At 38.6% G+C, this 56,018-nt stretch carries 61 protein-coding genes (1 of these 61 running past the window's edge); 32 read left to right on the plus strand and 29 right to left on the minus strand.

Going from position 1 to position 56,018, the window contains the following annotated elements; translation table 11 throughout:
• The 18 genes from LEP1GSC203_RS19975 to LEP1GSC203_RS08475 form a co-directional block, all read right to left on the minus strand.
• On the minus strand, positions 1-180 hold a 180-nt coding region (locus tag LEP1GSC203_RS19975; protein WP_039937619.1), incomplete at its 3' end, for a hypothetical protein.
• Positions 181-387: 207 nt separating this feature from the next.
• Positions 388-1,176, minus strand: a complete 789-nt coding sequence (locus tag LEP1GSC203_RS08380) for a YARHG domain-containing protein (RefSeq protein ID WP_002974501.1) — start codon at positions 1,174-1,176, stop codon at positions 388-390.
• A 234-nt stretch (positions 1,177-1,410) separates the two neighbouring features.
• Complete coding sequence (locus LEP1GSC203_RS08385; protein WP_002974335.1) at positions 1,411-1,971, minus strand: hypothetical protein; 561 nt, start codon at positions 1,969-1,971, stop codon at positions 1,411-1,413.
• Positions 1,972-2,186: 215 nt separating this feature from the next.
• Positions 2,187-3,011: a cytochrome c3 family protein gene (locus LEP1GSC203_RS08390; protein ID WP_002974270.1), complete on the minus strand. Its 825-nt coding sequence runs from the start codon at positions 3,009-3,011 to the stop codon at positions 2,187-2,189.
• A 1,222-nt stretch (positions 3,012-4,233) separates the two neighbouring features.
• Entirely contained in the window at positions 4,234-4,554 is a 321-nt protein-coding gene (locus LEP1GSC203_RS08400; RefSeq protein WP_051064154.1) for a hypothetical protein, read from the minus strand.
• Positions 4,547-4,810 (minus strand): hypothetical protein, encoded by a 264-nt coding sequence (locus LEP1GSC203_RS08405; RefSeq protein ID WP_039937623.1) that lies wholly within the window; start codon positions 4,808-4,810, stop codon positions 4,547-4,549. The genes LEP1GSC203_RS08400 and LEP1GSC203_RS08405 overlap by 8 nt, the downstream gene beginning before the upstream one ends.
• 233 nt (positions 4,811-5,043) lie before the next feature.
• Positions 5,044-5,997 carry a GDSL-type esterase/lipase family protein gene (locus LEP1GSC203_RS08410; RefSeq protein WP_002973799.1) on the minus strand — a complete coding sequence of 318 codons (954 nt, stop codon included), beginning with the start codon at positions 5,995-5,997 and terminating at the stop codon, positions 5,044-5,046.
• A gap of 225 nt (positions 5,998-6,222) precedes the next feature.
• Entirely contained in the window at positions 6,223-6,957 is a 735-nt protein-coding gene (locus tag LEP1GSC203_RS08415; RefSeq protein ID WP_002973626.1) for a hypothetical protein, read from the minus strand.
• A 223-nt stretch (positions 6,958-7,180) separates the two neighbouring features.
• Positions 7,181-8,083, minus strand: a complete 903-nt coding sequence (locus LEP1GSC203_RS08420) for a GDSL-type esterase/lipase family protein (RefSeq protein WP_002974365.1) — start codon at positions 8,081-8,083, stop codon at positions 7,181-7,183.
• A 214-nt stretch (positions 8,084-8,297) separates the two neighbouring features.
• Positions 8,298-9,347 carry a hypothetical protein gene (locus LEP1GSC203_RS08425; RefSeq protein WP_002974222.1) on the minus strand — a complete coding sequence of 350 codons (1,050 nt, stop codon included), beginning with the start codon at positions 9,345-9,347 and terminating at the stop codon, positions 8,298-8,300.
• Positions 9,348-9,541: 194 nt separating this feature from the next.
• Entirely contained in the window at positions 9,542-10,558 is a 1,017-nt protein-coding gene (locus LEP1GSC203_RS08435; RefSeq protein WP_156808582.1) for a hypothetical protein, read from the minus strand.
• Positions 10,559-10,751: 193 nt separating this feature from the next.
• Positions 10,752-11,408, minus strand: a complete 657-nt coding sequence (locus LEP1GSC203_RS08440) for a DUF4145 domain-containing protein (protein ID WP_002974195.1) — start codon at positions 11,406-11,408, stop codon at positions 10,752-10,754.
• A gap of 220 nt (positions 11,409-11,628) precedes the next feature.
• On the minus strand, positions 11,629-12,624 hold the full coding sequence (locus tag LEP1GSC203_RS08445) for a Kiwa anti-phage protein KwaB-like domain-containing protein (protein ID WP_002974103.1): 996 nt from the start codon (positions 12,622-12,624) through the stop codon (positions 11,629-11,631).
• Positions 12,621-13,244 carry a hypothetical protein gene (locus LEP1GSC203_RS08450; RefSeq protein WP_002973942.1) on the minus strand — a complete coding sequence of 208 codons (624 nt, stop codon included), beginning with the start codon at positions 13,242-13,244 and terminating at the stop codon, positions 12,621-12,623. Before LEP1GSC203_RS08450 ends, LEP1GSC203_RS08445 begins: the two co-directional genes overlap by 4 nt.
• 496 nt (positions 13,245-13,740) lie before the next feature.
• Positions 13,741-16,038: a DNA polymerase domain-containing protein gene (locus LEP1GSC203_RS08455; RefSeq protein WP_002974319.1), complete on the minus strand. Its 2,298-nt coding sequence runs from the start codon at positions 16,036-16,038 to the stop codon at positions 13,741-13,743.
• Positions 16,039-16,057: 19 nt separating this feature from the next.
• Positions 16,058-16,315, minus strand: a complete 258-nt coding sequence (locus tag LEP1GSC203_RS08460; RefSeq protein ID WP_002973683.1) for a hypothetical protein — start codon at positions 16,313-16,315, stop codon at positions 16,058-16,060.
• A 1-nt stretch (position 16,316) separates the two neighbouring features.
• The gene (locus LEP1GSC203_RS08465; RefSeq protein WP_002974033.1) at positions 16,317-16,922 is read right to left on the minus strand and encodes a hypothetical protein; all 606 of its coding nucleotides are present in this window, start codon (positions 16,920-16,922) and stop codon (positions 16,317-16,319) included.
• A gap of 348 nt (positions 16,923-17,270) precedes the next feature.
• Positions 17,271-17,648 (minus strand): hypothetical protein, encoded by a 378-nt coding sequence (locus tag LEP1GSC203_RS08475; protein WP_002973968.1) that lies wholly within the window; start codon positions 17,646-17,648, stop codon positions 17,271-17,273.
• A gap of 425 nt (positions 17,649-18,073) precedes the next feature.
• Between LEP1GSC203_RS08475 and LEP1GSC203_RS08485 the strand changes: the two genes are divergently transcribed.
• A complete protein-coding gene (locus LEP1GSC203_RS08485) occupies positions 18,074-18,637 on the plus strand; it encodes a hypothetical protein (protein WP_002974286.1) in 564 nt (187 codons plus the stop codon).
• Here the strand turns inward: LEP1GSC203_RS08485 and LEP1GSC203_RS08490 are convergent.
• The 3 genes from LEP1GSC203_RS08490 to LEP1GSC203_RS08500 are packed head-to-tail and all read right to left on the minus strand — an operon-like array spanning position 18,625 to position 22,679.
• The gene (locus LEP1GSC203_RS08490; RefSeq protein ID WP_002974138.1) at positions 18,625-19,911 is read right to left on the minus strand and encodes a hypothetical protein; all 1,287 of its coding nucleotides are present in this window, start codon (positions 19,909-19,911) and stop codon (positions 18,625-18,627) included. The two genes, LEP1GSC203_RS08485 and LEP1GSC203_RS08490, sit on opposite strands and share 13 nt — an antisense overlap.
• A 32-nt stretch (positions 19,912-19,943) precedes the next feature.
• Positions 19,944-22,190 carry a phosphoribosylformylglycinamidine synthase subunit PurL gene (gene purL / locus LEP1GSC203_RS08495; RefSeq protein ID WP_002974164.1) on the minus strand — a complete coding sequence of 749 codons (2,247 nt, stop codon included), beginning with the start codon at positions 22,188-22,190 and terminating at the stop codon, positions 19,944-19,946.
• Positions 22,191-22,199: 9 nt separating this feature from the next.
• Positions 22,200-22,679, minus strand: coding sequence for a flavin reductase family protein (locus tag LEP1GSC203_RS08500; RefSeq protein ID WP_002973787.1), 480 nt, complete (start codon positions 22,677-22,679; stop codon positions 22,200-22,202).
• Between the two features lie 104 nt (positions 22,680-22,783).
• On the opposite strand from LEP1GSC203_RS08500, the gene LEP1GSC203_RS08505 reads away from it, so the two are divergent.
• The 4 genes from LEP1GSC203_RS08505 to LEP1GSC203_RS08520 are packed head-to-tail and all read left to right on the plus strand — an operon-like array spanning position 22,784 to position 26,247.
• Entirely contained in the window at positions 22,784-23,158 is a 375-nt protein-coding gene (locus LEP1GSC203_RS08505; RefSeq protein WP_002974432.1) for a Fur family transcriptional regulator, read from the plus strand.
• A 41-nt stretch (positions 23,159-23,199) separates the two neighbouring features.
• On the plus strand, positions 23,200-25,023 hold the full coding sequence (gene mutL / locus LEP1GSC203_RS08510) for a DNA mismatch repair endonuclease MutL (protein ID WP_002974032.1): 1,824 nt from the start codon (positions 23,200-23,202) through the stop codon (positions 25,021-25,023).
• A 59-nt stretch (positions 25,024-25,082) separates the two neighbouring features.
• Entirely contained in the window at positions 25,083-25,688 is a 606-nt protein-coding gene (locus LEP1GSC203_RS08515) for an RNA polymerase sigma factor (protein WP_004784002.1), read from the plus strand.
• Positions 25,689-25,692: 4 nt separating this feature from the next.
• Positions 25,693-26,247: an LIMLP_12425 family protein gene (locus LEP1GSC203_RS08520; protein ID WP_002973811.1), complete on the plus strand. Its 555-nt coding sequence runs from the start codon at positions 25,693-25,695 to the stop codon at positions 26,245-26,247.
• 3 nt (positions 26,248-26,250) lie between these two features.
• On the opposite strand, the gene LEP1GSC203_RS08525 is transcribed toward LEP1GSC203_RS08520, so the two are convergent.
• Positions 26,251-27,123, minus strand: coding sequence for a hypothetical protein (locus LEP1GSC203_RS08525; protein ID WP_002973736.1), 873 nt, complete (start codon positions 27,121-27,123; stop codon positions 26,251-26,253).
• 8 nt (positions 27,124-27,131) lie between these two features.
• A complete protein-coding gene (gene hpf, locus LEP1GSC203_RS08530; protein ID WP_002974092.1) occupies positions 27,132-27,419 on the minus strand; it encodes a ribosome hibernation-promoting factor, HPF/YfiA family in 288 nt (95 codons plus the stop codon).
• A 103-nt stretch (positions 27,420-27,522) separates the two neighbouring features.
• Here hpf and LEP1GSC203_RS08535 point away from each other — a divergent pair, with 103 nt between their 5' ends.
• The 3 genes from LEP1GSC203_RS08535 to LEP1GSC203_RS08545 all read left to right on the plus strand — a co-directional run bounded on the left by LEP1GSC203_RS08535 (position 27,523) and on the right by LEP1GSC203_RS08545 (position 30,149).
• Complete coding sequence (locus LEP1GSC203_RS08535) at positions 27,523-28,290, plus strand: hypothetical protein (RefSeq protein ID WP_002973972.1); 768 nt, start codon at positions 27,523-27,525, stop codon at positions 28,288-28,290.
• Complete coding sequence (locus LEP1GSC203_RS08540; protein WP_002974041.1) at positions 28,290-29,876, plus strand: glycoside hydrolase family 57 protein; 1,587 nt, start codon at positions 28,290-28,292, stop codon at positions 29,874-29,876. Before LEP1GSC203_RS08535 ends, LEP1GSC203_RS08540 begins: the two co-directional genes overlap by 1 nt.
• A 66-nt stretch (positions 29,877-29,942) precedes the next feature.
• Positions 29,943-30,149 (plus strand): hypothetical protein, encoded by a 207-nt coding sequence (locus LEP1GSC203_RS08545; protein WP_002973950.1) that lies wholly within the window; start codon positions 29,943-29,945, stop codon positions 30,147-30,149.
• Positions 30,150-30,210: 61 nt separating this feature from the next.
• On the opposite strand, the gene LEP1GSC203_RS08550 is transcribed toward LEP1GSC203_RS08545, so the two are convergent.
• On the minus strand, positions 30,211-30,648 hold the full coding sequence (locus tag LEP1GSC203_RS08550) for an SET domain-containing protein (RefSeq protein WP_002973592.1): 438 nt from the start codon (positions 30,646-30,648) through the stop codon (positions 30,211-30,213).
• A 106-nt stretch (positions 30,649-30,754) separates the two neighbouring features.
• Here LEP1GSC203_RS08550 and LEP1GSC203_RS19850 point away from each other — a divergent pair, with 106 nt between their 5' ends.
• The 10 genes from LEP1GSC203_RS19850 to LEP1GSC203_RS08595 all read left to right on the plus strand — a co-directional run bounded on the left by LEP1GSC203_RS19850 (position 30,755) and on the right by LEP1GSC203_RS08595 (position 40,422).
• A complete protein-coding gene (locus LEP1GSC203_RS19850; RefSeq protein ID WP_002973925.1) occupies positions 30,755-30,907 on the plus strand; it encodes a hypothetical protein in 153 nt (50 codons plus the stop codon).
• 23 nt (positions 30,908-30,930) lie between these two features.
• Complete coding sequence (gene ribH, locus LEP1GSC203_RS08555; protein WP_002973762.1) at positions 30,931-31,398, plus strand: 6,7-dimethyl-8-ribityllumazine synthase; 468 nt, start codon at positions 30,931-30,933, stop codon at positions 31,396-31,398.
• The gene (nusB, locus tag LEP1GSC203_RS08560) at positions 31,395-31,817 is read left to right on the plus strand and encodes a transcription antitermination factor NusB (RefSeq protein ID WP_084597385.1); all 423 of its coding nucleotides are present in this window, start codon (positions 31,395-31,397) and stop codon (positions 31,815-31,817) included. The genes ribH and nusB overlap by 4 nt, the downstream gene beginning before the upstream one ends.
• 8 nt (positions 31,818-31,825) lie before the next feature.
• Complete coding sequence (locus LEP1GSC203_RS08565) at positions 31,826-33,928, plus strand: tetratricopeptide repeat protein (RefSeq protein ID WP_002974546.1); 2,103 nt, start codon at positions 31,826-31,828, stop codon at positions 33,926-33,928.
• Positions 33,925-34,728: a class I SAM-dependent methyltransferase gene (locus LEP1GSC203_RS08570; protein ID WP_002973623.1), complete on the plus strand. Its 804-nt coding sequence runs from the start codon at positions 33,925-33,927 to the stop codon at positions 34,726-34,728. The genes LEP1GSC203_RS08565 and LEP1GSC203_RS08570 overlap by 4 nt, the downstream gene beginning before the upstream one ends.
• 8 nt (positions 34,729-34,736) lie before the next feature.
• Positions 34,737-36,341 carry a DEAD/DEAH box helicase gene (locus tag LEP1GSC203_RS08575; RefSeq protein WP_002974322.1) on the plus strand — a complete coding sequence of 535 codons (1,605 nt, stop codon included), beginning with the start codon at positions 34,737-34,739 and terminating at the stop codon, positions 36,339-36,341.
• An 80-nt stretch (positions 36,342-36,421) separates the two neighbouring features.
• On the plus strand, positions 36,422-37,417 hold the full coding sequence (locus LEP1GSC203_RS08580) for an N-acetylmuramoyl-L-alanine amidase family protein (RefSeq protein WP_002974441.1): 996 nt from the start codon (positions 36,422-36,424) through the stop codon (positions 37,415-37,417).
• On the plus strand, positions 37,392-38,222 hold the full coding sequence (locus LEP1GSC203_RS08585) for an LIC_10740 family protein (RefSeq protein WP_002973900.1): 831 nt from the start codon (positions 37,392-37,394) through the stop codon (positions 38,220-38,222). The genes LEP1GSC203_RS08580 and LEP1GSC203_RS08585 overlap by 26 nt, the downstream gene beginning before the upstream one ends.
• 331 nt (positions 38,223-38,553) lie before the next feature.
• On the plus strand, positions 38,554-39,399 hold the full coding sequence (locus LEP1GSC203_RS08590; protein WP_002973960.1) for a flagellin N-terminal helical domain-containing protein: 846 nt from the start codon (positions 38,554-38,556) through the stop codon (positions 39,397-39,399).
• Between the two features lie 174 nt (positions 39,400-39,573).
• The gene (locus LEP1GSC203_RS08595; RefSeq protein WP_002974287.1) at positions 39,574-40,422 is read left to right on the plus strand and encodes a flagellin N-terminal helical domain-containing protein; all 849 of its coding nucleotides are present in this window, start codon (positions 39,574-39,576) and stop codon (positions 40,420-40,422) included.
• 365 nt (positions 40,423-40,787) lie between these two features.
• Here LEP1GSC203_RS08595 and LEP1GSC203_RS19440 read toward each other — a convergent pair whose 3' ends face one another.
• Entirely contained in the window at positions 40,788-41,015 is a 228-nt protein-coding gene (locus tag LEP1GSC203_RS19440; protein WP_051064155.1) for a hypothetical protein, read from the minus strand.
• A gap of 69 nt (positions 41,016-41,084) precedes the next feature.
• Here LEP1GSC203_RS19440 and LEP1GSC203_RS08600 point away from each other — a divergent pair, with 69 nt between their 5' ends.
• The 4 genes from LEP1GSC203_RS08600 (at position 41,085) to LEP1GSC203_RS08615 (ending at position 44,014) form a co-directional block, all read left to right on the plus strand.
• Complete coding sequence (locus tag LEP1GSC203_RS08600) at positions 41,085-41,357, plus strand: hypothetical protein (protein WP_002974549.1); 273 nt, start codon at positions 41,085-41,087, stop codon at positions 41,355-41,357.
• A gap of 118 nt (positions 41,358-41,475) precedes the next feature.
• Positions 41,476-42,768, plus strand: coding sequence for an adenylate/guanylate cyclase domain-containing protein (locus LEP1GSC203_RS08605; protein WP_039937857.1), 1,293 nt, complete (start codon positions 41,476-41,478; stop codon positions 42,766-42,768).
• Positions 42,765-43,616 (plus strand): alpha/beta fold hydrolase, encoded by an 852-nt coding sequence (locus tag LEP1GSC203_RS08610; protein ID WP_002974242.1) that lies wholly within the window; start codon positions 42,765-42,767, stop codon positions 43,614-43,616. The genes LEP1GSC203_RS08605 and LEP1GSC203_RS08610 overlap by 4 nt, the downstream gene beginning before the upstream one ends.
• Entirely contained in the window at positions 43,613-44,014 is a 402-nt protein-coding gene (locus tag LEP1GSC203_RS08615; protein ID WP_002973867.1) for a hypothetical protein, read from the plus strand. The genes LEP1GSC203_RS08610 and LEP1GSC203_RS08615 overlap by 4 nt, the downstream gene beginning before the upstream one ends.
• A gap of 63 nt (positions 44,015-44,077) precedes the next feature.
• On the opposite strand, the gene LEP1GSC203_RS08620 is transcribed toward LEP1GSC203_RS08615, so the two are convergent.
• Positions 44,078-45,667, minus strand: a complete 1,590-nt coding sequence (locus tag LEP1GSC203_RS08620) for a VTT domain-containing protein (protein ID WP_002973920.1) — start codon at positions 45,665-45,667, stop codon at positions 44,078-44,080.
• 93 nt (positions 45,668-45,760) lie between these two features.
• On the opposite strand from LEP1GSC203_RS08620, the gene LEP1GSC203_RS08625 reads away from it, so the two are divergent.
• Together LEP1GSC203_RS08625 and LEP1GSC203_RS08630 are read left to right on the plus strand one after the other, a co-directional pair.
• Positions 45,761-46,303: an NAD(P)H-dependent oxidoreductase gene (locus LEP1GSC203_RS08625; protein ID WP_039937634.1), complete on the plus strand. Its 543-nt coding sequence runs from the start codon at positions 45,761-45,763 to the stop codon at positions 46,301-46,303.
• On the plus strand, positions 46,296-48,149 hold the full coding sequence (locus LEP1GSC203_RS08630) for a monovalent cation:proton antiporter-2 (CPA2) family protein (RefSeq protein ID WP_002973748.1): 1,854 nt from the start codon (positions 46,296-46,298) through the stop codon (positions 48,147-48,149). The genes LEP1GSC203_RS08625 and LEP1GSC203_RS08630 overlap by 8 nt, the downstream gene beginning before the upstream one ends.
• Positions 48,150-48,159: 10 nt before the next feature.
• Here the strand turns inward: LEP1GSC203_RS08630 and LEP1GSC203_RS19855 are convergent, their stop codons facing one another.
• The gene (locus tag LEP1GSC203_RS19855; RefSeq protein WP_002973837.1) at positions 48,160-48,324 is read right to left on the minus strand and encodes a hypothetical protein; all 165 of its coding nucleotides are present in this window, start codon (positions 48,322-48,324) and stop codon (positions 48,160-48,162) included.
• Between the two features lie 40 nt (positions 48,325-48,364).
• Positions 48,365-48,877: a peptidylprolyl isomerase gene (locus tag LEP1GSC203_RS08635; RefSeq protein WP_002974494.1), complete on the minus strand. Its 513-nt coding sequence runs from the start codon at positions 48,875-48,877 to the stop codon at positions 48,365-48,367.
• Between the two features lie 104 nt (positions 48,878-48,981).
• Here LEP1GSC203_RS08635 and LEP1GSC203_RS08640 point away from each other — a divergent pair, with 104 nt between their 5' ends.
• The 3 genes from LEP1GSC203_RS08640 to LEP1GSC203_RS08650 are packed head-to-tail and all read left to right on the plus strand — an operon-like array spanning position 48,982 to position 51,212.
• A complete protein-coding gene (locus tag LEP1GSC203_RS08640) occupies positions 48,982-49,521 on the plus strand; it encodes a rhodanese-like domain-containing protein (protein ID WP_002973628.1) in 540 nt (179 codons plus the stop codon).
• 45 nt (positions 49,522-49,566) lie between these two features.
• On the plus strand, positions 49,567-50,835 hold the full coding sequence (locus tag LEP1GSC203_RS08645; RefSeq protein WP_002974424.1) for a sensor histidine kinase: 1,269 nt from the start codon (positions 49,567-49,569) through the stop codon (positions 50,833-50,835).
• Positions 50,832-51,212, plus strand: a complete 381-nt coding sequence (locus tag LEP1GSC203_RS08650; RefSeq protein WP_002974512.1) for a response regulator — start codon at positions 50,832-50,834, stop codon at positions 51,210-51,212. Before LEP1GSC203_RS08645 ends, LEP1GSC203_RS08650 begins: the two co-directional genes overlap by 4 nt.
• An 8-nt stretch (positions 51,213-51,220) precedes the next feature.
• On the opposite strand, the gene LEP1GSC203_RS08655 is transcribed toward LEP1GSC203_RS08650, so the two are convergent.
• A complete protein-coding gene (locus LEP1GSC203_RS08655) occupies positions 51,221-52,447 on the minus strand; it encodes a lipoprotein LipL46 (protein WP_002973948.1) in 1,227 nt (408 codons plus the stop codon).
• Positions 52,448-52,498: 51 nt separating this feature from the next.
• Between LEP1GSC203_RS08655 and LEP1GSC203_RS08660 the strand changes: the two genes are divergently transcribed.
• The 5 genes in view from LEP1GSC203_RS08660 to LEP1GSC203_RS08680 are tightly spaced (at most 7 nt apart) and all read left to right on the plus strand, a layout consistent with a single transcriptional unit that may run on beyond the window.
• Positions 52,499-53,743: an exo-beta-N-acetylmuramidase NamZ family protein gene (locus LEP1GSC203_RS08660; RefSeq protein WP_002974283.1), complete on the plus strand. Its 1,245-nt coding sequence runs from the start codon at positions 52,499-52,501 to the stop codon at positions 53,741-53,743.
• 7 nt (positions 53,744-53,750) lie between these two features.
• A complete protein-coding gene (locus LEP1GSC203_RS08665; protein WP_002973981.1) occupies positions 53,751-54,344 on the plus strand; it encodes an LIC_11883 family protein in 594 nt (197 codons plus the stop codon).
• 3 nt (positions 54,345-54,347) lie between these two features.
• Complete coding sequence (locus LEP1GSC203_RS08670; RefSeq protein WP_039937637.1) at positions 54,348-55,220, plus strand: DUF2797 domain-containing protein; 873 nt, start codon at positions 54,348-54,350, stop codon at positions 55,218-55,220.
• Complete coding sequence (locus tag LEP1GSC203_RS08675; protein WP_002973865.1) at positions 55,204-55,908, plus strand: RluA family pseudouridine synthase; 705 nt, start codon at positions 55,204-55,206, stop codon at positions 55,906-55,908. The genes LEP1GSC203_RS08670 and LEP1GSC203_RS08675 overlap by 17 nt, the downstream gene beginning before the upstream one ends.
• Positions 55,905-56,018: the 5' portion of a hypothetical protein gene (locus LEP1GSC203_RS08680; protein WP_002974013.1), read on the plus strand. Its footprint extends 378 nt past the window's final position; only the first 114 of its 492 coding nucleotides appear in the window; it begins with the start codon at positions 55,905-55,907; its stop codon lies beyond the right edge, outside the window. Before LEP1GSC203_RS08675 ends, LEP1GSC203_RS08680 begins: the two co-directional genes overlap by 4 nt.

The raw sequence follows: 56,018 nt of genomic DNA on the forward strand, positions 1-56,018 counted from the left end.
TTTTTTAGACGCACACACGATTTTTAAATATGAATATTCGTATGGAATGAAGTCGAATTTCATGGCCTTAAAACCGAATTCAGTTTTTGAACTAGGTTTGTTTTCGATTTTAATATCCTCAGCATTAATTTGAAATGCTAAAAGAATAAGAATTAAAATAACTATTAATTTTCTTTTCATATTTCCTTTTAAAATATTTTTACACCATTACGTATAACGAACTAGCCTTAACGACGTAGGCTGACCATGAGTCCCGGTAACGGGACGTTAGGGACTGGCACGTAGTTTGCGAATGCAAACGAGTGACAGAAAGCCTATGTGTCGCAGACCGAGCGAGGCCTTGTGCCGAAGCGAAGCGTTAAGGCGCTGTTATGCGATCGGTCTCGTTTACTTAGGTAGTCTGTAAAAATCAATTTTATCTGTTTTAATTAGAGATTTATTTTCTGATGATTCAGCGAAAGGAGAAGAAGTTATTTCTTTAATTTTATATTCTATATTTTGAACAGGATTTAAGTCTTCAAAAGCATTATATCCATCTACAAGTTCATACTCCGAGCCGCAAGATCCTGCCGAAGGGATTAGTTTTCCCCCATTGATGACAAGTTTTTTAGAGAGATTTATGAATAAAGTATCATTTTCAATTCTCCAAGTTCCAAAAGAAGATAGAAGTCTTTTTTGACAGTCCATTTCATCTTCATAAATTTGAACTAATCCATTTTCAAGAAAAGTATGCTTATTTACATATCCAGATGAAGAAACAGGTTGAGTGTCCCAATCGCCAATTAAGGTAATTTCCATATTTTTAAGATTATTCTTTTTCGGCTTATTTAAAAATTGCTTTATTAAAATAGAGCTTTCTGAATTTCGAATTAGATTAAGAATGATTTCATCAGTATTTGAAAGGATTATTTTAATATCTTTCTTAGGTTTATACCAAGAATATTTTTCGAAGAAATTTTGTAGCTTTTTATCATTAAATGTTCTCCCGTGTCTAGCAAAAACTGCATTTCGTAGCAAACGCAACTCATCAATTTTTTCGATAGACTGAATGTCTTCTTTAGAAATTTTTTTGTTATCGATAATGACATCTATGATTTTTTCAACTTTGTTTTTTAAAAAGCAACAATTGATTGTAAAAATTATCGAAATGATTAAATGTAATTTTTTATTTTCCATGATTTTTTCTTAATTTAAATTTCGAGACTGTCGCATAACGAACTAGACTAACCGACGTAGGCTGGCCCTGAGTCCCGACGGGACGTTAGGGACTGGCCACGACACTTGCGAAGGCAAGGGGAGTGCCAGAAGCCTATGTGTCGCAGACCAAGCGAGGGCGAAGTCCCGAAGCGCAGCGGATAGTCGCTGTTATATGCAGTCGCAGAGTGTGAAAAGTATTTCAAAGATTAAGATTTATTTTAAACTTCCGTTTACGAATTTTATCAATTCCTTTTCTTTTCTTTTAAAATCTTTAATTGAATATAAGTATAGATTAGGATATTTTGCATTTTCAATTGGAATTAAATATAATTCGCGAGGGAAGGCAGGATAATCTCCAATTCCTAGAGCAACATAGACATTGATATTATTATCTTTTCCATATTTTAAATATCTGTTTATTTGATCTTGACGAGCCCATTCAACGCCTTCTTTTCCATTATCTACAGTAATCCAACTTCTGAATTTGCATTCAATTGCGAATAATTTGTTAGATTTATTATGTTTGATAAGTAAGTCTGGATCTAAATTTCTTTCTACAGTAACATTAAATTCAACAAAATCAATATCCGAAGTCCAATCAATTAAGCTGAATTCGCTATTATTAAAATCAAAAAGATCTACAATATATTTTTCAAATCTATGTCCTCTCCAAATCTGTTTTCTCTTATTGTCAGGAAACCAAATGTAGAAAGTCTCTTTAACCTTATGAAGAATTTCTAAAATAGCGTGATAGATATTTAATATATTTTCCATTCGAATTTTTTCCGTTTTTAAATTAAATTTTCTGCGATTGCATATAACGAACTAGGCTAATCGACGTTCCTCGTAGCTGAGCCTGCAGCGCAGGCGTTAGCGTCGGCGCGTCTTCTTGCAGGGCAAGAAGCGTGACGGAGAGGAATGTGGCGCTGCCCAAGCGAGGCCGCAAGTGCCGAAGCGCAGCGATTCGCCGCTGTTATGCGACGTGAAATTTATATGTCAAAGACGACATTAATATTCTTTTTATAGCATTCTATGCAGTTTGGTCTTGCTACAGAACTTTTATGTTTTTTTCCACAACTATGGCAGTAATTCATTTCTGACTTGAAAACCCTGTTCCTTTGCCAATTAAAATGACACTCCCTACATAACGGCTGCTGAAGTCTGTTTTCAATTGTTTTTTTACAAGAAATACAATTTGAGCTCTTATCCAAATAGAATTCAGCAATCCTATCAGGTATTACTGTATAGTTATTTGGTACAATATAGTTTTCAAGGTCATATATATGAATTGAGTTTGTTGTCAAGTGTTCAATTGGAATAACATAAGGATAAATATTCTTTGTCTTTTCGTAATATAACCCTATACAGATTAATACTCTTTGTTTAATATTTAATTCGAGTAATCTGTTATATTGGCTTTGGGGAAGAATTTCGACTGTTCCTATTTTATTAATATTTTTTTCTAATAAGATTTCTTCTTCATGTGTTCTTTTTTTTGACTCATGGATTTTTGTTAATTCATCTATGTTATTCTGAATTTTAGTGATATCTCGATATTTACATTCTATGTAAAATTCAATATTTAAGTCACGATTTCTAAATTTAAAGTCAGGTAGTAACGAATCTTCAACAAAGTCTTGTGAGTTTTGTTTGTAATTGTGAGTTTTATGTAATAAATCATAAACTTCCTTTGGAAATAAAACTTCTCTAGCGAAATCCTCAAATTCTTCACCAGTAAGGAAAGACTTGGGTATATTTAATTTTGTTCTCGTAACTTTTCGTAAAATGTCTATTAATTCGTTAAATTCATTCATAGATTTATTTCATGTCGCATAACGAACTAGGGTAACCGACGTAGGCTGACCCTGAGCCTCGTAGAGGCGTTAGGGACTGGCACGGAGCTTGCGTATGCAAGCGAGTGACAGAAAGCCTATGTGCCGTAGGCCGAGCGAGGGCGAAGTCCCGAAGCGAAGTGGTTAGCTGCTGTTATGCGTAGTGGCTTTTTAAATTGAAATTTCCTTCATAGAATCTTCAACCGATCCTCCGTAAGGTCGTTTTCCAGTTTTGTATGCAGCATAAAAAATATTAGATTTTCATTGTTTGGTTTTTGATTTGTTTCAGGATCTACAAAATCTTGATATAAGACAAGACCCAATAAAGAATATTCATAACATCTTTTTTCATGTTTTTCTTTTGATATTTCTATTTCGCAATTTAAAGTCATTAAAAAAGCAAAAAGTAGATATTTTGAATTAAAAGTATTCATTTAATAAAAGTTTATTTGCTTGGTTCTCGAAATTTTTTTTAAAAAAGCAGATATTCCGAATTTTATTTTCATTAGAAAATACTAGACATTTAAATTTATATACAAATATTTTATTTACCAAATAATACTCTTTGAACTATTCAATAATAAGATTTATCTTTCTAGATTCTTACAACATAAAATAGATTCGAAGATAATAAATGTAATATTATTCATTCATTTGTAAAAATAGATACAATAACCAAGAATAATTATTGAGACGGTTGAGATTAAGAAAAATATAAGGTTAATTTTGATATTGTCATTAGTCATATAATCGTTAATAGGTTTTTTCATCCCAGAAAATAACCAACGAAGAAATCCAATGATTCTGGCTATGCCTTCTAAAATATACTCTAACAATAAATCAATTAGTATATTCATTTTAATATTAAGCCATTACGCATAACGAACTAGGCTAACCGACGTAGGCTGACCCTGAGTCCCAACGGGACGTTAGGGACTGGCACGTAGTTTGCGGATGCAAACGAGTGACAGAAAGCCTATGTGCCGTAGGCCGAGCGAGGGCGAAGTCCCGAAGCGAAGTGGTTAGCTGCTGTTATCTGCAGTGGCTATTTGTAAATATTCGGAGATATAATTTATACATAAAACAAAGTTATTGTAAGTTCTAAGGAATATTTTGAAAAATATTACAATTCAAACTTATCGGAGATTTTTAGATAAATTTAAGATTTTCCCCATAAAGAAAAAATAAATTCAGATCATGTTGATTAATTTTCTGAATTACTGGCAAAACCTTTTACAGAGATACATCTAACAATAATGAAAAATTCATCTGTAAATACAGCATTTTTAATTCCTTTTTTGTTTTGTACTTTTGATAAAGCATCTTCTATTGCCCAATCCATAGCAGGGAAAAAAGGTATTCCTAAGAAACTACAACTTCTACCTTCGACGGGTATATCGTCATCGACTATAATTCTTTGATTAAGGTCAATAGTTTTGTAAGAACCCCAGCTCATGCAATTTAGAGAAAGAGTAGTTAAGAGAAGAATATATATTTTCAACATATGCAAGAGACCTTTATTCATAATAAATATTAACGCATGGAATAAGTAGTAAACCGCTAATTTCTAAATCTATATTTTTAAAACTATTTTTACCTGTTGTTTGTTTAAAATCAACCAAAGCATTTTGGATTATTTGCGGATAAACATTGCAATGTTTGAATTTTTTTGTATTCACCTTGTTTTGAGGAGCATTGCTTAGTTCAATATAACCAATGTTTTTTGACATTGGTAGACATGAAGTTAATAATATAGTTGAGAGTAGGATTAGTTTTTTCAATTTTTGTTCCTTTAATTTAAATTATAGCCATTGCAGATAACGAACTAGGCTAACCGACGTAGGCTGACCCTGAGCCTCGTAGAGGCGTTAGGGACTGGCACGTAGTTTGCGGATGCAAACGAGTGACAGAAAGCCTATGTGCCGTAGGCCGAGCAAGGGCGAAGTCCCGAAGCGAAGTGGTTAGCTGCTGTTATCTGAAGTGCGACATTCATTAAATGGATTTAAAACAGATTCTATTTAAATTGATATTTTCCGTTTAGAACCTTTTCTAACTCATCGTTTGTCGGTTTCATTTTTTTGATATCTTCCTCAGTTGGAAGAATTTTTGATTTTATATTTTCAGTTTCAATACCATTGCATGGATCACTTGGGTTTATATTTTGATTTTTGATAGCATTGATCCATGTACAAGAGATTTTCATATACCCTAAAGCACTTGGATGGACGTAGTCAAAATAATCTTGTGGAAGGCCAAGAATAGGATGCATATCAACTAAAGTTATTCTTGCTCTTAAAGAAGGCACTGTATTAATCCAGAATTTATCAATTAGCTGATTGTAATCTCTTATATTTGCACTTAGAGTATCATAATTAGGTAATTGAGTAGTAGCAACAGGTGAAATACGAATTATTTTTGCTAGAAAAATTTGTGTTTTTGGATTATTTGTAAGTAGAGAATTTACAACTTTAAAGAGATCTATAGCGGCATTATTTGGAGATTTTCCTTGTATAATGTCGTTTGTACCAGAATGGACTAGTGTAATATCTGCGAAGCTTGGGTAGTTAGCAATTTTAATAAGTTGGTCATTTCTCCATCCAGGATAACCATCGTGAGTTTGAGTATTAGTAATCCACTGTTGAGTATTTGAACCTCCACTTTGATAGCCTTCTGTAGCAAAAACGAAAGCTTTGTTTGTTATTGCAAATTCAGTCATCCAAACTCTATATCCACCAACAGCTTGATTAGGTGGCATGCATATAAACTGTTCGATCGAATATACTGGACAGTATCCCCAGTCAGTAAAACCAAATCCATAGGTGATAGAATCTCCGAATGGTCGAATAAGAACTGGTTTTGTTAGGTCAACTGATGTATCTTTAGCTTGAGTTTCTACATTTATAGCAAATAACAATGTAATTGTTAAAAAAATAAATTTGATTGATTTAGTAAGTTTCCTGAGTTTCATTTTTGCCTTCTTATTTGTTTTAATATTTAATTTGTCGCATTTCAGATAACGAACTAGGGGAGACGACGTTCCTCGTAGCTGAGCCTGCGAATGCAGGCGTTAGCGTCGGCGCGCTTCTTGCGATCGCAAGAAAGCGTGACGGAGAGGAATGTGGCGTAGCCCAAGCGAGGCCTTGTGCCGAAGCGCAGCGTTTCCTCGCTGTTATGCGAAGGCTATATTTATGCTTTATGGCAGTTTTTTTATGATCCAAAATATTGGTATTAGATAGCATGGTAACGTGTAATCCTTGTTTTCATAGCTGTCAATATTTTGGTTATAATATTTAGTTACTAAAAAATAATTGTAATATGAGGGGATAATGAACGACATGAAAATTAATAGAATTCCAAGCAAGGATATTATAGATTCTCCCCATTGAGCATTGCAGATATTTATTCTATAATTATTTTGAAATAATTTAGTTGAGTAAGCTAAACTTATAAATATTTCAATTATTAAAACTATTCTTACAAGCGCCGCATAATAATTAGGCATCCAGTTTAGCTGATGTATTTTGACTTCGTCGTCATTATGTGCTTTTTTCGGAGAAAAACGTTCAGGGAAGATTTTTGGTATAGCTGTTGATCCTTGTAATTTTGAAAATTCTCTTATATTGGATACTATTAATTGGTCTCTTCTGAAACTTGCAGAGTAAGACGAGAGTAAACTAATAAAGGCTAATAGTATTAAGTTAGAAATGAAGTATACTGCCGCATAATCCAAAAATTGAATAGAAATTACTCCCTTTATAGTTCTTTCAAAATTATTGGTTACATATCCAAAACCTAATAGAACTGGTGCAATAATCGCTAAGAATGAATAAACTGATGTCAGCTGTGTATTTTGATTAATGGCAAATTGTTCATTGAATTTTAAAAGTATTTCTTTCCTTATTTCTTTTTTTAAAGTTTCTTCTTCCATTTTTTTTTCCTTTTTGATTAAATTTATATAGCTTTCGCATAACGAACTAGGGGAGACGACGTTCCTCGTAGCTGAGCCTACGTAGTAGGCGTTAGCGTCGGCGCGCTTCTTGCGATCGCAAGAAAGCGTGACGGAGAGGAATGTGGCGCAGCCCAAGCGAGGCCTTGTGCCGAAGCGAAGCGTTTCCCCGTTGTTATACGACGTTCGGAGTTAGAGAGGGGAGCTACAGTTCACCTTTTATTAGTTTTTCTATTTTATCTTTTGGCGATTTATAATCATTGTCACCAAAACCTTTAGAATTCATTTGTATTTTTAATTTTTCGAAATTTAATCCAGTACATGGTCCAGAAGGATTTGAATTATTTATTCCCGCCATCCAATTACATGCCATTTTGAAATAACCGAAAGCATTTGGATGAATACCATCAGGTGAGTAATCATTTTGATCATTTAAGAGATTAAACATATTTACTACCCTGACTCTAGCTTTTATAATTGGTGGTAGAGCGTTATATTTACTATCAATAAGACTATTGTATAATTGTATTTGGGAATTTAGATTTGAAAACTGTTGATTAATGGAGGAAATTTGAATTATTTTAGCAACAACGACAGTCGTATTTGTATTTGCTGCTAGAATATTATTAATAATAATAAATAGGTTATTTGCAGCGGTTTCGTAAGATTTATTTTGTAGAATGTCATTTGTACCAGCATGTAATAATGTAAAGTTGGAAAAACTAGCGAAGGTTGAGATTTGAATTAGCTGGTCTGTTCGATAACCTGGATAACCATCATGAGTTTGAGTATTAGTTATCCATTGTAAATTATAGGATCCACCGCTTTGGTAACCTTCAGTAGTAAAATATAATCCTAAACCTTGAGTAGCAAGTAAAGTCAACCATCCTCTATATCCACCTCCAGCCAATGCAGGAGGCATACAAAGTTGTTGGTTAATTTGTGAAACGTAACAATTACCCCAATCAGAAAAACCAACACCATAAGTGATAGAATCACCGAAAGGTCGAATAAGAATGGGCTGTAACGATTGTGCAGTTAAACTAGTTAAGTTGGAATAGATGACTAGTAGACAGGCAAATAGGATTTTCTTAATATTTTGTTTCATATTTTTCTCTTTTATTAAAATTTATTCCGACGAATGTCGTATAACGAACTAGCCTTACCGACGTTGTCCGTAGCTGAGCCTCCGATGGAGGCGTTAGCGTCGGCGCGTTTTCTTGCAAAGCAAGAAACGTGACGGAGGACAATGTGGCTTTAGCCCGAGCAAGGGTTTGCGGAGCAAATCCCGCAGCGTAGCGGTAAGGCGCTGTTATGCGTAGTTAAAAATGAGATAGTAGCTCTACGGCTATTTCCGGATCGGAAGTCACTTTGCAGTTAAAGTTATTAATCATTTTTAATTGTTTATTATTTATCAAACTAGAAATGTGTCCATCTGTAAGGAAGATATCCGAATATGGTATTGCAACTTTAGAGTGGAGAATATCAAAGCTTAAACTTTTTTGATATTCCATTTGTTTATTCCATCTAATTAGACTATGGATGCCCGCTCCAATGGAAACGGTCGGAAATAGGTTGAATTTTTTTTCTTTATGCAAGATGTAAAAAATATAGTTACGGATAGCTATTGCTTCTGATTTTAAATCATCTTCTTTCTGTCCAAGATTCCTTAATGCTGTAGGAATATATTCGGTATAGAAATCAAGTGAGCCTAATATTTCTTTTCCTAATAGCTCGTCAAATGAATTTGAATCATTTAGGTTTTCTGCTTTTCCCGTTGTCAAAATATTGAAAATTTCTTCTTCATGATCTTCGATATTCTGAAATTTCCCGAGATCCATCTCTGGATTTAGAAATATATCAGTAAGACTTTTTTCCCAGCTAAAATTTAAGTAAGAATTCTCTAATTCTTCTTTATTTTCAAATTCGTTGAAATTTGGGAAGTTTGCTTGGTACGCAAAAATGGGCTTAGTATATATTGACTTCCTTCTCTCTTGAAAATCAATTAATTTTCCTTTAGCAAATAATACTGCATATTTTAACTCATTTAGTTCTCTCTCAATCATAGGAATAATGCAGAAGTTTTTTGAAAGCTTTTGGAATATTTGAATTAAACTACTATATTTATTGTATTTTTTTTTCTTAAAATTTTCTCTTATATGAATATCTGAAATTAGAGTGATGGCTCTCTTTTTTTCGACATTATCTAGTATAACTTTGTAAAGTTCAGGTATCCCTTTCCTAACTTCTAGATTGTTTTCAAATTTTATGAAATCTATCCAGTAGTTTAAATCTAGATAAATAATTTTACAGTCTTGATATTGGTAAAAAAGTTCACGATTTTTGTTTAAAAATTTTTCAAATGAATTCATTTTTAATTACGCATAACGAACTAGGGGAGACGACGTTCCTCGTAGCTGAGCCTGCGAACGCAGGCGTTAGCGTCGGCGCGCTTCTTGCGATCGCAAGAAAGCGTGACGGAGAGGAATGTGGCGCAGCCCAAGCGAGGCCGAAGTGCCGAAGCGAAGCGTTTCCCCGTTGTTATGCGCTGGAATCTTTATGGTAATTAGTAGTTTTCGGATACTTTTGATACCTTGAAGTTAAAGATGTTTTCGATCCCAAATAGTAAATTGTCTTTTGTTTCGACGGAAGGATACTTTACTATATTGTTTATGTTGGATAGAATGTCCTTCTTTTTGGTATTGTTTAGCTTTTCCCAAAAGTCTATATTGATTGCCGTGCAATCACATCTCGTTATTATGAATCTTGCCAAAGCTTCGGGTAATTTAGCATTTTCTTTCGATTCTTTTGTATATTCCTTGAGTGAATTAAAAAAAGCTAAACATGCATAATCACTTTTAGAGTCCCATACAAAAAGAATTCCCCAACCTTCCTCTAATTTAACTGACGAGAATGCAAGAAGCCCAAATAGAATGTCGGTTCTCGAAATATTCTGAATTTGATTTCCTTGAAAATCATAGTCTAAAAAAGTTGCTCCTGAGAATAGTATATCTGGCATTCCTTCTACATGAAATAGAGTAAATCTTATACTTTTAAAATCATTATTTGATAATAAGCTATCAAGATTTAATTTATGTTCGGTTAAATTCATCATTCCTATTAGAATTCCTAATTCAAAGCTATTTAATTTCAGATTAAGATTGTTACTTTCGGCAATTTTTTTTGCCTCATTTAAAAGTGTAATAGATTGTTCTTTTTGGATTATTGCTTTGGATAATGATCTGAATAAATACAAAAAAGCCTGTTTTCCTGATAGATCAAAATTGAGATTATCAATTTCTTCAAATATATAATTATCGTGATAGCTACAAAAACCTGGGAACGTGGTTGCTTTGGCAATTCCCTGCTTTTTTTCTTTTATTGTACCTTCTGGATTTCTAGCATTGAAGAAATTGTTTTCAAAGACGATTACTTCCCCATTTTTCGAAATTAGTTTAAGTAAAGATTGTGAAATTGCATGGGACTTAATCGGTTTATTAATACAGTTAATAGATAAGCACTTTCCTTTAAGTTTTATTTTTTTTATTATTCTTAATAATTCATTTTTTGGTGTCTTATTCATGATTTTAAGATTCTTGCGCATAACGTAACTAGCTAACCGACGTAGGCTGGCCCTGAGCCTCGCAGAGGCGTTAGGGATTGGCACGACGCTTGCGAATGCAAGAGGAGTGACAAAAGCCTATGTGCCGGAGGCCGAGCGAGGGCGAAGACCCGAAGCGAAATGGTTAGCGGCAGTTATGCGAAGTGCTAAATTTTCAATTATTCATATTTTCTAAATATGCTTTTGTTAAGAGTTCAGCTTCTATCCATTTTACAGTTAATTGTAGAAGAATTTTTAAATCACTTATGTCTTTGTCTTCCCATTTTTTTGTGTAATGAGTTTCATCATTTCCAAGCCATGCAGCTCTTTCTGCACAAGCTTTAATATTTTGATCTGAAATTCTATTTCTAATTGAATTACCAAGAAGCTCTTTTTTTATTTTTTCTTCGTCTTCGGGAAATTTAATAATAAGGTAATCTTTGATCAAAAATTCTAACGATTTTCGAAATCCTACGCCGGCAATATGATATAAATTTTGTTGCTCTGCAACGGAAGCCTGATTATAAATTTCGATAAAATTTGGTGATGTCTTTGTAATTTCTGTAGAAAATTCATTCTTAACTATAGTTTTGGGTAAAGAATATAAGAATTCATAGCTTTTTCCATTATGCTTAAAATAACTTATGAAATAAGATTTGCATTCGGAGTTTACACATAAATAGATTAATTCAATATCATTGTCTTTTTTTATTTGTCCGATTATTTGAATTGGTTCAATATGACGATTGCAAATCGGACAGCTATCTACAATTTTATTTGCGCTGAAGGTATTAGATTGTCCGGCTCCATGTTTTAGTGTAAGATTTGGCATTTTTAATTTCCTTTGTTTTAGATTTTAATTTTAGCATTTCGCATAACGAACTAGGGGAGACGACGTTCCCTGACCCTGAGTCCCGGAAACGGGACGTTAGGGACTGGCACGTAGTTTGCGGATGCAAACGAGTGACAGAAAGGGAATGTGCCGTAGGCCAAGCGAGGCCGTAAGTGCCGAAGCGCAGCGTTTCCCCGCTGTTATACGCAGTTGAGAATAGCTATGGTATTATTTCACCGCTGTGACTGCCATATATTTTCCCTGTAACAAGGCCTTGTTTATAATAATCATTCAATAATTTTAGAAAAGAATTTACATCATCAGTATTCTCCAAAACAATTTTATTGCTAGGTGATAATTTTAATTCTTTTTGTTCCATCTGTTGAAGAACTTGTTTCATTTTTGTGATTTCATGGCTATCTAAAGTAGTCTGAGTTCCTTTTTTTCCTATATTTGAAACGGTTTTAAGAATATTTTTGTTTTCTTTAATTTCCTTTTCAAGGAGAGCGATTCCTTCTATTAAGCCGGTATTTGTTAAAGTTTCAATAACTTCTTTAGCAAATTCAAGAAATTGATTTTCCATACCAACAAGAATTTCGAAATTTGATTTGTTAAGTATATAATAAGTATCTCCAAAGAATAAACAGTCAATCCTTGAGTCGAAACTCACTGTTTCATTTGGAGAAATTTTAAGTTCTCCATCAGCGCTGTCCCAGTAGCTTGATAACTTTTCTCTTAAATTTTTATCATCAGTGGCAATCTTTGAAGATGTTGATTTTCTGAAGCAGAGAAAAGAATTTTTATTATCATTAAATTCAATAGCATATGCCCATAAATTTTTTTTTACATCAGAAAGTGATTTCATGTGTTCTGTTTTCTTATTCATTAAGAGTTCTATTGTCTTATGAAAGGAAAGATTTTTGTCTTCTTTTAGTTTGCTTATTATACCACTTAAATCGTCGTTAATTATTTGATAATTTATAATATTGTATTTCCCGTTATTGGATAAATTTTTTAAAGATTCGAGTAGTGAATCTTTAAAAAATAAATTTATTTCGTTGGATAAATCTGCTTTGATCGGAAAATAATCGTATTTATCAATTGTTTTTTCTTTTAGACCTTTTTTTGGTTTTCTCTGAATAAAGTAGAAAGTTACATTAAGATTTTGCGAAGAAAGTATATCAATAATAGAATCGAGTTCCTTTACTTTTTTCATTGATTAGTTCCTGTAATTATTGAATAATATAATCTGCTTCCGATAGGTTTAATCTTAATTATATCGTCTTCGTTAAGATGGCTTTGTTCTGAGATTATCATTCCTTTGTTGGTTTTATTTGAATTTAAATATTTGAATTCAACCTGAAAGATCGTATATTTAAGGCTTAGAGTTGGATTTATTAATAACATTGATGAATTTGTATATATAAAAAAGGTAACAATTAGTAGAATTAATAGGGAAAAAAGACTTATTGGATTTGATAGATCTTGAAAAAGAAATGGTAATAGGTAGGTAAATAAATAAGACAATGATTCGTTATTTTTGTTTTCTATATCCGTAATAATTGCAGTATCGCCGCTAAAGGTTACACGTCTTTTCATATTTTTTAAAAGAAAGATAAGTCCAGTGAAACCATATAGAGTTAACACGGAAAAAATCGTAATTGCGCCAAAGTGTTGTAAATAAATAAAAAATCCCTCTAAATTTAATCCTGCCCAATGAATATAAATAGAGTAATCATATAATTGGCGAATAGTTAAAATAAGAAATAATGGAAAGTAGGATACTATAAATAGAGAGAAGCGAGCATTTTTAGTTAATTTGGTTTGATTTTCCATAGTAAATATTCCCTAAATATTTTTCTCAATTGCGTATAACGAACTGTATTTGTATTATATTTAATATTCTATTTCGGTCGTATTTACTGTGGAAATTCGTTTATTGTTTTTTCTTTAATGACTTCTGGTTAAACGTTTTTTTTGCCTATTGAGTGACTTTTTGAATAGGGCTTATTTCCGATTATTTCTTTTTATTTGTTATTCGTTTATCATGCGAATTTTGGTGATTTTCTGCTTTTACTTATCTTTATGAGACATAATATTGCTTTGCTTCTTTTTGAACATTGGGCATAGCTTCGCCCCCTGAGTCCCATGTTTTAAAAACGAATCTGAGTCTTTTTTCTGTGATGGTTTTCGCAAACGTTTTTTGAATAATACCTGGAAATTATCGTATAACACGTATTTTTTATTTTGATTTTATCTGTTTTTTTTGACTTCAATGCAATAAAAGAAAAATTGAATATATGAATGGATTGTTTTTTATTTTAGTTTGTTTTTAGATTGGAAAGGGTAATCTTTGTTCGTCGCTAATTAATTCGTTAAAATCTTCGAAGCTTGCAAAACCTGTCCAAATTTCTTTAAATGATATAAGGAGTAGTTTTCTGTAATATTTTTTGTCATATCTTATGGTTTTTTGATTGTTTTTACTTTCGATTCTTTCTTCTGTTTTATACCTTTCTCCTTTTTGCTCTGATATTTGGTTTACTACCAAATATCGGACTTTTTCTCCTGCTTGAACCCTTACACCCATTTCGAGTAAATCTTTGACTGCAACTGCACTAGGTGCATCTACACTATAGCCTTCTGGGTCTTGTGATGTTGATCTTTGTATGAGGAGTTCTTTCCAGTTAAGATTGCCGGAAGATAGTAGTACATCATATTTTTTGAATATTTGCAAGATCTCTTCTTCATGAGATTGCATTTCTTTTATTGTTTCGAATTTACACATCCATTCAATCATTTTGATTTGTGCAGCTTTTACGTATGGTGGAAAATCCTTTCTTCGTTGGACAATTCCTCGTCCTTTGAAATTTCCATTGAGAAAACGTCCCATGTAACGATTGGCAACGGGCATTTTTTCATCTGTAGTGGAAGGAGGAAAACATAACCAGGAGAATATACCTTCGATTTCCATTGCTATTTTTGTTTTTGCTAGTATTGTTTGGCAAACTTCTTTAAGATCTTCGATTTTGATAGGGGACTTATCTTTTTTTTGTATAAATATACAATCAGTGATTGCGTGTATTAAATCATATCCGTAATTTTCTGCTGTTTCTTTGGCGATAAGTAGCTTTTCTCTTCCAAAGGCAGTGACTGATTCATGGCTTTCTAGTTTTCCAAATTTTGCATTTCGATAACCCAGATAACCGAATGAGGTGACGAGCATCCATTTTAAACTAGATTGTTTTTGGTCTATTGCAGATTTGTCTGGATGATTTGTCTCTTTACATTGTTTTTTGTAATAATTCCTTCGCTCTACAATATGAGATAGTGCAACGGACACAATCCCCTTTCTTTTGTTACAGATTCGGTATCCAAGGGAAGGCACTGTTTCTGTAGTTGGATCGTTTGTACAACAGAGACAGTTGATTGTTTCTGGAGAGATATTGTGTAAGACCATCACCTTGGGATACATTTGCGAAAAATCTAATTGAGCTACATTTTCCAATACAAATCCATTTTTGATATCTGCTTGAAAAACGAGTCCCCCCTTATCTGCATTTAGCAAATCTAAGGCGGTCTTTGGAGCTTCTAGAGCACTTTTTTGCCAAGGTACTAAATAGTTCATTCGTAGAGCGACATCTACTTCGATGTAGGTAAGAGCTTTTCCTGTGGATGCCCGCGCCATTTTTTGAATGGGCAATCGAGAAATTCGGGAGAGTTCTATAATCCCCATTAGATCCGCTTCTTTGTAAACAAAACCATTTCTGGAATCTATATGCCATCGACCGAATAGAGGATAGGAGGGTGCCCTGTAGACTATCGTCCCGTAAGTATTGAAACTAGTACCCTTCGTTTGTATGGAACGTCGTATTGAGCTTGTTTTGTCCCTATCGAATTCTGTTGGGATATGGCTCTCCTGTGATGCCTTAAAAATATAGGGAAATATAACTTGGTCACCATAACTGGTGAGTACAATATCAGGATCATGTTTTTTGAATATTGCATTTAGTTGGTGGATGAGTTGGCTGGAATCACCAGTTGGGATTGTATACAACTCGGATTTTGTTTCCACCACAAGGGAATTGTTTACAAAGGGGATTCTATGACTTTTTTCTAAATAGAGTGATACCTTACTTAAGTCTGGAATTTTGTAATCCATTTCTTCGATATTTGTTAAAGAGCGAATCGCTCTGATTCGGTTGAGGCTGTTTTTTGTTGTTTCATAATTCACTTCTATGTAGGCAAGGGGATAAATATCCTTTTCGACCATATATCCTGTGGTAATTTCTATGTCTGAATGGTAGATATCATATTTTCCATATAAGTGAAAGAGTTTGTTTGTGATTTTTGGTAGGAGTTGTGGTTTGGAAATGACTAACTTAAGAACAGAGATCGTTTTGTTTTCATAGAATAGGCGTTTTTCGGTGAAGGTTGGTATTTCTATTAGTGCATCTAGTTCATAGAATCGTTTCACTAGTTTTCCTAGAATGTTTGGTGATGCGTTTACATAAATTGTGGGATAAAATTCATCAAAAAATAATCGGAGCTCTCCCGAGTCGGATTTTATCCATAGATAGATTTTTTGTTCTGAGTGGTAGATATCAAACAAGTAACCTTGGAATGTTTCCATAACATTTGGATGATTGGATTTACTTAACTGACATCTTTTGTAGACTTTTCTTTAATTCGTTCATTTCTTTTTTTGTTTCTATGAGCATAGAAAGTATCATGGAGTCGATGGGATATGGCAGGGATGCCATCACACCAGCTTGCACTTGTAATTTGGCAGTCCGGATTAGATCATCGAAGACCTCTTGGTCGGACTTGCGAAGAGATCTTCGAAAGTCTGATAGGTTTTCTTCGATTTGTAACATTTGGCGAGAATAGGGTGCAATGGTTCTTCCCATGTTAAAGTCCTGCGATAGAAGTTTTTCTTGTGCGAATGCGAGAGAGACCTTTGTCCATCTTTAGTTCCCAGAGATTTTGTGTGACACGTAGTAGTTTTGGAAAAAAGATTTGAAAGTTTTTATGTGAATAGGTCCAAGATTCAATGATGAGTAGAGGAACATTCTCACTGGGAAATTTTTCAATGACACCTAACATCAAGTTTAATAAAAACAAACCTTCCTCATCTTTGACGTCACCATCTAAAAATTGTTTACAAGGAGCTAATAGAAAGTAGATGGTATTTTCTTCTTTTATGGTAAGAATGTTTTTGAGTGCATCTAAGATTTGATAGGGGGTGAATGCTCTTTGGATTCGAATTTTTTCTAAAAATGGTTCTGGCGCTAAATTCTGTTTTCGTGTTTCTTCTGCGATGGTGAAGGGATTAAAACGAATGGCACAATCCAAATTAAAAACCTGAAATCCCGAACAAACCATGGCATATTGCCAAAAATGAGCGAGCCGATACATCCCTCTTTCTCCGGTGAGAACCCCAAGGTCTCTCTGGTTCCAATTCTGGATGGGTTCGTAGACATTGGTGGATATTTGGGATTGTTCCGCAAGAATCATGATACTAATTATATGTATAGTAAAAATATGTAAAGTGAAATTCGAAAGGAAACTTCCTTTTTCAGAGACTGGAAAAAGAAAGTCACTTACCTTTTTGCCAAGTAGAAAGGCGGGTATAAAGTGTAAGGGGGAGATCGAAAAAAAATGTAAGCGAGTTTGTACGAATGGCACGTATTGAAGTGAGCGAGAACCATGAGAAAAAGGAAATTTGGAGGGTATCTAAAGGCAGAAAAGCAAACATGAAAAGTAATTTGCTGTAAGGCAAAGAGAAGGGTCGACTAAAACTGAATCAACTCCCTTGCCTACCTAGACATTCCAAAGTAATATCTAGGTAAGTTGAAGCGAAACTTATAGCGGTGGGACTTCTTGAACGGTTTTGACACCAGTTACAAAGTAGCTAGTTTCGGCAAAACAGCTAAAAGGAACTCCTACATGTTCTTCGTATTCCAGAACCACTCGTTTGCCAATGGATCCGTTCAATTGTTCTGCAATGGCTTCGTCTCGAATGCTGAAAAAGAATTTTTCGGTCATAGTACCTGGCATGGTAACAAGGGCCATTTCCCCTTCCCAAGTTTTGCAAATCCAACCTTTTTTGGAAAGTTTTTGGATGTATCCTGCACGGTCTCCTTCTGAGTAACTCCATTGGAGTGTGAGCCAAGTGTAACCCGCAAACAAAACGGCGAGGAGGATGATAAAAAAGCTGAATCGAATTAAAAATTTACCCATAAGTTAATCCAGAAGTTTGGAGAGAAAAGGGAAAGTTTCAAGACAATATTTAGACCCAAGGAAGACAAATTCTGAAATTACAACGCTCCCCTGCGCCAGGGATACGAAGGGCTTGGTCCTTTGGAGGGAACCGACAAAGGACGGGAGCGAATGCGGACCCCGAAAGTAGCCCGGTCCGTATGGAAAAAGAGTATCGTCGTCTAACGAATCGGAGGCGCCAAAAGAAAATAAAAACGCTGCCAAAGTATGAACATTTTCATAAAAAAAATCTGAAGATTCGGATTGGAGTAGAAAGATTTCCTGGTTCGTGGTAAAGGAAAGCCATTGGGTGGCGGGTCTAGTTCCCCACCCTGAATCGGGCGGGGAGTACACTACCCACACATTCTTTCTTGCCAAACTCACGAACCCCCACCAAACTCTCCACAATGCGCATTTTATTTCTCTCTATCTTTTTGTCGTCTGCATTTGTTAGTTGCTCTTCGGTATCCTATCAAAACACAGAGAAAGCCAAGGCCACCAAACAATGGGGAGTTTTGGAAGTCAAAGAAACGGTCCGAAACATGAGCCATTCTTTATCAGCATACTATAAGTCAGATTTGAGGACAGGATATTTGGAATGGAAGTCACTGCAAAATTCCACATCGGAACATATCGATACAAAACTCATTACCAATGAAATTTTAAATCAACTGACAAAAGATAAAGTGCCATTTGTAGATACCTCCCTTCGCGAAGAGGCGACCACAGAAATTGCCTTTGGGAAAACTGGAATGGTGTCGACTGATTCTCGTTTGGCGGTAGGTAAGTTTAAGTCACCCTCTCATAAAATTAAGGGAGAGATCAATGAAGTGGTCAATTATGAAGCGGGGTCTGGTATCCAATACATCACAGTGACTCTTTTTTTAGTGAGTTTGGAAACAAACCAAATTGTTTGGTCAGAACAAAATGGTTTTTTAAAAACAAGCCGAGTGGAAGGTTATGGTCTTTGATTGTCTGGGAAAAAACCAAATCGAACTTTGACCTTTCCCATGGCCGGGCTTAACGTATATGGTAAGGATTCTGGATTCATTGTGAGTTTGGGATCATTCAGAGTCAATTTTGATTTTCCCATCCAAACATATTCGGGAAAAAATCGAACATATCGGTATTCATCGGAAATGTCTAGGTCTTTACGAATATTTCTTCTGGCATCATCATAAGATGTTTCAATCCATTTTGCACCAAGTTGAAAACCATAAATCATAATACCAACACCAAGTGCAGATAGTTCACTGGACTGAATTTCCACACCTCCATACACAACTCCGGCGCCTAATGCCACAATGGCGGTACCGGCAAGTATCGCACCCGTGACTTTCACAGTTCCTTTGGTTCCTTCTTTTAAGGCGGAGGCAGAAACTAATTGAAAGTATTTGGAATCTTGGATGAGTTCCGAAATTTCATTGTCACGGATGAGGTGACGTTCATACCAACCCAAAGTGTCTTTTTCTAATACAAGTGCTGTTTTTCCTTGGCCATCTGTGAGTGTTAGTTGGGATTGTTTGCCTGTTTGCCGAAATTTAAGATTTCGTAAACCCCGGATGAAATTTAAATGAGCCGAAGGATCCATTTCTGGTTCCGCCCCTGGACCACCAAAAATTAGAATGAATTCTCCTTCTTGGGTATACTTTTCATTGGCCATGGCTCTTAGGGCTGCGGATTGGGGTTTAAGTTGGCTTGCTTTTCGAAAGTCTACTTTTGCTTCATCTACAGAACCTGTAGAAAGCCAAAGAGAGGCGAGTAATAGGCGTAAGGTGGGGTCGTCAAATTGGCCTTCGGCACTCCATTCTCCACTGAGTAAGTTTCCCGCATACCGAGCTTGGATTTTTCCTTTATCATAATCGCCCACTCTTACGTAATACAAACCAAGTAAGATGTGTAGGTAGATGATTTCAGCTTCAGATGCGTAGTATCCTTCTTCGGTTTCCATATAGAAAAAGGATTTTAGGGAACGAGTGGCGCTGAAACGAAGGCGTTCTTTACTTTCTTCTGCGATCCTTTCCAGTGGCTTGTAGTCTGTTCCTCCTTTGAGAAATCCTAAATGGGCCCGTTCGAGGACTGCTATAAAACCTTTCCGTTCTTCCGTAGGAAGATACTCGATGGCTTTTTCCAGGTTGGCTTTTTTATAGGCGCGGAGGGAGTCTTCATATTCCTGTCGTTTGGCGATACTTGTACACTGAATACAGAGTAGAGTGAATACCAGAGAACAAAAGGATAGGCGCATCCGGCCTATCCTCTGAAAAATTTTAGTTTTGTCTATTCGAAATAACCTTTTAGGCCTGATTCAAATTCTGTTTCCAAAGACTTGGTTGTCCATTCCCATTGGAATCCATTGCCTTTGACAGAAAGGGATGACTTAGGACTCGATTTACCAATAGGAAAAAAAGAAAGACCTGCTTTTTCATATTTTGCTTTTACTTTCTCTTCGTTTTCAGGAAGGAAACTCACTACAAACGACGCTCCTGTTTCGCCAAAGCAAAGTTCGTCGAAGCGAGGAAACTTTTTTTGTATTTCTTCTACATTGGCTTCGATTCCTTTGTTTCCAGAAATCACAATTTTGGCAAGGGCCACAAGAAGTCCACCGAGTGACAGATCTTTGGCGGAAGTCAGGAGTCCTTCTTTGCGGCAAGTGATCAGTGTGTCTATCGTTGCTTTTTCTTTGGTTAGGGAAATTGTTGGAATTTTTCCTGTATCAAGACCATGGAAACGGTAGAGGTATTCAGAGGCGGAGATTGTGGGTTGGAATTCACCTACTAGGGCATAGACGACTGATTCGTTTGTGCGAGGGTAGGTATGAAGTCCCTTCGCCACATCATCGATCACTCCCACCATACCAATAGTAGGTGTAGGGAAGACCGGTCCTTCAGGAGATTCATTATAAAAGGATACGTTTCCACCTGTGACAGGTAGGCCTAGGAACCGACAAGCATCACCGAGTCCGCGCACACATTCACTGAAGATGTAGTAGTTTTCTGGGATGTAGGGGTTTCCAAAGTTTAGGTTGTTTGTCACACCGTAAGGTTCGGCACCCGTGGAAGCTACGTTTCTTGCCGATTCACAAACGGCAATTTGAGCTCCTTCATAAGGGTTAAGATACGTATATCGAGAGTTACAGTCTGTGGCCACAGCGATCCCTTTTTTGGTTCCAGGAATTCTGACAAGACCCCCATCTTCCCCAGGTTGTACTACCTTCACAAGTCCTACTTCTGTATCATACTGTTCATAGAGTGGTCTACGTGATGTGATATTGAGAGAAGAAAGAAGGGTATTTAAAGTTTGGGAAACTGTATCGGCTTGTAAGTCCGGGATTTTGGAAGAATCAAATTTGATCACCTCATCGAGGTAAGCGGGTCTTTTTTCTTCTCTTACATAACGCGGGGCACCCCCACCAAGAACGAGTGAGTCTGCCGGAATTTCCGCTTTGAGAATTCCATCTTTTCGGATCCGAAGGATTCCGTCCCCAGTCACTGTTCCAATTTCTACTGCATTCAGTCCCCATTTATGGAAGATGGAAACTAGCTCCTCTTCTTTTCCCGTTTCAGGAATGACGAGCATTCTTTCTTGGGATTCCGATAACATAATTTCATAAGCGTTCATGTCGGATTCACGAAGCGGAACTTTGTTAAGATCCACATCCATTCCGGTTTTTCCTTTGGCACTCATCTCCGATGTAGCACAAGAAATTCCTGCTGCCCCCATATCTTGGATTCCTACGAGGAGATTTTTTTGGATGGCTTCGAGGGAGGCCTCCATCAGAAGTTTTTCCATAAAAGGATCGCCCACTTGCACCGCGGATCTTTTTTCTTCTGATTCTTTGGTAAGGTCCTTGGAGGCGAAGCTTGCTCCGTGAATTCCGTCGCGCCCAGTTGTGGCACCAACGATGTACACTTTGTTACCTACCATACCTTTGGTAGAGGCAGAAGCCATTTGGTCGTGGCGAGCAATCCCCACAGTCATGGCATTCACGAGTGGGTTTTTTGTGAAAGTAGGATGAAGGAATAACTCACCTCCACCCACAGCAATCCCAAGTGAATTGCCATAATCTCCAATTCCTTTGACCGCCCGAGTGAGTAAATACTTGTTCCGAGGTTCTTTAGGATCACCAAACCTTAGTGAGTTGAGAGAGGTAATGGGACGAGCTCCCATAGTAAAAATATCACGCATGATCCCGCCAACACCAGTCGCTGCCCCTTGGTAAGGTTCTACAGCTGTCGGGTGGTTGTGGCTTTCGATTTTGAAGACAACGGCAAGGCCGTCCCCAATGTCCATAGCTCCGGCATTCTCTTCTCCGGCCCCAGCGAGGAGTTTGTCTGATTTTGTTGGCAGAGTTTTTAATTTTAAAATAGAATTTTTATAAGAGCAGTGTTCCGACCACATAGCGGAGAAGATCCCAAGTTCCGTTGAGTTAGGCATTCTTCCTAAGATTTTTTGGATCTCTACAAATTCAGTTTCTGTAAGTCCGTGTTCTTTGGCATCATCGAGATTCACTTTCTCTTTTTCCATACTGTTTCCTTAAACAAGTTCCCTATAATTGCGATTGAAGTAGAGGAGGGGAGAACCTTCTTTTGTGTCCACTGCTTCGACAAGACCGATCACGATCCAATGGTCTCCCACCTCGAGGATCCGGTCGACTTTACAGTCGAGGGAAGCCAAAGAGTCCCGTAAAACGGGGGCTCCGGTGGTGAGTGTTTCTGGCTTTAATCCTTCCAAAACAACCGCTTTGTCCAGGGAACCAGAAGCAAAATCAGCGGAAATTTGTTTTTGTTCGGAAGAAAGAATATTCACGACGAAGTTTCCTGAATCTTGGATGGGTTCTTTGGCACTGGAATCTTTGGCCAAACAGAATAAAACTAACGGCGGTTCTAAGGAAACTGAAGAAAAACTAGAAACCGTGACTCCTCCTTTTTTTTGAGAAGACTCGTAAGTAATCACACAAACTCCACTCGCCCAAAGCGAAAGTGAAGATTTGAACTTGTCAATGGATGCTGGCATAAAGCCTCCGTATTGACAAATATCAATTTCTGGAAGGATTCTAAAAACCAATTTCCATTTGACCGAGTGATAAAATGCAGATGAGGTTAGGGTAAGGGAATCGTATGAAAGCACTCACCAAACATAGAGAATTAATTTTTAATGACCTAAGAGAAAGAAAAGACCACCCCACAGCAAAGATGGTTTTTGAATCGGTAAGAGGAAAAGCGGACAAAATCAGTTTTGCCACAGTTTACAATTCATTGGAATACTTAGTAGAACACAAAATGGTAAACAAACTCAATATCGAATCAGACTCGGTTCGTTATGATGCCTTTTTGGATGACCACTCCCATTTACTTTGTAGTGATTGTGGAAAGGTTTTGGATGTTCCCCCTTTAAAACTCAGTGCAGACACGGACCTTAAGAGCCTAGGTTTTCAAGTCAAACACGTGGACATTGTGGTGACAGGAACCTGTTCTTCTTGTAATTCTTTGTAATTTTTTCTGGATAGGGAGGTTCCCTATCCCATGTTTGTCCTATGGGCATCATTCATTCACTTTCGGCGGACCTAATCAATCAAATTGCCGCCGGAGAGGTGATTGAATCGACTCATTCCATCCTCAAAGAACTCATCGAAAACTCAATCGATGCTGGTGCCTCTAAGATTGAAATTGCCACAGACTCCGCTGGGTTTGGCCGGATCCTTGTTTCCGACAATGGACATGGAATCCAAAAAGACGATCTCCCTCTTGCCATCAAACGTTATGCCACTTCCAAAATCCATGACTTCCACGACTTAGAACATCTTTTTACCTTTGGGTTTCGGGGAGAGGCTCTGGCATCGATTGCCTCTGTTTCACGGATGGTTTTAGAATCAGGAACCGAGGGAAACCGCACGGCCTATCGTGTGACCGTAGAAGAAGGGAAGGTAGTGGAAGAAATAGAAATCCCTTTCTTTCTTGGAACCAAAATTGAAATCAAAGATTTATTCTATAATACGCCCGTTAGGCGTAAGTTCCTAAAAACTGAAACCGGGGAAGAGAAAAAAAATAGAGCCCGTGTGCAGACAATGGCGGTCTCCGAACCAAATATTGGATTTCGGTATTTGCAAAATGGAAAGGAAGTTTTAAACGTAGTTCCCGAAGACGGATTCGAACGTGTCTTATCTGTTTACGGCGAAAATTTACGAGACCATCTCCTTCCCATCAATTCAAGTCGGAATGGGATAACACTTCGCGGATGGATCTCTCATCCTGATTTTTATAAATCTTCGCGCACAGGACAATTTTTCTTTGTAAACAACCGTTCGGTGGAACTCAAGTTTTCAGCTCAAATTTTAAAACGTTGTTATGGGGAGCTTCTACCCAGTGGGGCTTTTCCTTACGCCTATCTATTTTTTGACCTTCCTCGCGAGTTTGTGGATGTGAATGTCCACCCTCAGAAAAAGGAAGTTCGATTTTTATCGGAAGAAACGATTACAGGTATTTTATTCCAAGCCATCACTGAAGTGTTACGAACTTCCACCCCTGTGGAATTTTTGGAAATGCGCCGTAGACTTTCTATGCCCATTCCTTACGGCCGAGACGGAGAATCTGCGGGAATCGGGAATCGCTATGGTGGCCCGGGGTTCGGGTTTGGGCAGGGAAGCCAGTTTGGTAACCAGCAGACAGAGGGGGAATCTCTCCTAGGTCCAAGTACGATTGAAGGTAGACAAGGGTATTCTCTCGAAGGAGTGGGTGCAGGAACAAACCTGCATCTGTTAGGTGATAATCTTACCAAACACAATCTTTTTGTTCCCAAAAAACACTACGGAGTTTTATTTGAAACCTTTATCCTCGCTGAAGCAGAAGATGGACTCTATATCATCGACCAACATACAGCCCACGAAAGGATTCGATATGAAGAAGTTTTACGAGATCTAAAAACCAAAGCTTATAAATCCCAAAGTCTACTCACTCCGATTCGATTGGAACTCACAAAAGAAGAAGCAGAAGAGATGTTAGAGGAAAGGAATCGGTTTGCGGAACTCGGCATTAGCCTCGAACCATTTTCCGGGGGGACAGTCCTCATTCGTGAAGTCCCTTCTTATATTGATCCTGGCAAAGAAACAGAAACCATTTTGGATTTATGGGAAAGGTTCAAACAAAAAGATCCGGAAGAAAGAGAACTCTATGATGAAATGGCCAAATGTGTGGCTTGTCGTTCCGCCATCAAAAAAGGCGACCAGGTCTCTGACCCCATCATTGGTGAACTTTTACAAAGGTTGTCCTACTGTGAAAATCCTTCCCTTTGCCCTCATGGAAGACCGACTCTCATCAAACTTACCAGAAAAGACTTAGAAACTATGTTTCACCGGATCTAGGCCATCCGAGAAAACCGAAAAACATTGATAGAATTCTCGGATACGAAATTCTAGGCCTCATGCCACGCCCCCTAGAAGGCAAAAATATGACCCTGCGGGAGAAGGAAAAAATCCTCCTCCAAAAAATCAAAGCAGGGGATCCTACTGCCTACATGACCCTTGTGTCTCCTTTTCGGGAACGATTGTTCCGTAAGGCCGTTTCCATGGTAAAAGATGGAGACGATGCGGAAGACATTGTCCAAGACGCTCTCATTTCCGGTTATAAATCCATCCAAAACTTCCGCGCTGAGGCTGGGGTTTATACCTGGCTCTACCGCATTGTGGTGAATAAGTCCAAGGATTTGCTCGCCAAGAAGAAAAGAGGTAGGGAAAAACCCATGGATGACTCAGGAGATAACCAATTTGTGGATTCTCGTGTCGGATATGAAAAAAAATTGGAACTTTCTGAAGAGTCTCGTTATCTAATGGATAAGATCGCACTCTTAGAAGATTCCTACAAACAGGTTTTGGAACTTCGTTATTTCGAAAATCTTTCGTATAACGAAATTGCCGAGATCATGGAATGTAATGTAGGTACGGTTAAGAGTCGCCTCTTCAAGGCCAAGGAGTTTTTGAAGCACCTCATCCAGAAAGACGAAAAGGGAGAAGGGTTCTTTGAAAAATAAGTTTATGAATTTAAAAGATTGGTTTCGTTCACAATATCCAGGTCTCTTATCCGAAGAGACAGACAACGTGGTTCTGGAAAATAAGATTTGTTCTCTTTTCCAAAGGGTGAAGGAAAAGGAAGACACCATCCTTCCTCGAATGTCTAAGGACTTCGACACCCGCTTACTTAACCTCCTCGAATCAGTCAGTTTTGACAAACCCAACCAAAAGATCTCCTTCACTTTCAGAGACCTAATCGAAAACCGAACGGTGCAATATTCCTTTTCTGCTGTGATGGCATTAAGCCTTGTATTTGTTCTTGTGAGTCGCACTTCCCAAGAGCCTACACTCGCAGGTAATGATTCTGCGGGAGTTGTCATCGAACAAAACAACTACCAAAACGAACCAGCAAGCATTGACCTAAGTGAATCCTACCAAAAACGGGAGTTACTCGATCATTTACGATCCGCCCCGGGTGCTGTGTATGGACTTCGCGAATTAGAATTGTATTATGAAAAAACAGGAAGGGAGTCTGCGGCAGACGAACTTCGTCTCCTCATTGAATCTGTCGAAAGATAGATCCTAAACAAAACCTTTTGCAAATAAAACGGCATCCCGAGAACGGATGTCGTCAGCAGAATGAATGATGGCTAGGGCAAACTGTTCTATCCTTGCTTCTAATCGAAACGACCCACCACTTCTTTCCTTACTATCTGTTAGGCGCTTCAGTTCCGAAAACCAAATTTGAATGGTGGCTTCGTCTTTTTTGACTGGAGGCCGAAACACTCCCTCACGCCAAGCAAGAACCGGAACTAGTTCCTTCATCTCTTCTTCTTTTTCGGTGATCTCACCTGCTTTTTGGATGAGAGTGAGAAGCGGTGGCCAACGAACCATGGTATGAGGAAAGAGTTGGGGGTCATTTAAAAAGGCAGTACGATACGTATCGATTCCTTCTCTTTCATTTCCTGTCATCACTTGGGTTTCTGCTAAAAAATAAAGTAGAACTGGGGACTGTTTGTTTCCCCCGTAGAGTAATACTTCCAAAGCCATTGTGTAGTCTTTGATTTTGATGAGGCAGGCTGCCAGGTCGCGTAACAGATCTTTGTCGAGAGCGTTTGCTCCTTCCCATTGGTAAGCGAGTTTTAAGTGGTCTCTGGCTTCTTTTAAGATACAGTCTTGGGTCACATAAAAACTATCTGTGGTATGATACCCACGTTTACGGATTTCTGTTTCAAAATCAGAAAAGAGTCCAAGTAGAAGTTTCCCTCTTTCTTTTCCTTCTCTTGTTTTTAGAATTAGATCAAGTCTATGATCCCAAAAGCTGGAAATATAATATCCGCTGATGGTGGCGAGATCCTCAGGATCTCGATCCAGAAGTACGGAGTAAAGTGATTTGGCAGTTTCAAACTCACCATTGGATAGATAGGTGAGGGCTTCTTCCGACTTCTGAATCATACTAGAGATTAGTGTTGGCTTTTTTTATCGTGGTGTTTGCTAACTTGGGAAAGGATTTTGTCTTCCAATCCATCAATACAAACATAAACATCTTTGTCTTGGTTGTGTGCGTTGAAACTATTTCCATCAGCATGTAACTTCATGTTAGAGCTAATTTCCCCATGAATGGCTTCAAATGATACTTCGCAGGATACGATTTTTTGAACGTATTTTGTAACTCGTTCTAGTTTTTCATCCGCATATTTCTCTGCGGCTTCGGAGCGGTCTAAGTGTTTCCAGGTATAATTGATTTTCATAGTTTGTCCCAATTTGGTATGGAATGATTGTATTTTGGAAAAAAAGCAAACGTCAAATAAAAAAGAATTGAAGGTGGGTGTTTCTCGTCTTTAAGCTTGGTGCATGGCAAATGAAGAAAAGAAAGTGGGACAGGAAAAAAAGTCAGCCCCAAAAAAGAAAGTCTCTGTTGTCAGTGCCACTGAGAAGTCGGTAAAGACAACCAAAGAGAAAGTTGTCAAAAAAAAACTTCCTTCGTCTGTTAAAAAAGCGGATACAATCTCTCACTCCACTTCGCCAAAATCTATTTACAACGATTCCAAATTCACCAAACACCCAGAATTTCCAAGGGAAGACCTGATGCGCGTTCTCGTTCGGACACCTCGGGAAGCATTTGTCTTTTGGAAATTTTCTCCGAAAACTTTTCAGAACCTTTTGAACGAATTAGAATCTCCATCGACAGAGGGTCTCCACTTTCGATTGAAAGTGGAATATAAAAATATTTTTGGAAGCGAACGTACTGACTTTTACGATTTAGCTCCCTTTACTGAATCTTATTATTTAAAATTTATGTTTCCTGTGAAAGACATTCAAACTTCCATCTTTGTTTCTTACCAAAAAAAAGAAATTTCCACTCTCCATTCCAGAGGGAAAGATCTACCGGGTGGAACGGAATCCTTTCGTTTGGATAAAGAATGGATCCATCCTGAGTGGATTGAGATGGGACTTGTGGCAAAGTCCGCTGGGAGTGATGAGTATTATTTCAAAGATGGAGATCCATCTGAGTTCTACGTGAACCCACGAAAAAAAGAGGATAAGGATGGAAAATCCGATCCTAATTCTAGGTTATCCAAAATTGGGAATGGTTCGGGATCTGGAAAAGGACTTTTGTAATGAATCATTTTGTGAAAGGGCATTTGGTTTTTGTTTTGCATGCCCACCTACCATTTGTTAGACACCCTGGTTATACGACACCGTTTATCGAAGAAAATTGGCTAAACGAAGCCATCCTCGAAACCTACATTCCCCTTTTAAGAGTCTTTCGAAATTTAAAAAAAGAATCGGTACCTTTTCGAATCACCATGTCTTTTACTCCAACACTTTCGTTGATGTTAACAGATCACTATTTGCAAAACGGATTTCGTAAATATTTAAAAAATCTGATCACACTGGCAAAACACGAAACCAAACGAACCACATACGACCCTCACTTAAACTACCTCTCAAAAAGATATTTAGAACATTTTTTAGATACAGAATCCATCTTTGAAGAAGAGGGTGGGGACTTAACTAAACTATTTTTGCTTTTTGTGGAATCAGGGGAACTTGAGGTGATGACAAGCCCTGCCACTCATGCCTTCCTACCATTTTATGATTCGGAACCCTCCATCTTTCGCTCCCAACTAAAAAACGGACGAAGGACCTTTCGCCGGATTTGGGGGCGTGACCCCAAAGGGATTTGGCTTTCGGAATGTGGATACACACAAAAATTAGAAGAGGAACTCGACCGAGAAGGGTTTCGGTATTTCTTTGTCGACACACATGGAATCACTCATGCAAATCCGAGACCCAAGTTTGGAGTTTATGCTCCCGTAGAAGTAGGTCATGGAGTGTTTGCTTTTGGACGCGATCCAGAGAGTAGCAAACAAGTTTGGAGTTCCATCGATGGGTATCCAGGTGACTTTCGGTACAGAGAATACTACAGGGACATCGGTCATGATCTCCCTTGGGAAGAGATTTCCCCTTACTTACATTCCAACGGAGTACGAATCAATACCAGTATCAAATACTTTCGGATCACAGGAAAAACTTCAGACAAAGGTTATTACCATCCCGACTGGGCGATGGAAGCTGCTGGAAATCATGCAGAAGATTTTTTACGAAACCGTATCTACCAAGCAGAAAGATTGTATGCTGCGAACAAACAACCGGCGGTGATTGTTTCGCCTTACGATGCCGAGTTGTATGGACACTGGTGGTACGAAGGCCCACAGTTTATCGAATTTTTATTCAAAAAAATCCACTTCAACCAAAACACAATCAAACTATCCCATCCTATGGAAGCCGCGCGTTCTCTCCCAAGGATCCAATCGGTAGAAATGAAGATGAGTAGTTGGGGTGAAAATGGATACGGCGAAGTGTGGCTGAATCCAACAAACGATTGGATCTACCCACTCATCCATTCCTTAAGCATAAGGATGCACCAAAGGGCTCATGAATTTGGATCGGGAACGGAATTACAAAAACGGATACTCAAACAAATGGGAAGGGAGTTACTTCTTTTGCAGAGTAGTGACTGGGCCTTTATTATGAAGACAGGAACTATGGTGGATTATGCGGTTAGGCGGACCAATGTCCATACCAATCTATTTTTGGCTTTGGAGGAGATGCTTACCGGTGCTGTGGAGGAGGATGTCCTTTTGGCGGCCGAGACCGAAAACAATGCCTTTCCAGACATCCGAATCGAAGATTTCCAATAGAATGATTCTAAAAATTTCTTGCCCGGGGGAACTCCGGTAAGAGGCTTAACCTAATCGGAGGGTTTTATGTCGACTGCGTATCGTTTTCCCTTGGTTCTAGCACTTCTTTTCTTTGCTGCCAACCTTTTGGTTTGCCGGCTCGTGCATAAGGAAAGCTCAGAAGGAGTCTTTCGTATGGATGATTCTGTAATCCAATATATGGAAGCTCTCGAAGCTGCCGATGCCAGCAAAACTTCCACCAAACCTTCCTTTGGAAATAACGGTCTCCTCTAAGAGACCGCTTGTCTATTCTGTCATTTGAATTTTAGCCAAAGATGTTTTGGCTAAGTTTGGATCATTTCGGTTTGAAGTCGACGTTGTCCCAATAATCCTTTCCATAATCAAAGAAAATTTCTCCGCCTTCTGGAATGGTTTTTAATACTTTGAATCTTGCTGTTTTCCATCGGACAGAAGTAACAAGTTCTGCATTGGGTTTTGAGGAATGGTTGATATAACGGGTGTAATTGGACTCTCTGCCTTCCCCATAAATCCACCAGTCTTTACAAATCCAAAGTAAGTATTTTGAATCTACGTATTTGTTTGATTCCGCTTGTTCATCGGTAATGATTTTACCCATGTAATAACCAACGGTATCTCCCTTGTATAATGTTTGTTTGGTGAATAGTCCCATTCCGATATTGGGAACAGAGGAAGGTTTCACAATAAAGTCACTCTCGGTATAAACTACCGGTTTTCTTTTTTTGACCTTCTTTACGGATTTCTTTTTCTTCATTTTCTTCCTATATGACATAAGAGGAAAACAATTCTACCTTGTAAAGCCATTGGCATTTAAGATTGTATAGTCGGTACTCCGAACTTTAAAGGATGAGGGGGTTCCTATGATCCGAGAACCACAAAAACCGGCGTCTGAGAAAACCAATGTTGTGAATCTGGCCATCTACCGAGCGAAAAAAGCCTTGGAAAGAGACGGATTTGAAGTGGTGGAAAATCCAGACGGAAAGATCACCCTTGTCATTCGTCTTGCGAAATAACAACCTCCTAGGATTTTGGATACATGACAGCTACATTAGAAGGCTCAAGAATTGGAAACGGACAAAAACATTGTGTCATCGTTTCTAAGTTCAATGAATTTATCACCGAGTCCCTACTGAAAGGGGCAAAAGATGCATATCGGCAACATGGAATCGCGGAAAGCGATGTCACCGTAATCTATGTTCCCGGTGCTTTTGAACTTCCTCAAACCGTAAAACGTGTTCTGCAATCTAAAAAATACCAATTTTCTGCGATCGTTTGCCTCGGGGCAGTGATTCGCGGTGCCACTTCTCATTATGACTTAGTTTCTGGTGAGGCAGCAAAAGTAGGATCTGTGGCTGATGGAACCGTGCCTGTGATTTTTGGTGTCATTACCACTGAATCCATCGAACAAGCCATCGAAAGAGCCGGTACGAAAGCGGGTAACAAAGGATATGAGGCGGCCACAACAGCCATTGAAATGGCTAATCTTTTCAAAGAGATCGGATGAGTTCTAGACACCGCGGGCGAAGTCTTGCCCTGATGTGCCTCTACCAAATTGACCTGGTCGGAACCGATCCGGACCGGGCGATGAAATTCGATTGGTATGACAAAAAAATCACTAGAGAAGAAAAGGATTATGCTGTCTTTCTTGTGAAAGGAGTGGTCGAAAATCGAAAAAACATCGATACTCTAATCAAGAAGTATTCGGAGAATTGGGAACTTTCGCGTATTTCCGTTGTCAACCGCTGTATTTTGCGTTTATCAATTTTAAGTTTGCAGAAGGAACCTTTCCTTGCTGCCCCCGTTGTCATCAATGAGGCGGTGGAACTTACCAAAGAATTTGAAACGGAAGAATCAGCACAGTTTATCAACGGATTACTTGATGCCTTCTATAAGAAGGAGATCGTAGCGAACAAACCCCAGTAAGAGATAGAATGGATCCCATCCAAAAAAACCGGTTTCGCATTGAGGAACAATCCTCACAGCCAAGTTATTACCAGGAAGATCCATACTTACGGAACCTGGGGAAAGAAAAAGAAACTACGTATGAATCAGAGACTACGGCACGCCGTCCCGTCCTATCTTTTCTTTTTTGGAGCCTACTCGTATTCCTTGTCCTTGGATTTTTAACTGCCGCCTACTGGTGGTATTTAGAGAAAAAAAAGAATCCAGAAGAAATCGCTAAAGCATTAAACAACCTTCCGCGAGATAAAAAGGCCCTTGACCTTCTTGTAGATAAACCTTATCTTCCTGATGATTCTGTTAATCCTAAGCTTGCTGCTTGCCTCAATGCTTACCACAACCGGTACGTGAACCGAGTGGGAACTGTTTGTGAAGAATTCCTCAATTCACCTGGCAGTGACGAGGATAAATCCATCGCACTGACTGTGCTTGGTGTGATGTATGATGAAGCTGGTCGTTATATCAATTCCATTGAACGATTGGAAAAAGCCATCCAATACGATTCCAAAAACTATTTTGCCTATTATAATCTATCACTTGCTTTTAAACATGCCGGTAAGTTTGACGAAGCAAGGCGTGCTGCCCAGAGAGCCAAAGAGATTGCACCCAATGACTACCGAGTTTCATTGTTACAAGGGAATTTATTCCAAGAGATTGGAGATCCTGCCAGTGCCATTGAAGCATACAAAGAAGGGCAATCCCTTGCGCCAACAGATGTCACTCTCACTTACAACCTAGCGATTAGTTACCTAAAACAAGGAAATATCGCAGAAGCCATTTCCGAGTTCCAAAAGGTAGTGCAAACAGCTCCGAATTCTCAAACGGCCGTTTTGTCCTATGGCCACCTCGGAACTATCTTTTACCAAAGAGAAGACTACGACCGGGCCGAGTATTATTTTCGAGAAGTGATTCGTTTGAAAACAAACGACGCTAAATCTTACTATAACTTAGGTTTGGTGTATTTAAAGAAAAAAGTACCGGAAGAAGCTGCCAAATACTTCCAAAAAGCTTTAGATTCCAATGCCAATGAACCAGAGGTTTACCGTTACATTGCCGATGCCTTTCTTTCTATGGGCCAAACCAATATGGCCATCACTGCCTTAAAAAAAGCATTGTTACTAAAACCTTCGGATGTAGATTCCCTATTTGCATTAGCAGAACTGTATTATAAAAAAGGGGAACTTGTAGAGGCAGAAGGTTTATTTCGTCGGATCATCCACCTAACGCCTGGAGATACCTATTCGGAAACTGCTTATGTAAATCTCGGAATCATTTTGGATGAGATGGAAAGGTATTCTGAAAGTATTACTGCCTTTGAAGGGGCACTTGCTTTGAATCCCAAAAACCAATCGGCGTATTACAATTTAGGTCTTTCCTATTTGCATGCGGGAAAACCTACGATGGCGATTGAGTCTCTACGTAAATCCCAAGCTCTAGATCCGAACCATGTAGCGTCCAGGCTTGCCATAGCAGACTACTATTTGGAAAATCGATTTTATTCAGAAGCCATCGCAGAATACGAAGAAGCCATTGCTTGGAAACCAGAACTTTATGAAGCCAGATTAAAACTTGCTGATGTGTACATCCAAACCAAAAACTATCCTGCCGCAGAAAAGGTGTTAGTTTATGTTTTGGAAAACTCGAAAGATCCCAAAGAAATCAAACTGGCACATAGAAAACTCGCTTTAAGTTATGCGAGTAGTGGTAACTCTGGGCTTTCGAAACGTGCCAAAGAAGAAGCCTTTCGTGCCACCCATATCGATCCAGAAGATATGGAATCAAAACTTGTACTTTCTAAAATTCTCATTGATTCAGGTTCTCTTGTGGACAGAGAAAAAGCAATAGAAGAACTAACGGTCATCACTCGTTCTGATGTAACACCCACCATTTCTTCCAAAGCACATAACTATTTGGGAGTTTGTTTTTTCAAAAATGGAGAATTTAAACGGGCACTTTCCAGTTTCCAAACAGCCATTGACCTAAATCCAAGTCTCACGGAAGCCTATGAAAACAAAAGGGCAGCGCGTGCCCAATATGAGAAGTCCCTCGAATCCAGAAAGAGAACGTATTTTTGAGTTTATTTCATTTTTCCCCTCATAAACAATTCCCTGAATTTTATGAAGAGTGTCGTCATACTGGTGTTTTGCGCTACCTTCCGGCCAAAACACGGGAGTATGGGGATAGTTACTTTATGGAAGAATACAGTAACCAATACAAAAAATCCTATTACGAGGATGAACCTAACCTTCGCTTGATGGCAAAACGTAGGTTATCTGTTTTGGAAAAAGTAGGGGCTTTGGCACCAATTTCTTCCTTATTAGAGATTGGTTCTGCGGCTGGTTTTTTTTTGGATGAAGCCAAACTTGCCGGTTACCAGACCCGGGGGCTCGAACTCTCTCCCAAAGAAGTAGAATATGCAAGGTCTGTTCTTTCCCTCGATGTAGAAAAGAAGTCAGTTCTCTCTTTTACTGTGAATGAGTGGAAAGAGAGGTATAACGTGGTCGCAGCATTTTTTGTCGTCGAACATATCGAAGACATTGATGGGATTTGGGAAAGGCTTACTTCTTGGCTAAAGCCCGGAGGGTTCCTCTATTTGGCTCTTCCTTCCAGTTTTGGGCCTAGTTTCCAAACGAATCCAAAGAACTGGTTTGCGACCCATCCTTCTGACCACTTTTTTGACTACTCTGTCCACTCTTTGAAAAAACTCTTGTCAATCCTCGGCTTCGAGGTGAACTATGTTAGACCAATGTCGTATCACTCCTACCGGGACTTAAGTCCTCGTGGCAAACTCCCCGAATGGCTGTATCGACTGTATGCAAACTCATTTGCTTATGGTGATACCATCGAACTAACCGCCAGAAAATTAAAACACTGAAATCCATTATGAAATTTAACGAATTACCCTTTCATGAGTCTCTAAAGAAAGCCTTAGATAAAATCGGCTACACAGAACTCACACCCATCCAAGCCAAGTCCATTCCATTCGCGATGGAAGGAAACGACCTCACTGGCCTTGCTCAAACTGGAACTGGAAAGACTATGGCTTTCTTACTTCCTACACTCCACAGACTTTTGTCGGCCGAAGAGGAAGAGGCATTGCCTTATGCCCTTGTCCTTGCACCCACAAGAGAACTGACCATACAAATCGCAGAAGAAGCCAAAAAACTTTTGGAATTCACTGACTTCGGTGTGGCCACCATCATTGGTGGAACCGATTACAAGTCCCAAGAACAGGCACTCGGCAACAAAGCTTGCATCATCGTTGCAACTCCTGGTAGGCTCATTGACTTTGTCAAAAATCATGGCCTTTCTTTAGAAAATGTAAAGGTAGTGATTTTAGATGAAGCGGACAGAATGTTCGATATGGGATTTGTCCAAGATCTCAAATACATCTTTCACAAATGTAAAAACAGAAAACAGTCTTTGTTATTTAGTGCTACCTTAAGTTACGAAGTGGTAAGACTTGCCAGTAAGTATTTGAATGATCCCATCGAAGTTCATATCAATCCAGAAAAAGTCATTACAGAACGGATTGATCAGTCTTTACTTCATTTGGGAAGAGAAGAAAAACTTCCTTACCTCGTAAATTCTTTGTTAAACTATCCTATCGAGGGACTGGGAATCATTTTTACTAACTACAAAATGAACATTCCCAAAATTGTTTCGGCCCTTCGTCGGTTTGGAATCACAGCGACTGGTCTTTCTTCGGAACTCGACCAAAAAAAACGAATCAGGCTCCTTCGGGACTTTAAAGCAGGAAAATACAAATACTTAATTGCGACCGATGTGGCTTCCCGTGGGATCGATATTGAAAACATTGATGTAGTCTATAATTATGACCTTCCCCAAGATGCAGAAAACTATGTGCACCGAATTGGAAGGACAGCGCGAGCCGGAAGGAAAGGCCAATCCATTGGTTTTTGTTCAGAAACAGATTATACAGAACTCGAACGAATTGAAAAGTATTTGAATTCTAAAATTCCTACTTCTGAGATTCGCGAAGAGTATTTGGAATTTCCTAAGGGTGAGTTCACACCTGCCTTTCCAGAAGAGACCATTCCTGGTGAGAAAAAATACCAAGAAAGGGAATCTCGAGGAGACCGCGGGGGTCGGGGCCAGAAACCTTCGCGTGGAGGAGATCCCAGAGGGGATAGAGGCGACCGTTCGGGTGATCGGGGTCGTGGGAAGGGAAAAGGCGACAAACACCACCCACCAGCCAAGATGGCCCATCCACAAGGACATCCGCACCCCTCACGCGGTGACGAGGACCACAAACACCCGGCCAAGATGACCCACCATGAAATGAAACATGGACACCATCCTAAAGAGGGGAAAGGCAAACATCCAAACAAGAAGAACCAGTCAGGACATAAAAACCAAAAGAATGATCCAAGACGAAATCTCTTCGATATCAACGAAATTAAAAAATCTAAAAAACAGAAACAATCGATTTGGCAGCGAATTCTTTCTCTCTTCAAAAAAGATTAGTTCTCTTTTGTTTTTGTTTTTTCCCCCATCTTGTATCTGCGGAAGTTGCAAAACTTCCGCTCTACGGGAAGGGGAACTACGTGGCATTCTCCGATCTCAAATCCATTCTACCTGAACTTTCCACCAAATTAAAAAAATTCACAAGAGTTGGGTCTATATTCACCCCACAAGGGAACCTGCAGTTCCGACTTGGTTCCAGCTTTTATACGTTAGATGGCAAAATTTACAAAATCCCTAAGGCCATCTTAAAAAAGGAAGAGGATGTATACCTTCCTCTGGATCTTGTCGAAGCCGTGTTTCTCAATCTTATCTCCTACGATTTGCGTTATCAGTTCAAAGAAACAGAACTTTGGGTCCTTGTTCCGAAAGAACCTGTGCCCAAACGGAGTCTCAATGTAAAAGCGATTGTAATTGATGCCGGTCACGGAGGAAAAGACCCTGGCACTTCCGATTCTACTGGTTACTTCGAAAAGGACGTGAGCCTTGGTGTGGCCCGTTATACTTATCTCTACCTACGCAAATACTATCCAGAAATTCGAGTGCAGATGATTCGTAAAAACGATCAGTTTGTGGAATTGGAAGATCGTTCCAAGCAGGCAAACCAAGTTTTGAATGACACTCGGGATGTGGTTTTCCTCAGTTTTCATTGCAATGCTTCCCTTTCTGACAAAGCAGCTGGTTTTGAAGTGTATTACCTTTCCCAAAGTCCGAGTACAGAAGCCGCTCGGGAAACTGCCATTTTGGAGAACCGCTATGTGGGAAAACACAAGAACCCGGTTGTCTCTCAGATCCAATCCCAGATGCTGTCCAGTGTCACCCAAAGGCGATCTCGGAAATTGGCAACTGCTGTGGCGGAAGAGTATGAAAAGGGTTTAAGTCCCGACATCCCTTCGCGGGGGGTGAAAAAGGCAGATTTTTCCGTCTTGCGAGGAAGCCTTATGCCTGCGGTACTTGTGGAAATGGGGTATCTGACGAACCCTGAGGAAAGCAAGCGACTGCGGGATAAAAACTACCAAAAGAAAATTGCACGCAGTGTCATCAAAGGAATTCATGAATACGCATCTTCAAAAGATTAAAGAACAACTTCGTTCCCTTACCCAAATCTTAAAAGTCCTCATCATTCGATTTTACAAAATCGGAACAGGAGAAACCAAACTAACCAGGGACTTTATCTTTTTGTTTGCCTCATGGTTTTCTCTTCTAATCTTTTTTAGTTTTTTTATTTTAGCAGAACAAAATCCCTTTCGTCTTCTTGTTCCTTTCCAACTGTATTCTTATCCTTCCCTAGATCATAGAGAACCTGTGGTCATTTTTATTTCGAATGGAGAAGGGGAACAAATCCCCATCCACAGAAAGGTATTGAAACAGGAAGAAACAGGAGCCTTTATTTACCAACTTGTGGGAGAAGTGGGATCCCCGCCTTACTTTGATTCTGTGGAAGCTTTGGCAAAAGATGGAAAGTTATTTTCTCCTAAAAAACTTTTGGACATACGTTTTGCATTGAAACAAACCTGGTTTGTCGAAAAAGGCAATAAACTAGTTATCGATTGGAACGTGGCTCATTTACAAGATGTTATGGAAAAATATAGACTGCCACGTACCAAATCTGATGAAGCGGATGCCGATGCCGAAGAAGAAAATCCAAATGCACCGGTAGATACAATCACCTATTATACCGGTGGTACAGATACTGGACCCAAAGAACCGGAAGAAGTTCTGAACAAACGTAGGATCCTCGCGATGGAGTCCACCTTGCGAGCGTTAAACGCAAGTCTATTTGAAAACTTCAAAGATCTAAAAACCATTGAACATAAATTTTCCGGCGAAGCCAATGCGGTTTACCACTGGGAAACTCTCTCTCCTCTCGCTAGCCGCCCCTAAATAGGGGTTCCCCCCACATTTTCTCCCATTTTTCAAAATTCGCTTATGGAAAATGGGAATTTGCCGATCTTCGTATTGGAGAAATTAGAACTTTTTTTTAAAAAAAATAAAGTGCTAAAGTCACCAAAATCTTCCATAAAAACCCAAATAATCTTAAAAAACTCCAAAAACACCGCCATTTCTTCGAATTAATTTCTTTTATCCGATCACCGACATACAAAGGGAACAAATAGAGATTTTAGGCACCAATGGGGCCTGAAAGCCAGACACAAAAAAAAGCGAGAGAAGGGATTCTCTCGTTTGCCAGATCAAGTTTCAAGGAGGAAACCAAATGATCATAAACCACAATTTAGCCGCGATCAATTCACATCGCGTCCTCAAGTTCCAAAACGAGGAAGTCTCCAAAAATATGGAGAAACTATCCTCTGGTATGCGAATCAACCGAGCAGGTGATGATGCATCCGGACTCGCCGTTTCGGAAAAGATGAGAACGCAGGTGAATGGTCTTAGACAAGCAGAGAGAAATACCGAAGACGGTATGAGCCTGATCCAAACAACGGAAGGGTTTTTGCAAGAGTCGAATGATATCATTCAAAGAATTCGAACTCTTGCAATTCAGTCGTCTAACGGTATTTATACTGACGAAGATAGACAAATGATCCAAGTCGAAGTTTCACAACTTATCGACGAAGTGGATAGAATTGCTTCTCAAGCAGAATTCAATAAAATGAATTTGCTTCAAGGTGATTTTGCTCGTGGATCAAGAGCAACCTCCATGTGGTTCCATTTGGGACCAAACCAACACCAAAGAGAAAGAGTGTTCATTGCAACAATGACTGCACGTGCACTTAATCTTAAAGCTCAAAGTGGAGATCTCTTGTCTTTGTCAACAGCTGACAAGTCAAACGATGCGATCGGAACTTTGGATGCAGCGTTAACACGCATTAGCAAACAAAGAGCAAACTTAGGTGCTTACTTTAACCGTCTTGAGCATGCTGCAAAAGGGCTCATGAACGCTTATGAGAATACCCAAGCCTCCGAGTCTAGGATCCGTGATGCGGATATGGCAGAAGAAACTGTGGCTTTCACAAAGAACCAGATTTTAGTTCAATCTGGAACTGCTATGTTAGCTCAGGCGAATGTTCGTCCACAAGGAGTTCTTTCTCTCCTCCGTTAACAAAAGTTAACGAAGTGAGTGGTTAGTGTAACTGAAGAGTTGTAATTAGATAATCAGCCGGCTTTCCCCTGCCAGGTGGCAATATGAAAGCTCATCCTTGACACCGGACAGGGATTGTCCGGCTAAGAACGAAACATATACCGTTCTTGGTTATACACAAAGGAGTGTAGGCCAATGATTATCAATCACAACATGAGTGCGATTCAATCACATCGTGCTCTCAAGTTTACACAATGGGATGTAGATAAGACCATGAGGAACCTCTCCACTGGGCAAAGGATTAACCTTGCCGGTGACGATGCTTCTGGTCTTGCTGTTTCGGAAAAACTACGAACTCAAATTCGTGGTTTACGTCAGGCCGAAAGGAATACGGAAGATGGACTAAGTTTCATCCAGACTGCAGAGGGTTTCCTCGACCAGTCGGCTGAAATCATCCAACGAATCCGGACCTTAGCGATCCAGACATCGAACGGAATCTACACACCTGAGGACAGGCAGCTCGTGCAGGTAGAAGTATCTGCGCTGGTGGATGAGATCGATCGAATCGCTTCTCAAGCAGAGTTCAATAAAATGAAACTGTTTGAAGGAGACTTCGCTCGAAAGTCAACGAAGGCATCGATGTGGTTTCACATGGGAGCAAACGCAAGGCAAAGAGAGCGTTTCTACATTGGAACTATGACTTCGAAAGCTTTAAAGATGTCTGAAGGAGCAGTAAAAATTGCTCTCTCTACACCTGGAAAGGCTGATGAAGCGATTGCTAAAGCGGACTTCGCCTTGAACAAGATCATGAAGCAGAGAGCAGATATGGGAGCTTATCAAAATAGGCTCGAAAGTACTGCGAAAGGCCTCATGGGTGCATACGAAAATATGCAAGCATCCGAATCAAGGATTAGGGACGCAGATATGGCGGAAGAGATGGTAGCGCTCACGACGAAACAAATTCTCGTGCAAAGCGGTACGGCAATGTTAGCGCAAGCCAGTCTTCGGCCAAATTCTGTATTACGACTTTTGAATAACACTTAAGTTGTAGTAAGGCAAGAGTTGCCTTAAAGACGGTTGCCTCTTCTCGAAGGATACTTCGGGGAGGGGCTTTTTTGTTTTTAGGGACAAATTGCTAACCAATTCACACTGTCTATATCGAATTTAGATTTATCCAAACCTTGTAATGCTTTTCCCTATACTGATTGGTCAAAACTAATTGTTAAATCAATTTTAAATAGAGGTAGGTTATTTTGTAAATAGTTGTTAATTGGTGAAAAAATTAATATAACGGGAATTAATTGACGTATTACAGCTGTTTTGTTCGAATCAAACTTAATTTAAAAGTGAAGGTGTTATGAAAAAGTTTATTATATTAGCAGTCTTTGTTATAGGTTCTGTCGGTTGTTCTAATATTTACTCCCCAATGGGCGTGAAAGGAAAAGATGCAAAAAAAAACAGATTGCAGATTTGAACAGTAACTTGAGTTTGGCTTCGTTTCCGACCTTACTTTCTTCATTAAGTTCCGCTTCCAGCACAAGTTTCATTTGTCCTACAGAAACAACCGCAACGGTAAGTTCTGCTTCTGTATCGGCAACAAATTGTCTTTCAATAAAATATACAAACGCAGCATACATTTGAATTCAACCTTTGGCTACAAGTTCGTCATTTGGTTCTTCAAGCACTAGTAGCAGTTCCATTTAGCATTGGCCCTTTCACCTACTATTTTGGAAAAAGCGTCAGGGATTGAAGATGATAAATACTATACGAAAGAATCGTTAGAAAAATGTAAACAATCCTTAACAACAATTTCTGTATTTCAATCTTCTCTCACTACTTCAAGTTTTACTTCCTTACAAGAGATTTCTTATTGTAATAAACCATTTTCAAGAATGTCCGCATCAATTGATTCCAATGGTATATCTGCATTGCAGGGAAATGAATGTAAATTAGAAGAAGTCAATTTTATTGGATTTTAATTCATTTTACTTAGGAACTACCTTTGTTTCAGATTTAAAGTAAAGGTAGTTTCATACTTTCCCACCTAGAAAAATGGTTGAATCCACTTCGTTTCGAAAGGTAAACTTACCAATTACAATGAAATGGATATACCTCTTTCTCGGAGATCCGAAAAAACACTCCCTCGAACATCGACTATTTAATACTGTTTCTCTAGTCAATGGGCTTCTCAATTTACTAGGAGTTTTTGGAGTTCTTTATCTAGAAAACTATATGATTCTTACCGCACTCAATGTGGGCTCTGGCCTTCTTATGCTTGCGATGTATTATTTAAGCCGAGTGAAGAGTATCTATTTTTCTTTGTATTGGCCATTTAATTTGACCATTCTCTTTTACCTTTCTGCAATGTGGTTTTTTAACGGAGGTTCTCTCGGAGGAAATCATTATTATCTCATCCCCGCACTTGTCATTGCTCTGATCCTCATTCGAAATCATAATGTGTTTATAGTTTATTCTATTTATATTTTACTCTCTGCTACCTTGTATGTTCTCGAATTTTACCATCGTGATTGGGTGACAACTTATGAAACGGATTTGGATCGTTATATTGATGCCGGTGGCAATTATCTTTTTGTACAAATCCTCACTGGAATTCTTATTTTTATATTGAGTAGAAACCTAAATGTAGAAAGAAAAAAATCGGAAACATTACTTTTAAACATTCTTCCTGAATCCATTGCGGATGAGTTAAAAAGAGAAGCCCGAGTCATTCCTAAACGTTACGAATCTGCTTCAGTGCTTTTTTGCGATATGGCAGGGTTTACAAAAATTGCAGAGAAGATGAATGCAGAAGAACTCGTTGGTGAATTGGATACAATTTTTCGTGAGTTCGATCGTTTGTGTAAAACTTACCGATTGGAAAAAATCAAAACGATTGGTGATGCCTATATGGCTGTGGGTGGAATTCCGGCAGAAAACCATACCAATTCCGTTGATTCAGTGTTATGTGGTCTTTCGTTTCAGTCTTATATGGCAGAACAAAAAGAAATTCATGCCTTACGAGGAAGAGAGTTTTGGGAAATTCGTCTAGGCATTCATGTGGGTCCATTAGTGGCGGGGGTAGTCGGAACTGATAAATTTGCCTATGATGTTTGGGGAGATACGGTTAACACTGCCAGTCGCCTGGAGAGTTCTGGTGTGACAGGTGAGGTGAATGTTTCATCCCAAGTTTATGCAGAAGTAAAGTCCTATTTCGAATGTGAGTCTCGGGGTTTTGTTTCTATCAAAAACAAAGCAGATATTGAAATGTATTTAGTCAAAGGCTTTTTACCAGAATATGCAGATGTAATAAATCCCAAACAACCCAATGCACTTTTTAAACGTCTTTATGAGTCAGGCGCTTTGTTTGCGAGTAGCGACGAAGTTGAATGAAACGTACATTTAGAAATGAAATTCCAGTTTACCTACTGCCTCTTTTCTTATTTTTCTTTCTGTTCTGTTTTCATGATTCTATAGAAGGTGGGGAAGAGGTAAAAAGTCATACTCTGTTATTGGAAAAATCAGAAATTCATTTTTTAGCTAATGATTGCAAAAACAAAAAGAATCTTTTGGTTTTTATTCATGGATCCCCAGGTTCTTCTTCTGACTTTTTATCTTATCTAAATGACAAAGACTTACAAAATCAGTTTTGTATTTTAGTTCCTGATCGATTGGGTTTTGGACAATCAATGAATGAGGTTTCTGTTCCCGATATCTTTATCCAAGCTCGTGCGATCCATTCAGCGCTCATTCGTTTTTTAAAAAAAGAATCCTTAACTTTTGCCAAAGGGATTGTTGTGGGGCATTCTTATGGAGGGCCAGTATCTTTTGTTTTTGCAATGGAAAAAGATCCATCCATTTCCATCGTTTGGAAGTGTCTGTTATTATCTAGCCCTATCGATCCTAGTTTAGAGGAGTTGTATTGGTACAACAGATTGGCAAATTTTGGATTTGTACAATGGATCCTTCCGAATTCCTGGGTCCATAGCAATGAAGAGATGTATACATTAAAATCAGATTTGGAACGGCTCACTACGCAATTAGGAAATCAAACTTTTGAAATCATTTCTATCCATGGGGAAAATGACAGTCTGGTTTCTCCGAAGAATGTTTATTACTTTACGAAATGGAAACCAACTTTAAATCATAGGATTCAAATCTTAGAAGACGAAAACCATTTCATTCCTTGGACTAGTTTTCAAGAGATCAAAAAAATCATTCTATCGGAGGGTAATCAATGAAATTACCAGAAATGGGATCCTTACTATTTCACGCGGCCAGGTTGGTTGCAGCGGTTATCATAGGGCAAACTTTGTACTTTAAGTTTTCTGGTTCCGAAGAATCCAAATTTATTTTTTCAGTTTTGGGAATGGAACCATGGGGAAGGTATGGACTTGCCGTCTTAGAAACTTTCTGTGTTTTGTTTTTGTTAGTTCCCAAGTTTGTATGGTTTGGAGCTTTTTTGGGATTTAATTTGATGTTAGGTGCTATTTTGTCTCATTTTGTTTTTTTAGGAATTGTGGTACAAAATGACAATGGGTTACTTTTTATTTTGGCTTTAGTTGTGTTTTCACTTTCCACCTATCTTTTGTATGTCGAAAGAAAAAAAATTCCGTATCTCTATGAGTATTTTGATTGAACAACTTTGATTCTAGATGAGTGAGACCATAATCCTTCGTAGGATTACCTGTAAGTTTTTGTCTTATTCTAGATTAGAGAAGTTTTCTCTATATTTTCTATGGTTTTGCACTAAGTGGTAGAGGTCTTTGTAAGGATATAGTGGAACTCCACGTTTATAATTTTCAAATCCAATCTGAAATAATATCTTCCATTGCCGAAATAACAGAGAATAACTTTCCAAAATAGTAAACTTTGGGTCATAAAGATTTGTGGACTCACTTGTGGCACCGTTAAGTTCCAAGATTTTAAAACCTAAACCTAACTTAAATTCATCCGGATTGGAAAACCGAATGTCAAACCTTCCAAAATAAAATCCTGGAATGGAATCGCCGATGGAGATGAGTTTGGATTCCATTTCTTTTGATTTCCAGTGATTTCCATCTTGAAACATACAACCTTGGATATGATTTCCTATGGCACCGATCGTTATTGTTTCTCCAGCGGATAAAATTCTATCTAACTGATGTTTGTTGTGATTTGTATGAGTTTCCTTTTGGAACTGAAACCTTGGGTGATTTGAGATTAGTGTTTTTAAGACAGTGGCACCGTCACCAATGATCGTTGGAAAAACCTTATCTGTAATGGAGAAAATTTTCCCTTGAACTTCTTTTGGATCACGGTAATAAAAAACACCCACTTCGTATGGACCCGCTATATTTTCTTGGAAAAGCCAATCGATCGGATAAAATTGGATCAGGGAGGAACATTCTTCTTTTGTCTGTAGTTTTTTGATTAAAAATCCTCTTTCCCCTTTGTCTGGTTTGGCGACGATAGGAAACTCTAAATGATTTTCGTTCATCCAATTTTCAATTTTATTGATAGGATCTTTTTCTTCCTTAGATAAGAGTAAAAAACTAGCAACAAACTCATTGGGAATCAGATTTAAAATTTCCGATTTGGATTCTCCGGCTATCCCGGAAGCTAAGATCCCTGGATTCACGGTTGTGATGTAACGAAGCCCGCGGTAACGAATCACTAAATACAAAAGATAGGGAAGAAGAGGTAGGTAAAAGACAGTCGCCGGCCAAAATTCTAATTTTGTAAGTTTTTTGATAAAGAGAACAAAATTCTCCCGTTCCTTGGAATCTATAGCAATCCGTAAGAGACGGTAGACTAGATAAAAACTAAGGCCAACACTGAAACTAAAAAATAAGGAATGTTCAATGTTTGTATACAAACTTAACAGATTTCCATAGAGATAAACCAAAAACACAAAGCCCGTTGTCCATAATGTTACGGCAAAGAAACTGGTATAGAGAAAAGGTAAAAACGGAAATTTAAAAAAACCACTGCAAAAATAAAGAGGAAGCCTTGTCCCTGGTAAAAATCGAGAAAGAAAAATCGACTTTCTGTAGTGGAATTTCCAACGAGTGAGGGCTTCCGAAGATTCCCATTTTTTCTGAAGTTGGAGAAGGAAATTCCATTTCACCAATCCTCGCCTAACAAGAAGTCCGGCTAAGTATAATAAACAATCACCTACAAAAATTCCAAGTCCTGTGATTAAAATGGCTAAGTGTAAGGACAGTTTTCCTTCTTTGGCAAGAATTCCTGCGGTGATACAAGTTAGGTCTTCTGAAACAAAGGTAGAGAAAAAAATCGAAAGGATTGTCACAGAAGGAATCTGAAAGATATATATTACTTAGGTCAATGGAAAACTATTTTTTTTAAGGTTTTCCAATCTAAGGATTTTGTGAATTTGTCCCGTATGCCCAAAATTTTGATTCTGCTTGTCCATCCCGCACTTGAGAAGTCGAAAGCCAATCAAATGCTTTTGGATTCCATCCCGAATTCGGAAAATATCACCTTACACGATTTATACGAAGAATACCCCAACTTTTCTATCAATGTAAAGACAGAACAAAACCTAATTGCAGACCACCAAATCATTTTATTCCAACATCCTTTGTATTGGTACAGTTGCCCTCCACTCATGAAATTATGGATAGACTTGGTGTTGGAAGATGGTTGGGCTTATGGTCCAGGGGGAAACCAATTGAAAGGTAAAAAATGGATCCAAGTCATTACCACCGGTGGGTCAAAAGATGCTTATTCGAAAGATGGATTTCATGGATATGAGACTGAGGATTTTCTTCTTCCTTTTCGTAGAACAGCAGAACTCTGCGGTATGGATTTTCTAAAACCATTTTTGGTCCAAGGTACTTTTCAATTGAATGAACTGGACTTACAAAAAGAATCCAATCGTTATTCTAAATTTATCAATCAATTGTTAGGTGGTATTTATGAATGAACTTAGTTTTTTTATTCAAGCTCTGATTTATCTTTCAAGTGCCATCATAATTGTTCCCATAGCAAACCGTCTTGGTCTTGGATCGGTACTTGGATATTTAATAGCAGGAATTGTCATCGGTCCTTTTGTTTTTGGGTTTGTGGGTACAGAAGGCAAAGATATGTTACACTTTGCCGAATTTGGTGTGGTGATGATGTTATTTGCCATAGGATTAGAGTTGGAGTTGGATCTTCTATGGCGGCTTAAATTTTGGTTACTTGGCCTTGGCGGATTACAAATCATTCTTACCACTGTGATTACTGCAGCCTTTGCATTTGGTTTCGGTTTTTCATGGAAACCGGCTCTTGCACTTGGTCTTATCCTTTCCTTATCTTCCACAGCCATTGTTTTACAAACTTTGAAAGAAAAAGGCCTTATGAAATCAGTTTCCGGCCAAGCCTCTTTCTCTGTTCTTTTATTCCAAGATATGGCTGTGATTCCGATTCTAGCCATCTTTCCTATGTTAAGCGAAACAGATGTGACAACTTCCTCCCATGGACATTCTCTCATAGAACATTTGCCTGGTTATGCAAAAACTTTGGTGGTACTTTCCGTTGTCGTGGGAATCATTCTTGTCGGTAAGTATTTACTCAGTCCTTTCTTTCGGTTGCTTGCAAAATCGGGGAATCGGGAAATTTTTACTGGTGCCAGTTTGTTACTGGTGATTGCCATCTCCGTACTTATGGGTGCTGTAGGAGTGTCTGCAGCCCTTGGTACTTTTCTTGGAGGAGTGGTACTTGCAAGTAGTGAGTTTCGTCATGAGTTAGAAAGTAATATAGAACCTTTTAAAGGTTTATTGTTAGGATTGTTTTTTTTAAGTGTGGGTGCCTCGATGGATCTTCCTGTCGTGATGCAAAGTCCTTCTAAAATTTTAGGAATTGTATTTGGAATTATTTTTATCAAAGCCCTGGTTCTTTTTTTACTTGGGCTTGTATTTCGACTTCCTCTAGACCAAAATCTTTATTTTTCCTTAGCACTTTCTCAAGTGGGAGAGTTTTCTTTTGTGTTGTTCGGATATTCGGAAGGTCTGGGGTTATTCCAAGAAGAGACCATTATCATTTTGGTGGCCTGTGTTGCCGTCAGTATGGCTCTCACTCCTGTATTACTTCTGTTATATGAAAAAACGATATTTGGATTTTTGGAATCCAAGATTCCTAAAAAACAAACGGAACAAAACATCCATAAACAAGAAAACCCTGTCATCATTTGTGGGTTTGGTCGTTTTGGAAACATGCTCGGTCGATTCCTTCGTTCCAATGCCATTGGAATTACCATTTTAGATTTTGATGCGGACCGGGTAGAGATGCTTGGTCGGTTTGGGTTTAAGGTATATTTTGGAGACGCAACAAGACTCGAATTATTGGAAGCTGCGGGCCTTGAACATGCAAAAGTCCTTGTCGCAGCTTTGGACAATCCTGAGAAACAAGCGGAACTCATCAGAAACGTAAGCCAACACTATCCCAATATCAAAATTGTGGCAAGAGCAGGGGATAGAGAAGGGGCCTATGACTTAAAGGAAATGGGAGTTCAGTACATCTATCGAGAAACGAGAGAAACCGCTGTCCTTATGGGAAAAGATGTATTGAGACTTTTAGGATCCAGAGCTCATACGGCAGAAAAGGCAAAGAACTTATTTCTAAAACACGATGATGATACCTTTCATGAACTTTTTGATTTAAGAAGGGACCGAGTTCAGTACATGAGTCTTGCCAAACAGAGAAATGCGGAACTCGAAAGATTGATGTTAGTTGATTTAGGAAAGGAAGAGGAATTGGAAAGAGATCCCTGGAGTGAGATGGAAAGATGAAATTTTGGAATTAAGCGAGTAGTGAAAGTAGAAACTCTATTCCCGAATGGTCTTCTTTTTTCTTTCGAGAATAGAGTTTTTTAGAGGGTTTAACTTTGGTTGGTTTCATAGAAAAAATCATTCTAGAAGCCAGTTTGATTTGGGAGACTTGTTTTTCTTTTCCTTTTGTCTTCATAGTTTTTAGACTAACAAAAACAAAAGGACAGAATCAATCTTTATTTTTTAGAATCGAGGATTTGGTTCCACTCATCCAAAAATGGTTTTGCCACTGCGAAAACCGAGGTTGTATCCCCTTCGATCACGATCGATTCCAAGACGTCCCCTTGGCGGATGGCATTTACCACTTCTTGGTCTGAATCGTCGACCACAGCACCAAAAACAGCATGTTTTCCATCGAGCCATGGAGTCGGAACATGGGTGATAAAAAATTGACTTCCATTGGTTCCAGGTCCTGCATTTGCCATAGAAAGAATCCCTGGTTTGTTGTGTTTTAAACTAGAATCAAACTCATCTCGGAATTTATAACCGGGTCCACCAGTTCCTGTTCCTAGGGGACAACCACCTTGTACCATAAAGTCAGCAATGACTCGGTGGAATTTAAGTCCGTTGTAAAAATTCCTTTGTGCTAGGTTTACAAAATTGGCTACAGTGTTTGGTGTTTTGTCCGGAAACAAATCGATGCGAATTTCGCCTTTGTTTGTTTTAATAATTGCTCTAAGTGCGCTCATTCCAGTATCACAATTCTCCCAATTCCCCTGGCAAGTCGAAAAAAGGTTTGAGTTCCCAATCCATACCGATACACTCTAAGTCTGTTTTGGAAGGAGATTCTGTCATGAAACAGTTCGTATTCGTTTTACTTGTACTGGTAACTATCCCCCTGGTTTCGGAATCTTCCAAAAAGAAAAAAGTTCAATCGAAACCTGTTCCGATTGAAAACAAACTCATTGACTACGGAGAGTTTAAACGAATTGTGAATCGTTCCGAAGGGGAAAGGGAAACCCACCGGCTAACAGAGGATCAGTTTTTGAAGTTGATGAACGAAGATGGTGTTGTTTTACTCGATGCAAGAAGTGAAAACAGATTCCATCTTTTGCATATTCAGGGAGCAAAGAACCTTCCGTTTACAGAATTTACGAAAGAATCTTTGGCAGAGATCATTCCTGAAAAAAAATCCAAAATTCTAATTTACTGTAATAATAACTTTGAAGGAAACCAGGAAGCCTTTGCTGCAAAAAGTCCCGCAGCTTCTCTCAATCTCTCTACCTACAATTCTTTAAAAGCCTATGGGTATGAATCCATCTACGAACTGGGGCCACTTTTGGATGTCAAAAAAACCGTTTTACCATTGGTGACGGATTCAAAGGCACCATGATTTGGATTGACCTGAGATAGGAACCAATTCTTCTAGAAATAAATTATGATCCAGGGTGAGGTTCTATCTGATATCATCGAAGCGGTTTCCAATACTTTTGGAACCGAATTTTTGGATAGGCTCACACTAAAATTAGCATCTACCATCCAAGCGGATTATACCTTCATTGCCATCTTTGATAAGGAAAAATTTGAATCAAAGACTATCTCTCTTGTGGCTAATGGTGTGATAGCAGAGAACATGGCTTATTCCTTAAAAGATACACCATGTGCAGAGGTGTTTGATAATTCCGTTTGTTATTATCCTGCGGAAGTACAAAAATTCTTTCCCTACGACCAACTTCTCATTGAGATGAAGATCGAAGGTTATATTGGTTCTCCCTTACTCAATTCTAAAAAAGAAGTAATTGGTTTGATTGTGGGTCTTTTTGAATCAGAAATTCGTAACAGAGACCAAATCCTCACCTTATTCCAAATTTTTTCAGGTAGGATTGCAGCGGAATTGGAAAGGTCTGAATATGAAACACGTTTGGAACAAAACAATCATGCGCTGGAATCGCTTGTAGAAGAGAGAACTAGTGAACTGAAACAAACGTTAGATGAGCTAAAGGAAAGGCAAAACCAACTCATCGAATCAGAAAAAATGGCAAGCCTTGGTTTACTATCCGCAGGTATTGCGCACGAAATCAACAATCCTTTGAATTTTATATTAGGTGGTTACTTTGGTGTCCGTGGAATTTTGGAAGGTTCTTCGCTTGAATCGGAAAAAACCAAAATGTATTTAGAAGCTATCAAAGAAGGGGTAGAACGGACTTCGAAAATTGTAAAAGGACTCAATCAGTTCACTCGCAGCGGGGATTCTGTTGAGGAACGTTTTGACTTACATGATATTTTAGAAAACTGTCTTGTGATGCTTACTCATTCCCTTAGGGATCGAATTTCGGTAGAATCCAACCTTCATTCACATCCTTTGGTGGTAAAAGGAAATTCCGGAAAAATCCACCAAGTATTTTTAAATATACTCACGAATGCCATCCAAGCGATGGAAGGAAGGTCCGGCACCTTGGGAGTCAAGTCTTACCGAGATTCCGAGTATTCCATCATACAGATCTCGGATACAGGAGTGGGAATCAAGGAAGAAGACCAAAACAAAATTCGAAATCCCTTTTTTACAACCAAAGATCCAGGGAAAGGGGTTGGCCTTGGTTTGCCTATTGCTTATAAGATCATTCAAGATCATAAAGGTTCCATTGAAATGGAATCAGAGTGGGGTAAGGGTACTGTCGTTCGTATCAAACTTCCGTTACAAGTATGAATCAATCAGACCACAAACAAAAGTTACTTTATGTGGATGACGAAATTCTAAATTTATATTTGTTTCGTGAATACTTTCAAAATGAATACAAAGTAATCGTTGCTCAATCAGGACAAGAAGCCATTGAAGAATTAGAAGAGAATGAGGACATACAATTTGTTATTAGTGATATGCGGATGCCAAAGATGAATGGATTGGAATTTATCACAAAAGCCCAGGAAATTCGCCCCAATATTACTTATTGTATCCTAACTGGTTATGACATAACACCTGACATAGAAAAGGCGATTGGAGAAAAGAAGGTAGCTCGTTATTTTTCTAAACCATTTGATCCTACAGAGATACTTTTGTTTCTCTCTGCAGGAAATGGAGAATGATCCTTTGTTTATTTGTTTTTAAATTCTGCTTCCACAACTCCCCGTTTAGAGCTATTGATGCTAAGGGTTTTGCTACTTAAAAAACGAAAACTTGAATCTTTTTTATACATCAATTCTTCAGCAAACATAGATTCTTTTCCTGGATAGGTAAGTTCCCATTCCGATCCATTCATTTCTGTTTTACGATCATTGATTTGTTTTACAGAAGTATATTCCATCAAATCATTTTTGAAGTTAATAGCATCCTCAAGGCCTAGTCCTTTGAATTTTAAGATGACTGTATTTTGTTCTGTGAGTTTGAACCATTCGTCTTTGATTTGTTTTCCCACTTTGTTTGATACAAGGTTTGACCAATCTTTAACTGCTTGTTCTCTTGAAACTTCTTGAGTGATGTCAGCCCCTCGTCCTTCCAAACTTCCTGATCCAAAAATTTTGCCATCTCCCCAAAGTTGGATGATGCGGTAAGGCCCAGTGGCTGCGGAACTTAAGAAATCAGTTTTTTTCCCACCAGGTAAAACCACCGGTTTTTGGTCTGTAGTGGTTACTTTTGCAACAATCAAAACTTCAGCCCCAGAATCTTGTGCAAGTGTAAGAAGGGGACTTCCTTCTTCTACGGAAGTTAGGTCAAGTTTCGCAAGGCTAGGATTTTTTTTGAGTAAGGCAGTGAGTTGGGAACTATCCACAACCTTGTTTCCTTTGGTCCTAAGTTTTTCGATAAGTTCTGCTTCTGCGATGTTGGTTGCCGAACCAATGGGAAAGGACTTTCCATTCACTACAGTTTGAACAAGGACGGCAATCCGAGGGTTTCCTACATCATCGAGAAGGGCATCTACTGCCGTGGAGAGTTTAGTTGCTTCCACTTCGCAGCGCACATTCAAACGGATCATGTCTTGGGTGTCCAATTTCCATTGTTCTTCGCTGATGATATCGTATTTTTTTACAAAACTATCTGTTTTGCCGTAGAGTTTGGAGCCGAGCGATTGGCCGTCTGAAACTCCTGATTTTTCAGTAATCTGTTCTCCTACGAGTTTGCGGATGGCGTTGAGTTTTGCGTCCTTCAAAGCCTTATTCCTTGCAAGTGCCAAGTCTCCTTGGTAGATAGGTGCCTCTCCCATAGCTGTCACCACATTGTCTGGCAGCGTAGGTTGTTTCTGGGCTGAATTGGATCCGGCACATGCCAAAATGGTAAGGATGAGAACTCCGGTTAAGGGAGCCAAACGAAGTCGGTTGAACATGAAGGACATTTCTCCTTGAAGATTTGCTATATTATAGAAACATATACTTACATGACCAATTACTTTTTTAGGTTTTCTCTCTGCTTTCTAGTCCTTGCTTGCCATGGGAACACAGTTCCGCAATTTCGTGTCCACCCACTTGATTCTAAGATGCGGGTTTCTTCGGACATTTTTTATGAAAAAGTCCTACCCACCATGGCGGGAAAAAAATTGATGCTTGCGACCAATCCTTCCGGAATTGGAACCAATCCAAAAAAAATCATCATTTCCTTAGAAAAACATAAAATCACATTAGAACATTTAATTGGACTCGAACATGGATTTCTTGGTTTGGAAGAAGAGTTTAGCCAAACTCCTGTTACTATGGACTCTACTTTCCATAGGCCATTGTATCATATCTACCGAATCAAAGATTCTGAATTAAGGGACCTCATCCAAGAAGTGGATTATGTGGTTTTTGATGTGCAAGATGTGGGGATGCGTTGTTATACATATTTAAGTGTACTGAAACGCCTTATGGATGCGATGAAAAATACAAAAACCAAACTCATTGTATTAGATCATATCCATGTAGCGATGCATTTGCCACCTATGGGTGAAAAAATGAATCCTCGTAATTTGAATTTTGCAGGAGAATTTCCATCGTTACTCATCACTGGGATGACAATAGGGGAAGCTACTCGGTTTTATAATAAAGAATTTTTAAAAGACAGTGTGGATGTCCTCATCGTTCCTGTGGAAGGTTACAAACGAGGAATGTATTTTGAAGATACAGGGATTCCTTGGACTACACCTTCACCAAACTTACCTATGGTGGACTCTGCCAGAAACTACCTCTCCCTTGTATTATTAGAAGGAGTGAATGTGTCGGTGGGGCGAGGCACCCAAGCTCCTTTCGTTTATTTTGGAGCGCCATGGATGACAAACCCGGAGGACCTTGCAAATAAACTGGCGAGTCTCGGAAACAAATCCTATTATTTTTCTCCCGTGTATTTCAAACCGACCTTTGGTCCTCATAAAGGAAAAATTTGTTCAGGCCTAAGGATGAATTTGGTACGCCCTGATTATGATCCTATCCAACTGGCTTATGATCTCATCAGACTGATGAAAGAAACTTATCCTAATGATTTCAAATGGAGTAAAGGTGCCACAAACCACTGGGTAGACCAACTTTGGGGGAACGACCATTTCCGAACTTCCATCAATGAAGGAAAAAGTTTTTCCGAATTCCATAATACTTATTTATCGGAAGAAGAAAACGAAGAGAAAAAAATCGCTCCTTATCTGTTGTATTGAGGGTATGATGAAACGGATTCTATTTACTTTTTTAATATTTATTTTTACTATTACTGTGTTAGCTTCGGAAAAGGAATTTAAAACCATACCGAAAAATAAAACGGCAAAAGTTTTGAAATCAGTTGCCTTTGCTACCATTCGTTCAACACTTCTCGTTTCTTATGGAGAGGGAGAAGAAAAGGAATCAGTATACACTCCATGTTCTGAAAATTTTCCAAGTATGCCGGGAGACTTTCCTTGCAACTATTTGGATTATGAAGGTACAACAATGGAAGTCGCTCCTAGTTCTGGTGTCAACGACGGAGAAGCTACCGAAGGTTCTGATCCAGAAGATGTGAATCCCGGTGGCAAAGTGGTGATCAAGCTGATCAAACAAAAGTCTCCCAACTTAAATGGAAAGGTGGTTTTTCTTGGAGAAGGGGAAGATCAATTAAAACTTTTTTATGGACCCAAAGGTCAAATTTCCCATTATTTATATCGTCAAACTCTCGTTATATTCAGATGGGATATGTCAACGGAAATCCCAAGTCTCATTAGTTTGGTGTTTGTAAACACTAACAAAGAATATTTTCCTGAAGAAGTAAAAGAGTATTCCTTTTAAATTATGCCTACCATCAAAGGATTTGTCAGAAAAATGTCGCATAAAGGTTTAAAACCTGTGTCCTATTTTTGGGAAACAGCGACCTATAGTGAGACAGATAAAAAAGATCTGACAGCAATAGAATCCACATCGGAAAGTCCCGTGGAATCTTGGATTGGAAAAAAAATAACTCTTAGCACCAATGAAGAAATTCGTTGTTTGCACTGCGGGAAAAAAACTAAGAAGTCATTTAACCAAGGACATTGTTTTACCTGTTTTACCAAACTCGCAGAAAACGATCTTTGTATCCTCCGTCCTGAAACTTGCCATCACCACAAAGGAACGTGCCGGGAACCAGGCTGGGGACAACTAAATTGTTTTAAAAAACACACAGTTTATTTTGCAAATTCCAGTGGATTAAAAGTCGGCATTACCAAAGAAAATCCAGTTTCGAATCGTTGGGTTGACCAAGGGGCTAAGTTCGGTATTCCTATTTTGGAAGTGGAGTCGAGAAGAGATGCAGGAATTATCGAACATTATTTGAGTCAGTTTTTACCTGACAAAACTTCTTGGCAAAAAATGGTGGCGGGAGATCCACCTGACATGGATTTGGTGCGAGAAGCGGGTAAGTTCTTAAATCATTTGGATAAAAATGATTTTTTTTCCCCACCTGATAGTAAATCTAAACTTACTTGGAAACGATTGGATCTAAATGAAGTCACAGAAATTCAATATCCCATCGATTCTTATCCTGGAAAAATCAAATCACTCAAACTGACAAAAGAGACTCCTATTATTGATACCCTTGTGGGAATCAAAGGGCAGTATCTTTTGTTTCTTTCGGGGGTGATCAATATTCGTAGTCTCAGTGGTCTTTGGATTGAAGTCACCACGTAGAGAGATCCGTCTCAAAGGTGGTTTTACCACAAGAATTCTTTATGAATGTGAAGAGTTTTTACTAGCCGAAAAACCAGAAGGACTTCCTGTCCATGAAACGAAAGACCCCAACCGAAAAGACTTTACTCGACTTCTAGCAAGTTATTTAAATTTTCCTGATTTGCGAACAGCCAATCGATTGGATTTGGGAACCAGTGGCATTGTGTTACTGGGAAAAACTTCAGATAAAAATTCAGAAATCGATACCCTACTTAAGGATGCAGATAAAGAATATATTTTTTTATGCACAGGCATTCCCGATTGGAAAGAAAAACGATTTGAATGTTTTATTCGGGATGGAAACAAAGAAGTACAAATTGTGCGTAGTGGGGGGAAAAAAGCCATTACAGAGTTTACAATTGTTTCCCACCATCCAAAAGAAAATTGTTCTTTCGGAATGGCAAAAATTCTAACGGGAAGAAGACACCAAATTCGTGTTATGCTTCGTGAACTAGGGCATCCAGTTCTTGGAGATTCAGTTTATTCATCTTCCCAACTTGAGACCAAAGAAACACGAATGTATTTACATTCTTTTCGATTATGCTTTACCGACTTCCAGGGGAAAAAACAGTGGGTGGAGACGGAAATCCCTTTGGAATTTTCTAACCGAGTAGGGAAAACACTTACCGTCGAAAACAAACCAGAATGAAAAACGAAGTTTTCCATAGTTTTTTGAGAGAACAGAAATTATACAAAATTCTTTCTCGTATCGCGAAATATGTTTCAATATCATTTTTGATTATTTATTTGTATTTGTTG

The sequence above is a fragment of the Leptospira terpstrae serovar Hualin str. LT 11-33 = ATCC 700639 genome (assembly GCF_000332495.1).
GTDB classification, from domain to species: Bacteria; Spirochaetota; Leptospiria; order Leptospirales; family Leptospiraceae; genus Leptospira_A; species Leptospira_A terpstrae.

Coding starts and splice junctions, on each gene's coding strand:
- hpf (WP_002974092.1), bottom strand. CDS start 27,419: ATGAAAATCAATTATACCTGGAAACACTTAGACCGCTCCGAAGCCGCA.
- LEP1GSC203_RS08595 (WP_002974287.1), top strand. CDS start 39,574: ATGATTATCAATCACAACATGAGTGCGATTCAATCACATCGTGCTCTC.
- LEP1GSC203_RS08650 (WP_002974512.1), top strand. CDS start 50,832: ATGAATCAATCAGACCACAAACAAAAGTTACTTTATGTGGATGACGAA.
- LEP1GSC203_RS08465 (WP_002974033.1), bottom strand. CDS start 16,922: ATGATTCTTGCGGAACAATCCCAAATATCCACCAATGTCTACGAACCC.
- LEP1GSC203_RS08440 (WP_002974195.1), bottom strand. CDS start 11,408: ATGCCAAATCTTACACTAAAACATGGAGCCGGACAATCTAATACCTTC.
- LEP1GSC203_RS08520 (WP_002973811.1), top strand. CDS start 25,693: ATGAATTTAAAAGATTGGTTTCGTTCACAATATCCAGGTCTCTTATCC.
- LEP1GSC203_RS08450 (WP_002973942.1), bottom strand. CDS start 13,244: ATGGAAAATCAAACCAAATTAACTAAAAATGCTCGCTTCTCTCTATTT.
- LEP1GSC203_RS08490 (WP_002974138.1), bottom strand. CDS start 19,911: ATGCGCCTATCCTTTTGTTCTCTGGTATTCACTCTACTCTGTATTCAG.
- LEP1GSC203_RS08420 (WP_002974365.1), bottom strand. CDS start 8,083: ATGAAACAAAATATTAAGAAAATCCTATTTGCCTGTCTACTAGTCATC.
- LEP1GSC203_RS08380 (WP_002974501.1), bottom strand. CDS start 1,176: ATGGAAAATAAAAAATTACATTTAATCATTTCGATAATTTTTACAATC.
- LEP1GSC203_RS08475 (WP_002973968.1), bottom strand. CDS start 17,648: ATGGGTAAATTTTTAATTCGATTCAGCTTTTTTATCATCCTCCTCGCC.
- LEP1GSC203_RS08445 (WP_002974103.1), bottom strand. CDS start 12,624: ATGAAAAAAGTAAAGGAACTCGATTCTATTATTGATATACTTTCTTCG.
- LEP1GSC203_RS08565 (WP_002974546.1), top strand. CDS start 31,826: ATGGATCCCATCCAAAAAAACCGGTTTCGCATTGAGGAACAATCCTCA.
- LEP1GSC203_RS08670 (WP_039937637.1), top strand. CDS start 54,348: ATGCCTACCATCAAAGGATTTGTCAGAAAAATGTCGCATAAAGGTTTA.
- LEP1GSC203_RS08630 (WP_002973748.1), top strand. CDS start 46,296: ATGAATGAACTTAGTTTTTTTATTCAAGCTCTGATTTATCTTTCAAGT.
- LEP1GSC203_RS08660 (WP_002974283.1), top strand. CDS start 52,499: ATGACCAATTACTTTTTTAGGTTTTCTCTCTGCTTTCTAGTCCTTGCT.
- LEP1GSC203_RS08615 (WP_002973867.1), top strand. CDS start 43,613: ATGAAATTACCAGAAATGGGATCCTTACTATTTCACGCGGCCAGGTTG.
- LEP1GSC203_RS08435 (WP_156808582.1), bottom strand. CDS start 10,558: ATGAATAAGACACCAAAAAATGAATTATTAAGAATAATAAAAAAAATA.
- LEP1GSC203_RS08550 (WP_002973592.1), bottom strand. CDS start 30,648: ATGAAGAAAAAGAAATCCGTAAAGAAGGTCAAAAAAAGAAAACCGGTA.
- LEP1GSC203_RS08605 (WP_039937857.1), top strand. CDS start 41,476: ATGAAATGGATATACCTCTTTCTCGGAGATCCGAAAAAACACTCCCTC.
- ribH (WP_002973762.1), top strand. CDS start 30,931: ATGACAGCTACATTAGAAGGCTCAAGAATTGGAAACGGACAAAAACAT.
- LEP1GSC203_RS08455 (WP_002974319.1), bottom strand. CDS start 16,038: ATGGAAACATTCCAAGGTTACTTGTTTGATATCTACCACTCAGAACAA.
- LEP1GSC203_RS08645 (WP_002974424.1), top strand. CDS start 49,567: ATGATCCAGGGTGAGGTTCTATCTGATATCATCGAAGCGGTTTCCAAT.
- LEP1GSC203_RS08655 (WP_002973948.1), bottom strand. CDS start 52,447: ATGTTCAACCGACTTCGTTTGGCTCCCTTAACCGGAGTTCTCATCCTT.
- LEP1GSC203_RS08500 (WP_002973787.1), bottom strand. CDS start 22,679: ATGCCAGCATCCATTGACAAGTTCAAATCTTCACTTTCGCTTTGGGCG.
- LEP1GSC203_RS08410 (WP_002973799.1), bottom strand. CDS start 5,997: ATGAAACTCAGGAAACTTACTAAATCAATCAAATTTATTTTTTTAACA.
- LEP1GSC203_RS08640 (WP_002973628.1), top strand. CDS start 48,982: ATGAAACAGTTCGTATTCGTTTTACTTGTACTGGTAACTATCCCCCTG.
- LEP1GSC203_RS08665 (WP_002973981.1), top strand. CDS start 53,751: ATGAAACGGATTCTATTTACTTTTTTAATATTTATTTTTACTATTACT.
- LEP1GSC203_RS08535 (WP_002973972.1), top strand. CDS start 27,523: ATGGCAAATGAAGAAAAGAAAGTGGGACAGGAAAAAAAGTCAGCCCCA.
- LEP1GSC203_RS08425 (WP_002974222.1), bottom strand. CDS start 9,347: ATGAATTCATTTGAAAAATTTTTAAACAAAAATCGTGAACTTTTTTAC.
- LEP1GSC203_RS08505 (WP_002974432.1), top strand. CDS start 22,784: ATGAAAGCACTCACCAAACATAGAGAATTAATTTTTAATGACCTAAGA.
- LEP1GSC203_RS08460 (WP_002973683.1), bottom strand. CDS start 16,315: ATGGGAAGAACCATTGCACCCTATTCTCGCCAAATGTTACAAATCGAA.
- purL (WP_002974164.1), bottom strand. CDS start 22,190: ATGGAAAAAGAGAAAGTGAATCTCGATGATGCCAAAGAACACGGACTT.
- nusB (WP_084597385.1), top strand. CDS start 31,395: ATGAGTTCTAGACACCGCGGGCGAAGTCTTGCCCTGATGTGCCTCTAC.
- LEP1GSC203_RS08515 (WP_004784002.1), top strand. CDS start 25,083: ATGCCACGCCCCCTAGAAGGCAAAAATATGACCCTGCGGGAGAAGGAA.
- LEP1GSC203_RS08415 (WP_002973626.1), bottom strand. CDS start 6,957: ATGGAAGAAGAAACTTTAAAAAAAGAAATAAGGAAAGAAATACTTTTA.
- LEP1GSC203_RS08585 (WP_002973900.1), top strand. CDS start 37,392: ATGAATACGCATCTTCAAAAGATTAAAGAACAACTTCGTTCCCTTACC.
- LEP1GSC203_RS08575 (WP_002974322.1), top strand. CDS start 34,737: ATGAAATTTAACGAATTACCCTTTCATGAGTCTCTAAAGAAAGCCTTA.
- LEP1GSC203_RS08540 (WP_002974041.1), top strand. CDS start 28,290: ATGAATCATTTTGTGAAAGGGCATTTGGTTTTTGTTTTGCATGCCCAC.
- LEP1GSC203_RS08625 (WP_039937634.1), top strand. CDS start 45,761: ATGCCCAAAATTTTGATTCTGCTTGTCCATCCCGCACTTGAGAAGTCG.
- LEP1GSC203_RS19850 (WP_002973925.1), top strand. CDS start 30,755: ATGATCCGAGAACCACAAAAACCGGCGTCTGAGAAAACCAATGTTGTG.
- LEP1GSC203_RS08635 (WP_002974494.1), bottom strand. CDS start 48,877: ATGAGCGCACTTAGAGCAATTATTAAAACAAACAAAGGCGAAATTCGC.
- LEP1GSC203_RS19855 (WP_002973837.1), bottom strand. CDS start 48,324: ATGAAGACAAAAGGAAAAGAAAAACAAGTCTCCCAAATCAAACTGGCT.
- LEP1GSC203_RS08610 (WP_002974242.1), top strand. CDS start 42,765: ATGAAACGTACATTTAGAAATGAAATTCCAGTTTACCTACTGCCTCTT.
- LEP1GSC203_RS08525 (WP_002973736.1), bottom strand. CDS start 27,123: ATGATTCAGAAGTCGGAAGAAGCCCTCACCTATCTATCCAATGGTGAG.
- LEP1GSC203_RS19440 (WP_051064155.1), bottom strand. CDS start 41,015: ATGTATGCTGCGTTTGTATATTTTATTGAAAGACAATTTGTTGCCGAT.
- LEP1GSC203_RS08390 (WP_002974270.1), bottom strand. CDS start 3,011: ATGAATGAATTTAACGAATTAATAGACATTTTACGAAAAGTTACGAGA.
- LEP1GSC203_RS08590 (WP_002973960.1), top strand. CDS start 38,554: ATGATCATAAACCACAATTTAGCCGCGATCAATTCACATCGCGTCCTC.
- LEP1GSC203_RS08385 (WP_002974335.1), bottom strand. CDS start 1,971: ATGGAAAATATATTAAATATCTATCACGCTATTTTAGAAATTCTTCAT.
- LEP1GSC203_RS08485 (WP_002974286.1), top strand. CDS start 18,074: ATGCGCATTTTATTTCTCTCTATCTTTTTGTCGTCTGCATTTGTTAGT.
- LEP1GSC203_RS08400 (WP_051064154.1), bottom strand. CDS start 4,554: ATGAATAAAGGTCTCTTGCATATGTTGAAAATATATATTCTTCTCTTA.
- mutL (WP_002974032.1), top strand. CDS start 23,200: ATGGGCATCATTCATTCACTTTCGGCGGACCTAATCAATCAAATTGCC.
- LEP1GSC203_RS08545 (WP_002973950.1), top strand. CDS start 29,943: ATGTCGACTGCGTATCGTTTTCCCTTGGTTCTAGCACTTCTTTTCTTT.